48 protein-coding genes (2 of these 48 cut by a window edge) are annotated in these 57,671 nt (G+C 36.0%); 31 read left to right on the top strand and 17 right to left on the bottom strand.

From position 1 onward, the window contains the following. A protein-coding gene (gene gcvP, locus M0051_RS12540; protein ID WP_306741865.1) for an aminomethyl-transferring glycine dehydrogenase crosses the window boundary here: on the top strand, positions 1 to 2,014 show its 3' portion. 875 nt of this gene lie to the left of the window's left edge; only the last 2,014 of its 2,889 coding nucleotides appear in the window; its start codon lies off the left edge, out of view; its stop codon occupies positions 2,012 to 2,014. 391 nt (positions 2,015 to 2,405) lie between these two features. Here the strand turns inward: gcvP and M0051_RS12535 are convergent, their stop codons facing one another. The 7 genes from M0051_RS12535 to M0051_RS12505 all read right to left on the bottom strand — a co-directional run bounded on the left by M0051_RS12535 (position 2,406) and on the right by M0051_RS12505 (position 8,212). After that, positions 2,406 to 3,377, bottom strand: a complete 972-nt coding sequence (locus M0051_RS12535; RefSeq protein ID WP_306741864.1) for a D-alanine--D-alanine ligase — start codon at positions 3,375 to 3,377, stop codon at positions 2,406 to 2,408. A gap of 18 nt (positions 3,378 to 3,395) precedes the next feature. Beyond that, positions 3,396 to 4,451 carry an RluA family pseudouridine synthase gene (locus M0051_RS12530; RefSeq protein WP_306741863.1) on the bottom strand — a complete coding sequence of 352 codons (1,056 nt, stop codon included), beginning with the start codon at positions 4,449 to 4,451 and terminating at the stop codon, positions 3,396 to 3,398. A 15-nt stretch (positions 4,452 to 4,466) separates the two neighbouring features. After that, the gene (locus M0051_RS12525; RefSeq protein ID WP_306741862.1) at positions 4,467 to 5,294 is read right to left on the bottom strand and encodes a PASTA domain-containing protein; all 828 of its coding nucleotides are present in this window, start codon (positions 5,292 to 5,294) and stop codon (positions 4,467 to 4,469) included. A 288-nt stretch (positions 5,295 to 5,582) separates the two neighbouring features. Beyond that, entirely contained in the window at positions 5,583 to 5,741 is a 159-nt protein-coding gene (gene rpmH / locus M0051_RS12520; RefSeq protein WP_110363239.1) for a 50S ribosomal protein L34, read from the bottom strand. Positions 5,742 to 5,844: 103 nt separating this feature from the next. After that, entirely contained in the window at positions 5,845 to 6,465 is a 621-nt protein-coding gene (gene rsmG, locus M0051_RS12515) for a 16S rRNA (guanine(527)-N(7))-methyltransferase RsmG (RefSeq protein ID WP_306741861.1), read from the bottom strand. Between the two features lie 65 nt (positions 6,466 to 6,530). Then, entirely contained in the window at positions 6,531 to 7,145 is a 615-nt protein-coding gene (locus tag M0051_RS12510; RefSeq protein ID WP_306741860.1) for an RNA polymerase sigma factor, read from the bottom strand. Next, the gene (locus M0051_RS12505; protein ID WP_306741880.1) at positions 7,145 to 8,212 is read right to left on the bottom strand and encodes a glycosyltransferase; all 1,068 of its coding nucleotides are present in this window, start codon (positions 8,210 to 8,212) and stop codon (positions 7,145 to 7,147) included. Before M0051_RS12505 ends, M0051_RS12510 begins: the two co-directional genes overlap by 1 nt. A 264-nt stretch (positions 8,213 to 8,476) precedes the next feature. Here M0051_RS12505 and tgt point away from each other — a divergent pair, with 264 nt between their 5' ends. From tgt to M0051_RS12485, 4 genes are all read left to right on the top strand, one after another. Continuing rightward, positions 8,477 to 9,607 (top strand): tRNA guanosine(34) transglycosylase Tgt, encoded by a 1,131-nt coding sequence (gene tgt, locus M0051_RS12500; RefSeq protein ID WP_306741859.1) that lies wholly within the window; start codon positions 8,477 to 8,479, stop codon positions 9,605 to 9,607. 119 nt (positions 9,608 to 9,726) lie between these two features. After that, a complete protein-coding gene (locus tag M0051_RS12495) occupies positions 9,727 to 10,803 on the top strand; it encodes an LptF/LptG family permease (protein ID WP_306741858.1) in 1,077 nt (358 codons plus the stop codon). A 200-nt stretch (positions 10,804 to 11,003) separates the two neighbouring features. Further along, a complete protein-coding gene (locus tag M0051_RS12490; RefSeq protein WP_110363227.1) occupies positions 11,004 to 12,548 on the top strand; it encodes an acyl-CoA carboxylase subunit beta in 1,545 nt (514 codons plus the stop codon). A 12-nt stretch (positions 12,549 to 12,560) separates the two neighbouring features. Continuing rightward, on the top strand, positions 12,561 to 12,869 hold the full coding sequence (locus M0051_RS12485; protein ID WP_306741857.1) for a biotin/lipoyl-containing protein: 309 nt from the start codon (positions 12,561 to 12,563) through the stop codon (positions 12,867 to 12,869). Positions 12,870 to 12,926: 57 nt separating this feature from the next. Here the strand turns inward: M0051_RS12485 and ispE are convergent, their stop codons facing one another. Then, complete coding sequence (ispE, locus tag M0051_RS12480; protein ID WP_306741856.1) at positions 12,927 to 13,742, bottom strand: 4-(cytidine 5'-diphospho)-2-C-methyl-D-erythritol kinase; 816 nt, start codon at positions 13,740 to 13,742, stop codon at positions 12,927 to 12,929. A gap of 184 nt (positions 13,743 to 13,926) precedes the next feature. On the opposite strand from ispE, the gene dnaB reads away from it, so the two are divergent. After that, positions 13,927 to 15,462: a replicative DNA helicase gene (dnaB, locus tag M0051_RS12475; protein ID WP_306741855.1), complete on the top strand. Its 1,536-nt coding sequence runs from the start codon at positions 13,927 to 13,929 to the stop codon at positions 15,460 to 15,462. Between the two features lie 151 nt (positions 15,463 to 15,613). Next, positions 15,614 to 16,795: a hypothetical protein gene (locus tag M0051_RS12470; RefSeq protein WP_306741854.1), complete on the top strand. Its 1,182-nt coding sequence runs from the start codon at positions 15,614 to 15,616 to the stop codon at positions 16,793 to 16,795. An 85-nt stretch (positions 16,796 to 16,880) separates the two neighbouring features. Here the strand turns inward: M0051_RS12470 and M0051_RS12465 are convergent, their stop codons facing one another. Both M0051_RS12465 and M0051_RS12460 read right to left on the bottom strand, forming a co-directional pair. Further along, positions 16,881 to 17,339 (bottom strand): GxxExxY protein, encoded by a 459-nt coding sequence (locus M0051_RS12465; protein ID WP_306741853.1) that lies wholly within the window; start codon positions 17,337 to 17,339, stop codon positions 16,881 to 16,883. A gap of 585 nt (positions 17,340 to 17,924) precedes the next feature. Continuing rightward, positions 17,925 to 18,620: a YjjG family noncanonical pyrimidine nucleotidase gene (locus M0051_RS12460; RefSeq protein WP_306741852.1), complete on the bottom strand. Its 696-nt coding sequence runs from the start codon at positions 18,618 to 18,620 to the stop codon at positions 17,925 to 17,927. 141 nt (positions 18,621 to 18,761) lie between these two features. Between M0051_RS12460 and M0051_RS12455 the strand changes: the two genes are divergently transcribed. The 11 genes from M0051_RS12455 (at position 18,762) to M0051_RS12405 (ending at position 35,912) form a co-directional block, all read left to right on the top strand. Continuing rightward, positions 18,762 to 21,644 carry a hypothetical protein gene (locus M0051_RS12455; protein ID WP_306741851.1) on the top strand — a complete coding sequence of 961 codons (2,883 nt, stop codon included), beginning with the start codon at positions 18,762 to 18,764 and terminating at the stop codon, positions 21,642 to 21,644. A 138-nt stretch (positions 21,645 to 21,782) separates the two neighbouring features. Next, entirely contained in the window at positions 21,783 to 22,745 is a 963-nt protein-coding gene (locus tag M0051_RS12450; protein WP_306741850.1) for a hypothetical protein, read from the top strand. A gap of 311 nt (positions 22,746 to 23,056) precedes the next feature. Further along, entirely contained in the window at positions 23,057 to 23,545 is a 489-nt protein-coding gene (locus M0051_RS12445) for a hypothetical protein (protein ID WP_306741849.1), read from the top strand. A gap of 1,100 nt (positions 23,546 to 24,645) precedes the next feature. Next, positions 24,646 to 27,894, top strand: a complete 3,249-nt coding sequence (locus tag M0051_RS12440) for a LamG-like jellyroll fold domain-containing protein (protein ID WP_306741848.1) — start codon at positions 24,646 to 24,648, stop codon at positions 27,892 to 27,894. 27 nt (positions 27,895 to 27,921) lie between these two features. Next, positions 27,922 to 28,770 carry a hypothetical protein gene (locus M0051_RS12435; protein ID WP_306741847.1) on the top strand — a complete coding sequence of 283 codons (849 nt, stop codon included), beginning with the start codon at positions 27,922 to 27,924 and terminating at the stop codon, positions 28,768 to 28,770. 27 nt (positions 28,771 to 28,797) lie between these two features. After that, complete coding sequence (locus tag M0051_RS12430) at positions 28,798 to 29,679, top strand: hypothetical protein (RefSeq protein WP_306741846.1); 882 nt, start codon at positions 28,798 to 28,800, stop codon at positions 29,677 to 29,679. A gap of 17 nt (positions 29,680 to 29,696) precedes the next feature. After that, positions 29,697 to 30,614, top strand: coding sequence for a hypothetical protein (locus M0051_RS12425; protein ID WP_306741845.1), 918 nt, complete (start codon positions 29,697 to 29,699; stop codon positions 30,612 to 30,614). 6 nt (positions 30,615 to 30,620) lie between these two features. Beyond that, positions 30,621 to 31,334: a hypothetical protein gene (locus tag M0051_RS12420; RefSeq protein WP_306741844.1), complete on the top strand. Its 714-nt coding sequence runs from the start codon at positions 30,621 to 30,623 to the stop codon at positions 31,332 to 31,334. 6 nt (positions 31,335 to 31,340) lie between these two features. Further along, on the top strand, positions 31,341 to 32,030 hold the full coding sequence (locus tag M0051_RS12415) for a PKD domain-containing protein (RefSeq protein WP_306741843.1): 690 nt from the start codon (positions 31,341 to 31,343) through the stop codon (positions 32,028 to 32,030). Positions 32,031 to 32,060: 30 nt separating this feature from the next. Beyond that, the gene (locus M0051_RS12410; protein WP_306741842.1) at positions 32,061 to 34,637 is read left to right on the top strand and encodes a gliding motility-associated C-terminal domain-containing protein; all 2,577 of its coding nucleotides are present in this window, start codon (positions 32,061 to 32,063) and stop codon (positions 34,635 to 34,637) included. Between the two features lie 210 nt (positions 34,638 to 34,847). After that, entirely contained in the window at positions 34,848 to 35,912 is a 1,065-nt protein-coding gene (locus M0051_RS12405) for a PorP/SprF family type IX secretion system membrane protein (RefSeq protein WP_054720804.1), read from the top strand. Positions 35,913 to 36,037: 125 nt separating this feature from the next. Here the strand turns inward: M0051_RS12405 and rsmI are convergent, their stop codons facing one another. Next, the gene (rsmI, locus tag M0051_RS12400) at positions 36,038 to 36,751 is read right to left on the bottom strand and encodes a 16S rRNA (cytidine(1402)-2'-O)-methyltransferase (protein WP_306741841.1); all 714 of its coding nucleotides are present in this window, start codon (positions 36,749 to 36,751) and stop codon (positions 36,038 to 36,040) included. 3 nt (positions 36,752 to 36,754) lie between these two features. Beyond that, a complete protein-coding gene (locus M0051_RS12395) occupies positions 36,755 to 37,405 on the bottom strand; it encodes a hypothetical protein (RefSeq protein ID WP_306741840.1) in 651 nt (216 codons plus the stop codon). A 246-nt stretch (positions 37,406 to 37,651) separates the two neighbouring features. Between M0051_RS12395 and M0051_RS12390 the strand changes: the two genes are divergently transcribed. After that, the gene (locus M0051_RS12390) at positions 37,652 to 38,242 is read left to right on the top strand and encodes a thymidine kinase (protein ID WP_306741839.1); all 591 of its coding nucleotides are present in this window, start codon (positions 37,652 to 37,654) and stop codon (positions 38,240 to 38,242) included. Positions 38,243 to 38,283: 41 nt separating this feature from the next. Further along, complete coding sequence (locus M0051_RS12385; protein WP_306741838.1) at positions 38,284 to 40,755, top strand: bifunctional UDP-N-acetylmuramoyl-tripeptide:D-alanyl-D-alanine ligase/alanine racemase; 2,472 nt, start codon at positions 38,284 to 38,286, stop codon at positions 40,753 to 40,755. Positions 40,756 to 40,802: 47 nt separating this feature from the next. On the opposite strand, the gene M0051_RS12380 is transcribed toward M0051_RS12385, so the two are convergent. Both M0051_RS12380 and M0051_RS12375 read right to left on the bottom strand, forming a co-directional pair. After that, a complete protein-coding gene (locus tag M0051_RS12380) occupies positions 40,803 to 41,519 on the bottom strand; it encodes a Crp/Fnr family transcriptional regulator (protein ID WP_306741837.1) in 717 nt (238 codons plus the stop codon). 155 nt (positions 41,520 to 41,674) lie between these two features. Further along, positions 41,675 to 43,324, bottom strand: a complete 1,650-nt coding sequence (locus M0051_RS12375; RefSeq protein WP_306741836.1) for an NAD+ synthase — start codon at positions 43,322 to 43,324, stop codon at positions 41,675 to 41,677. Between the two features lie 137 nt (positions 43,325 to 43,461). Between M0051_RS12375 and gldB the strand changes: the two genes are divergently transcribed. From gldB to M0051_RS12360, 3 genes are read left to right on the top strand one after another with little or no spacing between them, the layout of a single operon-like run. After that, entirely contained in the window at positions 43,462 to 44,529 is a 1,068-nt protein-coding gene (gene gldB / locus M0051_RS12370) for a gliding motility lipoprotein GldB (protein ID WP_306741835.1), read from the top strand. Between the two features lie 21 nt (positions 44,530 to 44,550). Beyond that, positions 44,551 to 45,324, top strand: a complete 774-nt coding sequence (locus tag M0051_RS12365) for a nitrilase-related carbon-nitrogen hydrolase (RefSeq protein WP_306741834.1) — start codon at positions 44,551 to 44,553, stop codon at positions 45,322 to 45,324. Between the two features lie 9 nt (positions 45,325 to 45,333). Beyond that, entirely contained in the window at positions 45,334 to 45,882 is a 549-nt protein-coding gene (locus tag M0051_RS12360; RefSeq protein WP_306741833.1) for a 5-formyltetrahydrofolate cyclo-ligase, read from the top strand. Between the two features lie 59 nt (positions 45,883 to 45,941). Here the strand turns inward: M0051_RS12360 and M0051_RS12355 are convergent, their stop codons facing one another. Together M0051_RS12355 and M0051_RS12350 are read right to left on the bottom strand one after the other, a co-directional pair. Next, on the bottom strand, positions 45,942 to 46,112 hold the full coding sequence (locus tag M0051_RS12355; RefSeq protein WP_083464674.1) for a DUF362 domain-containing protein: 171 nt from the start codon (positions 46,110 to 46,112) through the stop codon (positions 45,942 to 45,944). Between the two features lie 189 nt (positions 46,113 to 46,301). Continuing rightward, entirely contained in the window at positions 46,302 to 47,483 is a 1,182-nt protein-coding gene (locus tag M0051_RS12350; RefSeq protein WP_306741832.1) for a M20 family metallopeptidase, read from the bottom strand. A 308-nt stretch (positions 47,484 to 47,791) separates the two neighbouring features. Here M0051_RS12350 and M0051_RS12345 point away from each other — a divergent pair, with 308 nt between their 5' ends. From M0051_RS12345 to M0051_RS12310, 8 genes are all read left to right on the top strand, one after another. Next, positions 47,792 to 48,889 (top strand): DUF1573 domain-containing protein, encoded by a 1,098-nt coding sequence (locus M0051_RS12345; protein WP_306741831.1) that lies wholly within the window; start codon positions 47,792 to 47,794, stop codon positions 48,887 to 48,889. A gap of 161 nt (positions 48,890 to 49,050) precedes the next feature. Then, positions 49,051 to 50,181 (top strand): methylmalonyl Co-A mutase-associated GTPase MeaB, encoded by a 1,131-nt coding sequence (gene meaB / locus M0051_RS12340; protein WP_306741830.1) that lies wholly within the window; start codon positions 49,051 to 49,053, stop codon positions 50,179 to 50,181. Positions 50,182 to 50,273: 92 nt separating this feature from the next. Next, a complete protein-coding gene (locus tag M0051_RS12335) occupies positions 50,274 to 51,368 on the top strand; it encodes a TlpA disulfide reductase family protein (protein ID WP_306741829.1) in 1,095 nt (364 codons plus the stop codon). Between the two features lie 211 nt (positions 51,369 to 51,579). Further along, positions 51,580 to 52,452, top strand: a complete 873-nt coding sequence (locus M0051_RS12330) for a metal ABC transporter solute-binding protein, Zn/Mn family (protein WP_306741828.1) — start codon at positions 51,580 to 51,582, stop codon at positions 52,450 to 52,452. A gap of 15 nt (positions 52,453 to 52,467) precedes the next feature. Next, positions 52,468 to 53,196: a metal ABC transporter ATP-binding protein gene (locus M0051_RS12325; protein WP_306741827.1), complete on the top strand. Its 729-nt coding sequence runs from the start codon at positions 52,468 to 52,470 to the stop codon at positions 53,194 to 53,196. Between the two features lie 4 nt (positions 53,197 to 53,200). Continuing rightward, entirely contained in the window at positions 53,201 to 54,055 is an 855-nt protein-coding gene (locus M0051_RS12320; protein ID WP_306741826.1) for a metal ABC transporter permease, read from the top strand. A 91-nt stretch (positions 54,056 to 54,146) separates the two neighbouring features. After that, positions 54,147 to 55,541 (top strand): dihydrolipoyl dehydrogenase, encoded by a 1,395-nt coding sequence (gene lpdA, locus M0051_RS12315; RefSeq protein ID WP_306741825.1) that lies wholly within the window; start codon positions 54,147 to 54,149, stop codon positions 55,539 to 55,541. 218 nt (positions 55,542 to 55,759) lie between these two features. Then, positions 55,760 to 57,148: an aminopeptidase C gene (locus M0051_RS12310; RefSeq protein WP_306741824.1), complete on the top strand. Its 1,389-nt coding sequence runs from the start codon at positions 55,760 to 55,762 to the stop codon at positions 57,146 to 57,148. A 405-nt stretch (positions 57,149 to 57,553) separates the two neighbouring features. Here the strand turns inward: M0051_RS12310 and M0051_RS12305 are convergent, their stop codons facing one another. Next, positions 57,554 to 57,671, bottom strand: the final stretch of a protein-coding gene (locus M0051_RS12305; RefSeq protein ID WP_306741823.1) for a hypothetical protein. It continues 341 nt past the right edge of the window; the window shows 118 of its 459 coding nt (coding positions 342–459); its start codon lies off the right edge, out of view; it ends in the stop codon at positions 57,554 to 57,556.

Raw genomic sequence — 57,671 nt, 5'->3', positions numbered from 1 at the left:
TGTTCCAGGACGTATTATTGGAGTTACCAAAGATGCTCAGGGAAATCATGCAGTTCGTATGGCATTACAAACTCGTGAGCAACATATTAAGCGTGAAAAAGCTACTTCTAACATTTGTACTGCTCAAGCATTGTTGGCAACTATGGCTGGTTTCTATGGAGCTTACCATGGAGCTGAAGGCTTAACCAGAATTGCCAAGCACATCCATGCAGGTGCTGGGGAATTATCTGAAGGATTAAAAGCATTAGGATATCAACAAACAATTGAAAACTTTTTTGATACAATTGAAGTTGTACTTCCTGAAGGAGTTGCAATGGAAGATATCAGAAATGCAGCTTTAGAGGCTGAAATGAACTTCCGTTACATTGACGAAAAAACAGTTGGTATCTCTTCTGATGAAAAAATCAGTAAAGAAGAGATCAATACCATTTTAAATATTTTTGCTAAAGCTGCTGGTAAAGAAGTTGAAGCAAAAGAAGTAGAAGAGAAAGTTTACTTTGATGGTAAATTCTCAAGAACAAGTGATTTCTTAACTCTTGACGTTTTCAACCGCTATCGTTCAGAAACTGCAATGATGCGTTACATGAAAAATCTTGAGAAGAAAGATATCGGTTTGAATACTTCTATGATTTCATTGGGATCTTGTACAATGAAATTGAATTCTGCAGTTTCTATGTTTCCATTGAGTTGGCCAGAATTTGGAGGAATTCACCCATTCGTACCAATGAATCAGGTAGAAGGTTATACTGATATGATTTCTGAACTTGAAAAATGGTTGTCAGAAATTACAGGTTTTGCAGGATGTACTTTACAACCTAACTCTGGTGCTGCTGGTGAGTACACTGGTTTGATGGTGATTCGTGAATATCATATCTCTCGTGGAGAAGGACACAGAAATGTAGTTTTAATCCCTTCTTCGGCTCATGGAACAAATCCAGCTTCAGTAACAGTTGCAGGAATGAAACCTGTGATTGTTAAGTGTGATGAAAATGGTAATGTTGAGTTTGATGATTTGAAAGCAAAAGCTGAAAAGCATGCTGAAGATTTATGTGCTTACATGATTACCTACCCATCTACTCACGGTGTATTCGAAACCGGAATTAAGGAAATGATGAATTTGATTCATGAGAATGGCGGTCAGGTGTACATGGATGGTGCAAACATGAATGCTCAGGTTGGTTTAACTAACCCAGGATTGATTGGTGCTGATGTTTGTCACTTGAACTTACACAAAACTTTCTCAATTCCTCACGGTGGTGGAGGTCCTGGTGTTGGTCCAATTGGTGTTGCTGAACACTTGGTTCAATTCTTACCTTCTCATAAGTGTGTGAAAACTGGTGGTGAAAATGCAATTACAGCTGTAGCTGCTGCTCCATTTGGTTCTGCAAGTGTATTGCCAATTACATACGGTTACATTGCCATGCTGGGTACTGAAGGTTTAACCGAAGCTACTAAAATGGCAATTTTAAATGCCAACTATTTGGCTTCTTCATTCGAAAAATTAGGATTTAAAATTCTATATAAAGGTGAAAACGGACGTGTTGGTCACGAAATGATTTTCGATTGTCGTGAGTTTAACAAGTCAGTGGGAATTACCGATACTGATATCGCTAAGCGATTGATGGATTATGGATTCCACGCTCCAACTTTATCGTTCCCTGTACACGGAACATTAATGGTTGAGCCAACTGAAAGTGAGCCATTGGAAGAGTTAGATCGTTTCATCGAAGCATTGGCTAAAATCAATGAAGAGATGAAAGAAATTGAAGACGGTGTTGCTGATACTGTTGACAATGTATTGAAAAATGCTCCTCACACTCACAAAGTACTAACTGCAGATGAGTGGAATCACACATACAGCCGTCAGAAGGCAGTGTATCCATTAAAATGGGTTGCTGATAACAAATTCTGGCCAACTGTTGGTCGTGTGGATGATGCTTTCGGTGATCGTAATCTAATGTGTACATGTGCACCGTTGGAAGTATACAATGAAGAGTATATTGATGCAGACTAATTAGTCAATAAGACGATTTGATATATAAATCCGGTGAGTTTCTCATCGGATTTTTTTATTGGCAAAAGAGCAAAAAGAAACAAGGAGGCTGCCCCTGCCTCCTTGTTAATGTTCTATTACTAACCCTAAAATTTAACTATGAAATAATGAATTGAAAAATAATCCATTAAAATCTATATCATCTTACGTACAAGTTTGTAAAAAGTTCGTGATGTTTTAATAGTTTTAGCTTAGTTTTCAGGTAGTTATTTTCATAAAAAAGGAAAGAATCCTTAAAAATAAGGCCTTTCGTAAGAGCAAAAAAAATGAAAAAAAAACACATTTTTTTTCATTTTTCTGTAAATATTTAAAACTTTTCTAGTCGGTGATTTAATCTATTTTAAACATCTTATTAGAATTCATTTTCAATAACTAAAGTTAAGATATCTTTTAAGTCTCGGTTCATGGCTGCGACTTGTTGTGGAATAAAACTAGTACTTGTCATTCCAGGTACTGTATTGGCTTCCAATACAAAAATTTCTTTGTTCTTTATAATGTAGTCAACTCTTACAATACCTTTACATTTTAAGGCATCGTAAATTTCTGATGACATATTTTGAATTTGTTTGGTAAGTTCAGGTGAAATTCTGGCAGGAGTAATTTCTTCTGCCATATTTGGATCATATTTGGCTTCGAAATCAAAAAACTCCTTCTTTGGCAAAACTTCGGTAACAGGAAATATTATACTTTCTTTTTTAGTTTTTACCAAACCACATGTGCATTCTAATCCATCAATGAATTCTTCTATAATAACCTCTTTTCCTTCTTCAAATGCTTTTTCGATGGCCTTATTTAATTCCTCAACTTGTTTTACCTTCGAGATTCCAAAACTTGAACCATCAGCATTTGGCTTAACAAAGCAAGGCATTCCTAATTTTGCATGAATTTCTTCGATGGAATATTCTTCATCTTTTTTAAGTAGAACAGATTTTGCAAAATTAAAACCTAAGCTTTTTAAGTATGAATTGCAGGCATGTTTGTTAAAGCTTAATGCACTGCTTAAAACATCACATGTTGAGTATGGAATTCTTAATAGCTGAAAATATCCCTGAAGAATTCCATTTTCACCAGGAGTACCATGAATTGCAATGTATGCAAAATCGAATTTTGTTTTAATTCCATCTTTGGTAAAACTAAAATCATTTTTATCGATAGGGTAGGATTCATTCTCAATTTTTACATTCCAATCTAATTCTTTTAATTCAATTAAGTATGGATTATAAAGATCTTTATCAAGAGTATTGAATATATGGTCAGACGTTTGAAGTGAAATTACAATCTCGGCTGAATCACCTCCTGCTATTACTGCAATATTTCTTTTCATGGGTTGTATGGTGCTTTGTTATTCTTCTCTGCTAGCTGTATAATCTCTCCATTTTTGAATTACACTGCTCATGTCTTCAGGAATCTCCGAATTGAAAGAAATGTATTCTCCAGTAGTAGGATGGTCGAAACCTAATGTTTTAGCGTGTAATGCTTGTCTTGGACAAATTTTAAAGCAATTTTGAACAAACTGTTTGTATTTGGTAAATGTGGTTCCTTTTAGGATTTGATCTCCACCATAATCGGCATCATTAAAAAGAGGATGGCCGATATGCTTGAAGTGAGCACGAATTTGGTGAGTTCTTCCTGTTTCCAGAATACACTCCACTAAATTTACGTAGCCCAATCTTTCTAGTACTCGGTAGTGAGTTACAGCATGCTTTCCATATTCTCCATCAGGAAAAACATCCATAACTTTTCTGTTTTTTAGATTTCTTCCAATATGGCCGGTAATTGTTCCTTCGTCATTTTCTAAATTCCCCCAAACTAAAGCGCGATATTTTCTATCACTGGTTTTGTTGAAGAATTGTAATGCAAGTTTGGTTTTGGCTTCTTCGGTTTTTGCAATCACCAAAATACCCGAAGTGTCTTTATCAATACGATGTACCAAACCTGGTCTAGGATCCTTCGAATTGAAAAGTGGTAAATCCTTCAGATGATGTGCAAGAGCATTTACCAAAGTCCCAGAATAATGTCCGTATGATGGATGAACCACCATGCCTGGATTTTTATTAACAATCAGGAAGGCGTCATCTTCATAAACAATATTTAAAGGAATATCCTGAGGTATGATTTCAATCTCGCGTGGAGGATAGCTTAAAACAATTGTGATAATATCGTTCGGTTTTACCTTGTAGTTACGTTTAACCGGTTTGTCGTTAACATTAATACATCCAGCATCAGCAGCTTCCTGAATTTTATTTCGTGAAGCATTCTGCATTCGATCGACCAAATATTTATCGATTCTAAGCATGCTTTGCCCAGGATCAACTTCGAAACGAAAGTGTTCGAATACTTCCTGATTAGTATCTAATTCCTCTTCTGAGTTGAAATTATCTTTTGGTTCTTGTGTCATTACTTTTGCTGTGTTTTAATAAAGCAATTTGCCTAATCTTTGTTGAAGTAGCGAATCTGCATGTTGAAGCTTAAGAGTATCTTTTGTCAGCCAAAGATCAATATTGTTTCCTGGGCGAATTTTTAGATTTTCATTATAAGCTGGATATTGCTTAAATACTTTTGCTTGCATGGAATCAATGTGATTTTTAATTGATTCATCGAATTGTACCTTGCCAACATTTAAATTTGACATGATTATTTTCTCTTTGGCTTGGGTATTGTTTTTTCCCATTAAATTGGGAGCTAAAACTCCGAAAGTATTGCCTCTTCCCAATACCAAATCAATGGTTGCACCTTTATCTATCATGCTTCCTGCCCCTATTGAATCACCTTTATATTTAGGATAAAGTACCAAGTTGAAAAATTGACTTTTTTCATATTTTAATCGACCAATTTTAAATCCATTGGTAATAAGTAGCTCGTAAGCCTGACGGAATGAGTTGTCTATCAAATTTGGAAAACGTACTTGCTCAGGCTTGTGTGCATTAATGGTTAAAAACAGGCTTCGATTTCGTTTTACAATAGACCCAGCTATAGGTCTTTGATCTAAAACAGTTCCTGGTTCATATTTCGGATTGTAAATTGAATCGTAAACGGTGAATCGCAGATTTTCTTCATCTATTGTTTTGGCAGCATCTTCGAGGCTTGTCCCATACAAATCTGGAACAGTTAATTTTTCGCCATGATGTGTATACCATTTTAATCCCGAAAGGGTAATCCATAAAATAGCAATCGCTATTAATAATGCGATACCTAATTGAATTAAAAAAAATCTGCTTTTAAAAAAATTAGTTGATTTCATTCGAGTCTGTTTTTCTTTTGAGTTGGCTAATGGCATTACAAGTCAATAGTTCATAAACGACAAAAAACACTTATTATTTCCGTGTTTTTGCGTTTTACAAAAATAGCAGAGATTTTTAGATTAAAGAAATGAGCTAATGCAAATGCAGCTTTATACATATAAAAAAGGGCAAAAAAAAAGAGCTCCTTTGGAACTCAATCAATTTTAGAAAGGTCGAAACCTTAAAATACAAAAAAGTAAAGAATTTGAATTCTTTACTTTCTGTATATCGGTTGCTTAATTGTAAAATTAAGCTTTGTGTCTGCGCTCGCTTGAAACAGAAACTTTCTTTCTGCCTTTAGCTCTTCTACGAGATAGTACTGCTCTTCCGCTTACAGAAGACATTCTCTCTCTGAAACCGTGCTTATTTCTTCTCTTTCTATTTGATGGTTGAAATGTTCTTTTCATCGCGAAAAATTTTTATCGAATAAAGTTATTATATGCGTTGATTTTGGACTGCAAAAATAAGTTTTTTTTTAATCTAACAAAAGGATGATGCAAAATATTTTTCCTAAAGCTCAAGATGTACAACTTTTTTAGTCTCAAAAAACTCTTCTTCGAAGAAGCTGGTACAGTCGAAAAGTTGAGCTTTATCACCGTACCCAGCGATTTCTTCTTGAAAATCGCCCCCCTTAATGTAAAGAATACCATTGGCCAAACTATTCTTATCTTTTGGTGAAGAATTTTTACGAACCATGTTTACAAATTTGGGAAATGCGGTAACGGCTCTACTTACAATAAAGTCGAATTTCTCTTTTACTTGCTGAACTCTAGTGTGCTCTGCTTTTACATTTTTTAATTTTAAGGCCGTAGCCACTTCGTTCACTACTTTTATTTTTTTTCCGATTGAATCTACCATGTAGAAATCACATTCAGGAAAAAGAATAGCCAAAGGAATTCCTGGGAAACCTCCACCGCAGCCAACATCCATAATCTTTGTGCCAGGTTCAAACTTTATTACCTTGGCAATCGATAATGAATGCAAAACATGATGCAGGTATAATGAATCAATGTCTTTGCGTGAAATTACATTGATTTGACTATTCCAGTGGGTATACAAATCTTTAAGCTGAGCGAAACGATCTTTCTGTTCCTCAGTTAAATCTGTAAAATATTTTTCGATGATTTCCATGCCAATTTTATTTTAGGTTGGCAAAGATAGAACTAATTCGCAATCATTGTTTTCCAACAAAAAAATTATTTCTTTTTCTTTTCGATTTTTACTTCAGAATCTTTAAGGTTGTTGAAAAGTAATTCACGAGCTCTAAACAATTGGGCTTTAACTGTACCAATTGGCAATTTTAGCTCTTGAGCAATTTCTTCGTAAGAAAACTCTTCAAAATAGCGAAGTTCAATCAGTCGGCGATAGCGTTCTTTTAATTTGCCAACCTCATTTCGCATGATTTTTGCCTTCTGCTTTTTGACAAATTCTTGCTCAGGGTTAAGACTGCTGGATTCAAGTGTAATGGTTCTTTCGTTTTCAGCATCGTCTTTTCCATCAATGGATATTGTATTACCTCTTTTCTTTCTTAGAAAATCAATGCAATTGTTCGATGCAATTTTGAATAACCATGTGCTGAATGCATATTTTGGAGAGTATTGTCTGATGTTACGGAAAGCTTTACCGAAAGCCTCAAAAGTTAAATCTTCAGCATCGTTCTTGTTATTAACCATTTTTAATAACATGAAAAATATGGCGTCCTTATATCTTTTAAAAAGCTCCTCGTATGCTTTTTGGTCCCCATTAACTGAAGCTTGTACCAGCCTGTAGTCGTATTGAGCTTTTTCTGAGAGGTTCGGATTTATTTCCATTATGATCGTTTCCTGTATATGTGACTTTGTATATAAAATAGCAATTTATACAGAGGCCTAAGTAAGACATATACATACGAAGATAAAAATAAATTCTCTTCTCTCAAATGCCTTGTAGAAATTTTAAAACAGTATCCCTTTGTAAATATTTTGGCTATGCATAGGGCCAGTAATGAAAAATAGAGTTGTGTTTTTATCAAAGCTAGAATCAGAAGAACAATAAAAAGAAAATGTACGATAGGTTCTATGTCCAACAATAGTTTTCTTTTAAACGGAATGTATTTCCTACTCTTGAAGTAATGCTTGTTGATTGTTTTCCAGGTTTTGAAGTAGTTTTTTGCATCGATAGTGATTTTGCTATCCGGATTTGTAGAGAAAGTATAATCCGACTTTTGAGCTAAATCCAGGCATAAAATATGATCGTAGCCTGCTTCGAAATGCGCATTTCCTGCATATCCTTTGTTTGCGAGAAAATCAGACTTCAAAAAACTCATGTTAAAAGAATTGCCTGCGTACAATTTATTTATGCTTGTAAATGAAGCGAGTTTAATGGTTTGTTTGATAATATCATACCTTAAAAAGTTGTAGAAGAATCCTTTTTTATATTCTAAATTGCTATAGGCATTGTATAGTTTTCCTTGTGCTTTAGCTACTGTGTTTGATAGCCATGCTTTGTTATGGGTAAAACCATTTGGATTGAGATGTATAATTTGATCGTATTTCGCAGCTTTTACTCCAATTGTTATTGCAAGTTTTTTATTGTGCTTGAATTTCTCGTCGATTGGGATTTGTGTTGATCTAAGGGTTGGATAGAGATTTTTTAACCTGATTAGTACATCTTCAGTATCGTCAACACTTCCATTATCAACAACAATTATTTCATATTCCGGATAGTCTTGCGTCAATAATGTCGGAAGGTTCTTTTCCAAATATTGTGCTTGATTTTTTGCACATAGAATTATTGAAACGGGAATTGTTTCGGAATGATTGTAAGTTTTGTTCTTAGTTTTAAACTTTCTGAGGTAGAAAATTGAATAGATTAAATCTATAAGAAATGTAAGAACCAATCCGATAATTAATAACCATTGAATTGGTGTGAGAGAGTGATAAAAATATGTTTCCAACTTAATATTTTTTTGTGCAGTCCAAATTTAAACGAATCTATGATAAATAGGGCTTGTAATCGTATTTTTTTATAAAAAAAACTGTTTTGAAGGTTGTTGATTTTGGTCTATAGAGCCTACCATATTCATGATTAAGATTTATTAGTATCTTTGCTGCCGATTTTGCAAAAACCGATTCCTGGATTTTGCAGTTTTAAAACAGTCAATATGGATTTTAAATTACACAAAACCGATCCAAAGTCTTCTGCAAGAACAGGAGAGTTAACAACAGATCATGGAAAAATACAAACTCCGATATTTATGCCTGTGGGAACACTTGGCTCGGTAAAAGGAGTGCATCAGCGTGAGCTTCGTGATGATATCAACGCTGAAATTATTTTAGGAAATACATATCACTTGTATTTACGTCCAGGTTTGGATATCCTTGAAAAAGCAGGAGGATTGCATAAGTTTAATGGATGGGAAAGACCAATATTGACTGATAGTGGAGGATTCCAGGTATTTTCTTTGGCTGATAATAGAAAATTGACCGAAGAGGGAGCCATGTTTCGCTCGCATATTGATGGGTCGAAACATTTCTTTACGCCAGAAAATGTAATGGATATTCAAAGAACCATTGGTGCGGATATCATTATGGCGTTTGATGAATGTCCTCCGGGAACGTCAACCTATGAGTATGCTAAAAACTCCTTGGAACTTACCCAGCGTTGGTTGGAGAGATGTGTAAAACGTTTTGATGAAACCGATCCAAAATATGGATATTCACAAACATTATTTCCAATTGTACAAGGTTGTGTTTATAATGATTTAAGAATTAAAGCTGCTGAACATGCAGCTTCGCTTGATCGTGAAGGATATGCAATTGGAGGTTTGGCTGTAGGTGAGCCTGTAGAGGAAATGTATTCTATGATTGAAGTGGTGAATGATGTTCTACCAGAAGATAAACCTCGATACCTAATGGGAGTTGGAACTCCGGTAAATATTTTGGAAGCCATTTCACGCGGAGTAGATATGTTTGATTGTGTGATGCCAACCAGAAACGGTAGAAATGGTATGATCTTTACAAGTGAAGGTATCATTAATATTAAGAATAAGAAATGGGCTGATGATTTCTCTCCTATCGATCCAAATGGGACTTCTTTTGTAGATTCAGCTTATTCTAAAGCATACGTGCGCCATTTGGTGCACTCGGGTGAATTATTGGGATCTCAAATTTGTAGCATCCACAACTTGGCATTTTACTTGTGGTTGGTTCGCGAGGCAAGAGAGCATATTAATGCTGGAACTTTTGCAGCATGGAAAGATATCATGGTTAAAAAACTGGCTACACGTTTATAAGTGTTAAAAAACCTTACAATAAGTCAGCTGTAATTGATATTTGAAGAATAAGTTTTACTTTTAATTCGGTAAATTTAAATTCGGGTTTTCCGAGAGTATCAGAAAATAAAAATCAGGTTTTGAAGAAATTAGATCTATATATTATCCGAAAGTTTTTGGGTACATTCTTTTTTGCGATTGTTCTTATCATTAGTATCTCAGTTATTTTCGATTTTTCGGAGCATATCGATGAATTTATCGATAAGGAGGCACCGCTTAAAGCGATTCTTTTTGATTATTACCTGAATTTCATACCCTACTTTGCGAACTTATTTAGTGCATTATTCACCTTTATTGCAGTAATATTCTTTACTTCTAAAATGGCTTATAATACCGAAATTATTGCCATACTTAGTAGTGGGATTAGTTTTAGGAGAATGATGTTTCCTTATTTTATTGCAGCATTAATTATTGGTGTGTTTTCATTTGTCTTGAGTAATTTCATTATTCCACCGGCAAATGCAAAAAGGATAGAATTTAACGAAACCTACATTAAAAAGAAGTTCAGAAATAAGGAAAGAAATATTCATCGCCAGATAGAACCAGGGGTATTTATTTATATGCACAACTGGGATACAGGAAGTAATACAGGTTATCGATTTTCATTGGAGAGTTTTGAAGGGAAAGAGTTAAGATCGAAACTGACGGCGAGAAATATTAAATGGAATAAGGAAAAAAACAAGTGGACCATTAATGATTATTTTATTAGAAACATTGATGGTGACAAAGAGAGTTTTGAACACGGTAAAAAAATAGATACAACTCTAAGTTTTGGTCCAAAAGAATTTGGGCGCAAGAAATACTTGGTTGAAGCAATGAACTTTACTGAGTTGAACGATTATATCGATCAGCAGACAATGAGAGGAGACAGTAATATTAATGCTTATAAAATTGAGAAATATAAAAGAATGGCTAATCCATTCTCAACCTTCATTCTTACCCTAATTGGTGCGTCACTTGCATCTCGTAAAATTCGAGGAGGAATGGGACTTCATTTGGGAATTGGTTTGCTGTTAAGTTTCTCATTTATACTTTTCTTACAGATTTCGGTTGTTTTTGCTACCAATGGTAGTATGAATCCGATGTTAGCCGTTTGGTTGCCAAATATTGTGTTTACATGTGTTGCCTTATATTTATATCGAATTGCTCCTAAATAGAACTATTCTAAATAGTTTTTCAGGAAAAGTTTTGATTATCAATGTAAAGAGCTTATTTTATATAGCTGCTTCGTATGGGTATTTTACGCCAGAATTTTTTTCTAGCGTAAAAATTACTAACGTTGTAGCTTGGAATTTTGTGTACTACACGGAATTCAACATATATAGAAATATATATTTTCTAACTAAATGTACAGATTATGTCATTGAAACGAAACATTCTTGATCTTAGAAAGAGAAAAGAAAAAGTGCTTCAAGGTGGTGGTGAGAAAGCCATTCAGAAGCAAGTTGCAATGGGGAAATTGACTGCTAGAGAAAGGGTAACATCTATTTTGGATGAGGATTCTTTCCATGAATATGATTTATTTGTAGAGCACGAAGCCCGCGACTTTGGCATGGAAAAGAAACAACTTCATGGTGATGGAGTTATCATCGGAACCGGTACTATATACGGTGAGCCTGTTTGTATTTTTGCACAGGATTTTACTGTAGCTGGAGGTTCTCTTGGTCTTATGCATGCGAGAAAAATCACTAAAATAATGGATCATGCGTTAAAAATGCGTGTACCATTAATTGGTATTAACGACTCAGGGGGAGCTCGTATTCAGGAAGGTGTTAACTCACTTGCTGGATATGGTGAAATCTTCTTCCGTAACACCTTAGCATCTGGTGTTATTCCTCAGTTGTCTGTAATTCTTGGTCCTTGTGCTGGTGGAGCTGTTTATTCTCCTGCACTTACCGACTTTGTGTTTGTGGTTGAAAACATCTCTAAGATGTTCATTACCGGTCCAGAGGTAATTAAAACTGTTTTGGGTGAAGAAATTAGTATGGAAGAACTTGGTGGAGCTAGAGTACATAGCGAAATTACAGGTAATGCTCATTTCTATGCTCAAAGCGAGTACGAATGCTTCGAACAAATTAAGAAGCTCCTAACCTTCATTCCATGGCACAACGGTAAAAAAGCTAAAGCTTTCCCACCAAAGCCACCAAAACCAGAATACAAAATTGAGGAAATTGTACCAGCTGACCCAACTCAGCCATACGATATCCGTAACGTAATTAAAGCAATTTCTGATGATTCTGATTTCTTCGAAATCATGGAGAACTTTGCGAAAAATATCGTTATTGGTTTCGGTAGAATGAATGGTGAAACTGTAGGTTTTGTAGCAAATCAGCCTATGGTATTGGCAGGTGTATTGGATTGTGATTCATCTGATAAAGCTGCTCGTTTTATCCGCTACTGTGATTCATTTAATATTCCAATTGTAACTCTTGAGGATATGCCAGGTTATTTGCCAGGTGTTGATCAGGAACATATGGGTGTTATTCGTCACGGTGCGAAGATTCTTTATGCGTACTCAGAAGCTACTGTACCTAAAATTACAGTAATTATCCGTAAAGCATACGGTGGAGGTTATATTGCTATGAACTCTCGTCATATGAAGGCAGATTTCATGTTTGCATGGCCAACTGCTGAGATTGCGGTAATGGGACCTGAAGGAGCTGCTAACATTATCTTCCGTAAGGAGATTATGAATGCTGAAGATCCTGAAGCAATGCGTAAAGAAAAAGTTGCTGAATATAAAGAGAAGTTCGCGAATCCTTATGTTGCAGCTGCTAAAGGTTATATTGATACTGTTATCGAGCCGGAAGAAACTCGTAACATGTTGTTACACTCGATTGAAGTTTCAAACAATAAAGTTGATAGAAGACCTGAGAAAAAACACGGTATTCCTCCATTCTAAAAATTATTCGTTATGGAAAATTTAAAAGAATTCAACGTTGATGGTACTGTATACAAAACAGAGGTAACCAAGAAGTTTGAAAACAGAAAGGCTTGGGAGAGACCAAATCCTAAGCACCTTAAGTCTTTCATTCCAGGAACAATTGTTGAAATTTTCGTTAAAGAAGGGCAGGAAGTAAAGGCTGGAGAAAGCTTAATGATTCTTGAAGCGATGAAGATGAAGAATCAGATCGAAATGCCTTTCGACGGTGTTATTAAAAAGATTCATGTTGAAGAAGGAGTAAAAGTCCCTAACAAAATGTTAATGGTAGAGATTGAGTAATCTTTCTGATATGAAAATATTAAGGGATTGTTGTAATGACAATCCCTTTTTATTTGTCTATAATTTACTGCTCCAGATAAAATGTCTTTTCCAGCTCTCCTTAATCGCTGGATCTTTCTCAAAAATACCAAACATGCTGGAACCGCTTCCCGACATGGCTGCATAAATGGCGCCCGAATCGTAAAGTTCTTCTTTCAAAGTTGCAAGCTCGGGATGATTCGAGAAAATGCTATCTTCAAAATCATTGTAAATATTTTCTTTCCATTCTTTCAATGGTAAACTGATCAATTCTTTTACCGATTTATTTGGTTTTTTAGGAGAAGTACCCGAATAAGCTTCTGGAGTGCTGATGTGTATTTCTGGTTTTATTAAGACGATATGATATCCGCTTAAGTTAAGCTCAATAGAAGAGAATAGCTCGCCCTTACCCTCGGCGAAAACTGGTTGGTTTTGGATAAAAACAGGACAATCGCTACCAATTTGAATTGCATACTCTTCCATTTGTTGGAAGTTCATTCCCAATTTGTAAAAATCGTTTAGCATTTTAATCATGTATGCAGCATCAGCTGATCCGCCACCTAATCCAGCACCAAATGGGATGTTTTTGTGCAAATGAATTGCTGTAGGGGGGATCTCAAATTTTGAAGCAATTAAATCAAATGCTTTTATTACGATATTATCCGAAGGATCGATATCAATAGGAATTCCAGATGATGTAAATTCATATTGTTCCGAAGAATCGCTTTCTGCAATTTCCAGGGCATCGCATAGTGGAATTGGATAAAAAACGGTTTCGATATTGTGAAATCCGTCAGGTCTTTTCTTAATAATGTTAAGGCCTAAATTTATTTTGGCATTTGGAAAGCAAAGCATATTTTGTGTTCTTGATAAATGTGGCTTAAAAATACTCGTTTTAAAGAGCAAAAAAAATCAAATTGTGGCATTTTAATTTTCTATCTTTATCTTTGCATTCTCAAATTTTTCGACACAAATTTGAAAGGATTATGAGAGAGAGGGAAAGTGTTGAAATCTGTTGAATTAATTATTTTAAAGGTATATGGCTGGAGCAAACAATTATAAAAATCAATCGAAAAATAAAATTGATCTGGAATACGGAAAAGTGCCACCACAAGCAGTAGAGCTTGAAGAAGCCGTGTTGGGTGCTTTAATGTTGGAGAAGGATGCAATTATTTCGGTTGGGGATTTGTTAAAAGCCGATTCGTTTTATAAAGACGCTCACCAGAAGATTTATAAGGCAATTATGAATCTTTCTACCAAGGAGGAGCCTATTGATATTTTAACTGTTACCGAAGAGTTAAAAAGAGAGGGAACCTTGGATGATGTTGGCGGGCCTTTCTACATTACGCAGCTTACCAACCGTGTAGCATCAGCCGCTCATATCGAGTTTCATGCTCGAATTATTGCTCAAAAGCACATTCAGCGTGAGTTAATTCGTGTTTCTTCCGATATTCAGAATCAAGCTTTCGATGATAGTATTGATGTTGCCGATTTGTTGGATAAAGCTCAACAGGAAGTTTTTGATATTGCAGAGGGAAATATCAAAAAGGAATCAGCACACATTCGTCCGTTGGCCGATGAGGTAATTAACCAAATTGTAGAAGCCGGTAAACGTCCTGATGGATTAAGTGGTGTCCCTTCCGGATTTACGGCTTTGGATAGAATTACATCTGGATGGCAGAAATCGGACTTGGTTATTATTGCAGCTCGTCCTTCTATGGGGAAAACTGCTTTTGTACTTTCCATGACTAGAAATATGGCGGTTGAACACAAAGCGCCAATTGCGATATTCTCGCTGGAGATGGGTGGTGACCAGTTGGTAAAACGTATGATTTCCAGTGAAACAGAGTTGGGTTCGGAGAAGCTAAGAAATGGTAAGCTGGAAGATTTCGAATGGGAACAATTGCACGTAAAGATTAAAGATTTGGTTGATGCTCCAATTTATGTAGACGATACACCAGGTTTGTCTATTTATGAATTGCGTTCGAAATGTCGTAGACTAAAAGCCAAATACGATATTGGTTGTGTGATTATTGACTACTTGCAGCTGATGACAGCAGGTTCCGACATGAGAGGGAATCGAGAACAGGAGGTATCTTTAATCTCACGTCAGTTAAAGATCATTGCAAAGGAGTTGAATATTCCGGTAATTGCACTTTCTCAGCTGAACCGTGGTGTTGAACAGCGTACTGGTGATGCGAAGAAGCCGATGCTTTCCGACCTTCGTGAGTCTGGTGCGATTGAGCAGGATGCCGATATGGTTCTATTTATTCACCGTCCGGAACGTTACGGAATTACAGAAGATGCCGAAGGAAATTCATTAATTGGTATTGCTGATATTATTATTGCAAAACACCGTAATGGTGCCGTTGGAGAAATTCAGTTAAGATTCCGTAATCAGTTGGCTCGATTTATGGATTTGGAAGGCGAAAGTTTGAATCCATTTGGTGATGAGGGTCCTGAAGAGGTTAAAACCTTTAGTTCTAGTATGAATCAAGATACTAGTGGTGGGTTCGATGATATTAACGCTGGCCTTGTAGGAGGAAATGATTTTGATGATGCCGCTCCATTTTAAATAATTTCGCTTTTCCTTTAGATTGTGATTTTGTACTTTCGAACTAAATCAATTTTCGATTGTACTTATGAAAGGTTTCTCAAAAACATATCTAATAACTTTTTTCCTTTTAGCCTATATTCAGAGCTTCTCGGCAAGTATACTTATCCCTATGGATGATTCTCAAAAGAATCATTTAAAATCATATGGAATTGCCTATTGGACTTTGCAAAATAATCATGAATTACATTGGTTGTTGAATTATCGAGGAGGTTCTTTTCTTTTGCCATTAAGCAAAAATATTGAGGATGAATGCAAAATTCGAGGTGTAAGTTATACTGTGGTTTCTGATGCTAATGTTTCGCAGATCATGAATGAGATTTCTTCTCCCGAAGCAAATATGGACGCCGTTAAGTTAGAGAAGCCTCCCAAAATTGCTGTTTATACACCAAAAGGAAAAAAGCCTTGGGATGATGCAGTGACCTTGGCACTGACTTATGCCGAGATTACATATGATATCGTGTATGATGATGAGGTTTTAAGCAATAAGCTATCGGATTATGACTGGCTTCATTTGCATCATGAGGATTTTACCGGGCAGCATGGTAAATTTTATGCCTCTTATCGAAATATGCAGTGGTATAAGGATGAGGTGAAAGATAATTTGGCAAGAGCTCAGAAATATGGATTCTCTAAGGTTTCGGACTTAAAGAAAGCTGTATCGCAAACCATTAGAAAGTTTGTTGAGAATGGAGGCTTCTTGTTTGCCATGTGTTCGGCAACTGATACATTCGATATTACCCTTGCAGCAGATGAAACGGATATCTGCAATCATGTTTTTGATGGAGATCCGATAGATGAGCACGCTCAGGAGAAGTTAGATTACAATAAAACATTTGCATTTACTGATTTTAAGCTGGAAACCAATCCATATGTGTATGAGTTTTCTGATATCGATGTAACCTTAACCCGAAAAGTAAATCGTGATGAAGATTACTTTACCTTGTTTGATTTTTCAGCCAAATGGGATCCTGTTCCTACAATGTTGTGCCAAAATCATAAAAATATGATTAAGGGATTCATGGGGCAGACCACAGCCTTTAAAAAGAATTTGATTAAGCCAGGAGTGTTGATTATGGGAGAGAATAAATCGGCAGGAGAGGCACGTTATATACATGGCAAATTTGGAAAAGGAACCTGGACTTTTTACGGCGGACACGACCCGGAAGATTATCAGCATTTGGTGGGAGATCCGCCAACAGATTTGAATTTGAAAAAGAATTCGGCAGGATATCGATTAATCCTAAACAATGTACTGTTTCCTGCAGCCAAGAAAAAGAAAAGAAAAACGTGATGTTGTCCACGAATACACTCAAATACACACGAATATTGATGTAGATTTATTTGTGTCCATTCGTGTTCATTTGTGGAACTTATTTTTAAAGAATAATTCTTTTATACTGAAGTCGAGTGGTTCCAAAATTAATGAGTAATGCAATTTTTTTTCTAGTAGCCTTCAAATAATTTAAGGCTTGTGCAATGTGTTCTGTGTGTATTGAATCTGTAGCTTTTAGTTCTACGATAATTTCATCAAAACATAAAAAATCAGTAATGTATTTCTTTTGCAAAATATTATCTCTGAACGAAATCTCCAATACTTTTTCTTTTTCAAAAGGGATGAGTTTTTCATCAAGTAAGATAGCTAAAGCTTCTTGGTAAACAGCCTCAAGAAAACCACATCCTAATTCATTGTGGACTTCCATTGCTGCGCCAATAATTTGATAACATTCATCTTTGAAGGGGAATTCTTGAGAAATCATTTGTGTTTGTTTGTGTCCATTTATTAAATAGGAATTTACTAATATAGACAAATTCGCTCGGAGTTTTATTTGACTCATTTGTGTTTTAATTTGAGCCTATTTGTGGACTTTTTTTTTTATTCGTCAATTATCTGTTTATACTAATCTAAGAATATCAGTAGGAATTATTTGAGTGAATTTGTGTCCATTTGTGGACCTTATATTTGTGGATAAGGTAAAAAAGAAGAAGGCTGTGTCCCCTAAACACAGCCTTAAGTTCAACATCGTTTGTATAGTCTAACTCTATATTTTATTAACCATTTGTATATCTATTAACCCTGTAACTTTTACTAACCCATTAGAATTTTTATGAAAGCTACATACAAACTTGATGATGTTGAAAGAACGGAAGGGTTACCAAGCCTGTCCGTCACAATTACCACTGCAAATATAGGTTTTGTTTTATTACAAAAAACATGCTATTCGGCAGGTTTCGCTTATGAATTGTTAAAATATCTTAAAAAGTGATTTTAAATTGTAAGGTTTGAGTGCTTTTGTACCAATTTAAATTTCAATGTGAATCCTTGGTGAAACAGTGAGATATTAAATTTAAATGCCGATATATAATCTGTTAGCCATTTGGAGTAAAACGAACAAATGGTTATTGTAGATTAATAATCGGTGTTACAGAATTTTTGTGATTTCTATCAATTGATTTACTTCGTAAGTTGCATCGTCATCATGTTTGGTTTTATTTGAATTAAAATAAATCTGGTCAATATTTGATTTTCTTGCTCCTGCAATGTCAGTTTTTAGATCATCCCCAACCATAATACTATTGCTTGTTGTAGCACCCGTGTTTTTTAATGCATATTCGAATATCAAAGGTGAGGGTTTGTTGGCCCCAGCATCTTCTGATGTAATGATTTCTGTGAAATAGGATATAAGCTCACAGTTTGTGAGTTTTTTAAATTGAACCTCGTTAAATCCATTGGTAATGATGTGCAATTCATATCCTTTTTCTTTTAGTTTTTGCAGCATTTCATGTGCCTTGGGAAAGGTTTTGGTTTGCAAAGGACTTATTTCAATAAAATCCTGAGCAATTTCTTTTGCCAACTCTAAATCATCTTTTCCTGATTCTTTCAAACACAGATAGAATCTTCGATACATCAAATCTTCCTTCTTGATTCTGTTTTGATAATAGGCATTCCAAAGTTTGCCATTGTGATATTCAAATCGTGATTTAAAAAACAGAAAGCTTCCAAAAATGCTCTGCAATTGATAATCTCTGTACAATTGGTTTAAGGTAATTTCGGAATTTGCATTAAAATCCCATAAGGTCCTGTCCAAGTCGAAGAAGATGTGCTTGTATTTATTCATTTAATAATAGGTCAAAATGTTTTAATCACTACAAAAATAACTTGCTTAATGTAAAAAACACTTATGATGTTCTTTAAATTCTAGTAAATCAGTTATATTTGGCTCCCCCCTTAAAAAAATATTAACTGTTAAACAGTAATTATGGATACTTTTTTCTCTAGGATAGTTTTATTCTTATTTTTTGGATTGTTGAGTGGTTCTCTCTCGGCGCAGACGTATACTGCCAATCCAACAAATCCTACTTGTAATAGTTGTGCAGATGGTAAAATTGATGTGGAATGGAGTTATAATGCTAAGCATGTAAATGCATTAAGAGTTAAGCTATATGATTCTTCTTGGAATTGGATTCAAACAGATGATACTTATCCATATAGTTTCCCAGATTTGAGTGTTGGTACTTATATTGTTTCGTATGAGTATAAATATAAGAATGATTGGAATTATATAAGCCAGAGAGTTGTTTTAACCTCCTCAAAAGTGAGAATTCCATTTCAGCAAAGAACATCTCAATATCCTCCTTATGAAAAGATATACAGAATAAAAGGTGATTTTACTATGATTGGAAATACTAATTTGACTTTGAAAAATTATTCTGACAATGGAAACAATTCGGGAGATATGGTTTATGTTGATGTTGACTCAGATCCTAATACATTAAACTCCTCTTCGGCAACTCTCGATTTTTCTACCGAAAATGATGCAAAGCCTCAATGTTCTAATATAGTATATGCGGGTTTGTATTGGACTGGGCGTTCTTCAACAACCAACAATAGTTTTCCCATTTCAAAAATGGGAACCGTTCCTCAGGTAGTAGATGAGGTTTTTACCGTAGAAGATAATGATAAAGTTCCTTATTCTGATTATTCTATAAATGTATGGAGGGGAGATGATGGTTATGAGTATATTGTTGTATACGATTTTAGTGCGTTAGGAGAGGAGGATGTTCGTTTTTTATTTTACAATAATGGTGATATATATTATAGGATTGGTACTGGAGCTTATAATAAGGTGAGCTCTAATGTAAATACTTCCTTTGGAATTATGACTGCATCGTTTAGTCCCATCAAAATATATTCTGAAGTTGGAGGAATTGTTCTAACGATTGATGAATTGAAAAGGGGGAGTAATGTATACGGTAATGATACCTATTATAGTAATACATCAGAAGCAAGTGGGAGAGTTTCCGGAGAGACGAAGGTAGAAACAGGTAATATTACAAAAACATACAATAAGAGAGAAATATACATTAAGCATTCAGGTGAATCTGCTTATCAGAAAATAACTGCCAGAGCTGATGATATTCATTATCCAACAACTTCAGAATCTTCCATTTTTGCGGCCTATGCTGAGGTTACTGATTATGTGCAAAAACACGGTATTGGGGAATATTTTGTTGCAGATATGGCTTTGTTGGAAGGTGACGGAGGTGGAACTGGTTACTCTGGAGGTTGGGGATTAGTAGTTGTATATGAGAACTCAAAAATGAAATGGCGTGATGTTACGCTTTTTGATGGATACGCCTATGTTCAGCATTTAGGTGGAGCAAGTACTTCTTACGAATTGCCAATCTCAGGATTTAAGGCTGTACAGAGCGGAGATGTAAAGGTTAAATTGGGCATAATGGCTAGTGAAGGAGACGTTAATATTGCAGGCGATTTTATAGAAATACAAAATGCGACTCAAACCAATTGGGCGAGGTTAAATCATGATGACAATAATACGGCTAACTTTTTTAATAGTTCAATTTCAACAGGAGGTAATTCCAGGAATCCAAATCTGGTAAATAATACGGGAGTTGATATTTCTATGTTTGATGTTCCGAATTCTGGTAATGTGAATATTGCTAATTCGCAAACCAGTACGAAATTCAGATATGGAACCAGTCAGGATACTTATGCAATTTTTGCTTTGGCCATGGCTGTGGATGCTTATGTGCCGGAAGCAGAAGCTACAAATATTATTACCCACATTGAAGGTGTTACAGGAGAAATTGTAGATGGTACAATAGTTGAACCAGGGAAAACAATTAGCTATAAAATGGAAATTCGTAATCGTGGAACAGAAGTCGTGAACGATGCGCGTTTGGTATTACCGATTCCTTATACTACTGAATATGTTAGTTCGAGTGTTAATGTAGGTACTGTAACTTATGATGTGGCAGAAGGTGCTACAGGTTCTATTGTGTGGGAAATTGGAAATCTGGCGGTTCCATCTGAAGGACCGGATCAGATTCTGGGAACACTAACCTATACTGTAAAAGTTACAGAAGATTGTTCCATATTAGGGAATTCGAATTGTGATCCATCTGTAGCTGTAGGTGGAGGCGGTGGTTCGACTGGTACTGGTGCAACTTCGGGAACAACTATCTCTGGTTTTAGCATTATTCAAGGATACGAAACAGATGGGGACTGTGTTGGCGAGCCGATTGTGACACCTGTAAAAATTATAATTGATGCAGAAGATTATGTAGCTGCTAATTGTACCGTAGAAGAAATTAACAGTGATCAGGAATTCTTTTTCTGTAACTTGGGACCACCAGCTTCTATTCCAATCACTGAGGTGAGCGGTAATTTTCCTTCTGGTAGTCGTTTTTATAACGATTATCCTGTTGTGGAGGGTGTAACGGAAGAATTTACTATAAGTAATGAATTTCTTGCAGATATTGGGACTACTACTTATTACGCTGTTCCTCCAGGATATACCACTTGTTATTATACATTTAAAATCACTGTTAAAGATGTCAGTTCTATTCCAACTGTTAGCGATGTGACATATTGTAAGGATGCTACAGCAAATGTTATTCAGGCTACACCTAGTGATCCTTCGTATGAATTGTATTATTACATGACAGAAACAGACGATACTCCTTTAATCAATTTTATTCCTCCAACAGATAAAGCAGGAACTATTACCTATTATGTGGCTGAAGGAGAATCAGCAACTTGTTTGAGTCCGAATCGTGTTCCTGTAGTTGTTACAGTAAATCCACAACCAAAACCCATAGGGATATTTTTCTCAAACTAAACTAGGCTAATAAATAACTAAGATATTGCCAAAGCGATGAATTTGTACTTCTTAAACAAATTCATCGCTTTTTCGTATATGTGCTTGATTTTAGTTAAATTAAATGCCAATAACCATTTATTACCTAATGTATCCACTATGAAAACCTTTTATCTTTACTTTCTCTGCTTGTTTTGTTTTTCTATTCTTTCAAATAATATTACTGCGCAGTCATATGCCTCAAAAGATCGATATATCGGAAATTGGCAGGATGATGACTCATGGGAAGAAGGTAATTCACCAGGATTAAGCGTAAGTATAGGTGTGTATGATGAAGTAACAATTAATGGAAACATTGCAACAGATAGAAATGACACTGGTAATACTACCCATTTGAGAATGAATAGTGGTAATCTTGTTGTTGTTGATACTTTAATTGTTAATGGGAATCTCATCTTGGAACAAGATGCAAATATGAGTGTTGCTAATGCAGGGGTTTTAATTGTATATGGTAATTTGGAATGTAAAAATAAGGTGGATATAGTAGGAGATGGAAAGATTGTTGTTAAAGGAAGTTTAACTATGACTGGAAAAGGACAAGGGAGTTTTATTTCTGACCCACCTGCTTTGGTTTTTGTTGGGGGAACGGTAAAAGTGCCAGCCGATCCCAATTATACTATATTTGATTGCACCGAAATTCCGGATAGTTTGCAGTATACTGGAACGAATTGTGGTTACGGAAACTGGAATGATTTTCAAAATTCGGATGAAGATGATTTGTTTGAATTGGTAACATGCGGGGGAGGTGTTGATCCGGGAAGTATTAATGTTGATCCATCCTTGTTGTCGGTTTGTAGTGGCACGGATATAGCAATCTCAGGTGTAGATGTTGGAGCTACTTATCAGTGGTATTCTAATACGGTGAGTTCGGATATAAATGATTCAAATTGGAATTTGATTAGCAGTGCTACTTCAGTTGATTTTACTGTAAGTAATATTGATGTTACGACATCATACTTTAGGGAAGCTCAAAAAGGTGGGGCTGGTTGTACTTCAAGTTCAAATGTCATTACAATTACTGTTCAGCCTACACCTACTCCCATAGGTGTCTTTCATGAATAGTTAAATGTTTAAATAATAAGAAGAAATCCTGGTGTATTTAGCATCAGGATTTTTTTGTCAATAAAATAGTAAACTTGACAAATGCATATTGTTGTTTAATAACTTTTAAATGTTATTTAACCTAAAATGTGTCAATTGTTAGGTTTTTATTAAAGTGTGTGGACTATTTATGATTACCTTTAATGTAGCCCACGATATTGGAAATGAAATATTAAGCGAAATAACCTAAGCTTACAAGTTCCATTGGTAATTTTATTATCATCTACAGTTGATTTGTTCAGAAATGATCAACCCAAAATAAAATTTATACTATGAGTATTGAAAACAGAATCAATTTGCAAATTGATGACACCAAAAAGACTGCCATCAATACAAACCTTAGTGGTTTAAAAACAGAACTGAGCCCAATTTTAATTGCTTTGCCAGCTAATCAGAAAAAGGCATTGCCAAAAATTGGAGAGCACTTTATGGATTTTGTGGAGAGAGCGGTAGAAGGGGCAGATAAAAATCCTATTTTGGTACCTCCTTATATCAATTTAGATGAGGTGAAGGTAGATATGGAAGCATGGAAATTGCTTCATTCCATCGAGCGAGATCTGGAAAGGTTGGTTAGCTTGTTGGACGATACTGCTACCCTTAGTGGGAGCGAAGCATATTCAGCTATGCTAAGCTTTTACAATTTTTTAAAACAAGCAGCTAAAGATGGAGTGCCAAATGCAAAACCATTGTACGACAATTTGAAACAATATTTCCCTGGTACGGGAAATAAATCGAATACACAAAATACAGAAGAAGAATAAATACTAATTGGGGTTGATTTCAATAGTGTATGGCAAGAGAGTATGACTTTCTTGCCATTTCTTATGAATTTATCAGGTTCAAGCTTTGATAAAATCACGAAAGCCTTTCATTGGAACTGCCGAAGCTTTCAAAAAAATATGAAAGACTTTGAAGAAAAAACGAAAGCTTTAATAAAATGATCAAAGCCTTTGATAAAATCACGAAAGCCTTTCAATGGAACTGCCAAAGCTTTCAAAAAATCATGAAAGGTTTTGAATAAAAAACGAAAGCTTTAATAAAATCAACCAAAGCTATTGGTGAGATGATGAAAGCCTTTCACTGAAAATGCTAAAGTTTTCAAAAAATCATGAAAAGTTTTGAATAAAAAACGAAAGCTTTAATAAAATCAACCAAAGCTATTGGTGAGATGATGAAAGCCTTTCACTGGAAATGCCAAAGTTTTCAAAAAATCATGAAAAGTTTTGAATAAAAAACGAAAGAGGATGGCCAAAAACTTCAATATTATTGTCATTCTGAGTTTAGCGAAGAATCTGTCCCTTTGAGAAACAATTGCTTCACTTCATTCAACATGACATTATATTCGATTGAACTTACTTTTTGAACACCCTCCGGATAGAATATTTATTGTAGGGGTATTAATACCATTTTTAGTAGCAAATAATTTACTATTTTGCCCATATTGTTTTTTTAGTGTAAAACAAGATGTAATTGGTGAGTTTTTGGGATGTATTCCTAAATTTAAGATAATATACTCTTCTTTTTTTACTTGTGTTGTGTATATTTGTCAACCCCTAAATAATAATTCTGCTTACAGAATCATTATACAATAGTATCATTATTTGGTTTTTATTGATGAGTGTTGTTGACTTGTAGTTAAATGCTTTAAACTTGTTGATAAGGGCGCTTTGTTGCCTCATGAATGTTTGTTTAAGAATGATTAATCTTTATTAATATCGGATAAAAAAATCCGTTATGATGAAATTAATCAAAAAATAAGTAAACACTTTTTAACAATTACCGTATAGATGTTTATAATTTAGAAAAAAATAGCTTATTTTAAGTATTGTAAGTACTATATTTATACACTAAACAAGAGCATTTGATAAGATTTTTACGCCATATAATTCTTTCTTTATTATTCATTTTTGTTCTCGGCCTTGCTGATGGGTGGGGGCAGGATGCACCTATAGAACAACATGTATGTCAGGATGCCTCTGTGACCTATCACATGTTTGGTTTTAATGGTTCTGATGTCCAGTGGAGTATTGTAGATTTATCAGATAAAGTAAAAAGGTCTGAGATTTACACTATTACTAATACTAGGCCTCATGATACACAGACTGAATATTTCAAAAATGAATTCACTCATGCTTGGACAGCAGCTACCTACCCGACAGGAGTATATACACTAAAAATTTTGGAGACAAATGGAACTTGTTCAGGCGAAAAAGAATTAAAAGTAAACTTGTATAGTAAACCTGCTGTTCCTGTGGTTACGGTTAACCAAATGGCTTGTTATGGTGAACAAGGTGGTCTTTCGGTTGATTTATCGGGAGTTCGTGTTCCGCCAGCTTTAAGTTTACAGATTCGTTTAGTATATGCTGCAGATGATAGTCCAGTGGTTGGTAAAGATTGGGCTAATACATCAGGTACAAGTCATGTGTTTTCTGATTTGTTGGGTGGAGATTATAAAATTCAGATAAGATATGTTTTAGGGGGAAATCAGGTTAGAGGTAGTGTTGTGGCAAGTCCGATAAATACTTTGGTAAATCCGCCACTCTTAACAGTTAGCAGTGCTGCTGTAACAACTCCTATAGCATGTAATGGTGGAGATGCTGAAGTAACAATAGTTGCATCAGGTGGTACAGCCCCATATACATATACCCTTAATGGAGTAAGTAATGATACAGGATTATTTATGAGCAAAGCTGGAACTTATTCATACCATGTTAACGATGCTAATGGTTGTGCAACAGCTTCTTCGGATTTGAGTATTGCCCAGCCAACACCTTTACTTCTTACTCTCGAAAGCACAACAGATGTAGACTGTGCAGGTGAGGCTACCGGAGCCATTGATATAGATGTTACTGGTGGAGAAACTACAGCGTTAAGTTTTGATGGTACACAAGAACCTATCAGTTTAGGAACTTCCGCTTTAAATAATCTTACAGCATTTACTTTAGAAGGATGGGTGCAGTTTTTAACAGATAAATCATCAGGACAGCATAGTTTCTTTGGACAGAACAATGTGATAGAGTTTGGTTTTGAAAGTGGAAATTTAACTGTGTGGACTGTTAGTGGAGGTTCAGCATTTTATCCATACGCCAACTATCCTACTGATGGTAACTGGCATCATGTTGCTGCAACAGGGAATGGTACTACTCTGAAATTATATATCGATGGAGTTGAAGTCGCATCTGGTGGTTCAGGTACCCCGAGTTATGGAAGCTCAACAGATCCTCTAAGAATTGGGGCTGGAGTGTGGAATGAAACTGCAAGCTCGAATGCCTTTGATGGACAAATGTCTACAGTGAGATTCTGGAATGTAGCCAGAAAAGAGGCTCAGATAAAATCAGGAATGAATCAGGATATGGATGGTTCTGAATCTGGATTGATTGCAGCTTATAAGTTAGATGAAGGCTCAGGAACATCAATTGGTGGAGTAGGAAGTAGTGCTCCGGATTTATCGATCAACTCTGCATTTAATACAAAATGGATAAATAACGCTCCTGTCTATTCCTACAATTGGACAAGAGGAGGAGTGCCTGTTGCTACAACTCAAGATTTAACTGATGTTATAGAAGGAGATTACCATGTAACGGTTACTACGAGAGATGGATGCACGGTAAGTGAGACCTATACTATAGGTACTGATGTGGATAATGTAAATCCAATTGCACTTTGCCAGGATATTATAATACAATTAGATGTTTCGGGCAGTGCTACTATCTCTGCGGCAGATATTGATAACGGATCAAGCGATAATTGTGGAATTGCTAGCATGAGTGTAAGTCCAAGTAGTTTTGATTGTAGCAATGTAGGAGAAAATACAGTTACATTAACAGTAATTGATAATAAAGGAAATACTGCAACATGTACTTCTAAGGTGAAAGTTGAAGATGATACCCCTCCAAATGCAGTTTGTCAGGATATCACTATTCAATTGGATGACTCTGGAAATGCAAGTATTACAGCTGCTCAAATTAACAATGGATCGAATGATGCATGTGGAATAGCAAACCTTGCGGCAAGTCAAACTGATTTTACAGTTGCAGATATTGGAATCAATACAGTTATATTGACGGTAACTGATAATAATGGTAATACTTCAACTTGTGAAGCAAAAGTTACTGTAGAAGATAATGTTGCACCAACAGCTTCTTGTCAGGATATCACTGTTTATTTGGATGCAACAGGTAATGTAAGCATTACAGCGGCTCAAATTGATAATGGCTCAAGTGATGCATCTGGAATTCAAAGTTTGAGTGTAAGTCCAAGTAGTTTTGATTGTAGCAATGTAGGAGGAAATCCTGTTACATTGACAGTAACAGATAAAAATGGAAATGTTTCAACCTGTACTGCAACTGTAACTGTGGTAGATAACCTTGCTCCAACGATTAACTGTGTGCCTAACAAATCTGTAAATGTAGACGCGGGATCATGTTCTGCACTTGTTAATGGTTTGGCACCAACAACAGCTGATAATTGTTCGGTTGTGCTACAAACTTGGACACTAAGTGGAGCTACAGCAGCTAACTCTTCTACTACAGGGATTAATGATGCCTCGGGACAGACATTTAATGTAGGAACAACAACGGTAACTTATACGATTGAGGATGCAGCAGGCAATGAGGCAACTTGTAGTTTTGATGTTACGGTAACAAAAGAAAATAACATTTCGCTTGTTGATGTAACAGGAACTACGAACCCAGAAAGCGATGCAGGATTTACAAATGGAACACATTGTCCGGATTTGAATGGCTTGCAGGCGGTAATTGAGCCTTCAGGCAATACCTATTCACCTGGGACATCACAAGTACAATTTAGAGTGAATCGATTGTGTGATACTGGAGCTTGGTCTTTTAATTATTCAATAGGAGGAACCGGGGTTACTGTACATGAAGTTTTGATAAGTGGTGTTGGAACCACAACTAATGCATCGGGTGTTGTAAATGCAGATGCTGGAACAGACTATATCCTATTTACAATAGATATTAATAATGTTGTTGGTACGATATTACCTATTGATTTTACAATTTCTGATGGAGGAACTGATAGCGCAATAAAAGATGCGATAACAATACAACACAATTTGAAAATAATACCACAAATAGTGGGATTTGAATAATAAAAAATAACTATAAAACTATATGCTATGAAAAAGCTATTACACTCGCTTTTAATTTGTTTGGGAATCTTAATGATGTCCTCTCAGATCTTTGCACAAAATGCACCTGGGGAAAAATTGCAACCTTATAAAGGAGGTACTTATACTTATACCTTTAAGGGAATAAACGACAATTTGGATTATGAATTCTATATCAGTACTTCAAATTCTGGAATTGGGGCCAAGCATGCTGCATTGACTGGTCATATTACGAGCTCTTTAACTGGTAAAGTGGCAGGAAATAAAGCAATGGCAACAATTACCTGGCCATCATCTCTTTCATTGCCTACTGGTGTTACTGAAGTTTTTTTATTCGTGAAAATTTCAGGTACAGGAGTTTGTGAAAACTATAAAGCAGTAGGTATCACTCCAATTGATAATAATATGACATTAGCATTGGCGTTAGGAGATGGAGAAACAAGTCCTACTTGTCCTGATTTAACAGGTTTTAATGCGATAGTTGCTCCAACGGACACATATAATCCAGGAACAACAGAATTGACTTTTAAGTTTGAAAAAGGAGGAAGTACAAATAACTGGGATTTAGAATTTGATATTGTTCAAACAGGTATAGGTGATTATTCATATACTATTGGAGGAACTACTACCAATGTTACGGATGATGCAGCGACAACTCCGGTAAGTAAAACCAACCTTTCAGGTAACACTCAAATCTTAACAATTGTTGTGAAGAATGTACCAGGAGAAGCAACTCCTTCTTTCAGAATTGTTCCAAAATCAGCAAAAGATGCGGTGACAAAGGTAACTGTTACTACCATGCCTTCAGCTGTTAACTACCAAATTACAACTATGCCAGAAATTGGTGATTTCGAATAATCGCAATAACTAAAAAAACGATATAATATGAAAAGGTTAATATTATTAACGATGTTTTGTATTGGGTTTGTAGGGATTTCTCTTAATTCTTACGCTCAAAGTACAGCAGTAAAGCCTTATAATGGAGCGAAACACAAATACAAGTTTCAAAATGTTCAGGTTGGAGCGCAATATGAATTCTATGTAAGTTCCAGCTTTGTAAACAATGGTGCTGACTCAAAGGTTAGCACTTATGGAACGATGAAGAATGGAGATGGTAGTGCATTACCAACATTCCCGGTAAGTGTTCCTGCAGGTGGAGAGGTATCTGTACAAATTGAATGGGCTGCAGATGCCAATACAACCCATTCAGCAGGAGTATATCTGTTTTTGCATGTTACAGGGGCAAATGTAAATGGATGTTCTCCGGAAAACTTTAAAGCTGTTTTTATACAACCACAGGCTAATGACTTTAATTTGGCAATTGCAGATGCAGCAGTTAAAGATCCTGATTGTGCAGATCTAACAAATTTACAACCTGTAATTAATAAGGGTGACATTTTGGTAAATGATGATTATGATCCTGGTTATACAATTTTAAGTTTTGATGTGACAAGAACAAAATCGTCTAATGCTTGGAGTGCAACTTACAAGGTATCTTGTAATGATTCTGATGTGAAATTTGCTATTGGTACAACTGATACACCTGCTACAGGAGAGAAGAATGGTAGTATTAGTGGAGAAACAGCCAATACGCATACTATACAGATAAAAGTACCTAATGTTCCAGGTAAGAATCCAACATTTACAGTAACACTACTTACAGGTACGGATGATAAAACTGGTGTAACAGACCTAGATCTATCTGGAGAAGTTGCTGATCATACAATTAATGTGATGCCTACCATCGGTAACTTTGTTGGAGAATAATTAGAAAGAAATAAGACATGAAAAATATTTATAAGTTATTAATCGCAATGGTTGTTTTAGTGAGCTCTATAGAGCTTGCTAAAGCACAGAGTTCGACTTATAGTAATCCATGGCCAGGTTCATCGCACACTTATAGCTTTGGAGATAATGGAACTACAAATACCACAGAGTGGTTTATTTCTAGGAATGCCGATGGTAGTAACCCTATTGTTGGAGCTGCTGGTAATCATTTTACTATAGTTGGAGAAGGTGTTGCTGGGACTATAGATGCGAAAGGTGTTCTCTCGGGAAAAGGGATTAACACTTTAAGAGTTAATTGGGATGGAAATGCTACTGGGGTATACTATATATTCCTACAAGTTATTGATGCAACAACTAGCTGTTCTAATTTAAAAGGTTATATGGTAGATGTTGTTACAGGTAGATTTAATGCTTTGGCCGAAAACGTAACAGGAGGTACAACAGATGATAAAAATCCTGAATTTGTTGATGATGCAAAGATTGTTGCTGAAGGATGTTCTGACGAAACAGGTAACAGAATTGTGAATGATGGTACATTTAGCCTAGGTACTACAGAGGTAGTTTTCCGAGTTAAACGCCAATATTCATTGAATGAATGGCATATTGATTATGGTCTTTCTGTTGGTACAACTACTAAAGTAGTAGCTGCAGATGGTTCAACTATTGCTGTTGCTGCTGGCGGTGGATATGATATTCCATCAGCAAATGATTATGTGTTAGTGTATGTTTCTGTTCCAAACGTAGAGACATCAGCACAGGCAGTTGTTCTTACATTGGATAGTGCTAAAACGAAGGATAATACAACATCAACTACTGATGCAGCTAGTAAACCAGCTAATCCTTCAGATAATGTTGCAACTTATACTATTAAGTCAATGCCAAAAATTGGTGCTACTATGACTGGAGGTAACTAAAAATTAATGAAAATAAACACAGTATATAAAACACTAATGGCATTTGCCATGATCATCCTCTCGCTTGCTTCGGCAAGCGGGCAGGATGCATATACTGTTGTTCGTAATTCAAAAATGAAATATGGAGTTTCTGCAAATGCCGAAGTCCAAACTTATGAGTGGAAAGTGTATACAGATACAGATCTTTCCATTGAAGCTGATGCTTCAAGCGAATGTAAACTAACACCTGTTACAGGTGAACCTCATTCCATTGATGTGGAATGGTTAAGTGATGGTACATATTACCTTACCCTTTATGCAACCGGAACAAATGGTTGTACCAATAAAAAGGCATGGAAATATACAGTGGTTTCGACAGCTGTTATTGCCTTTGATGAAATTGCATCATCAGATTGTGCTGATGCTGATAATAGTTTTGCTACAGAATTGGTAGCAATGTTTGATTCGGGAACTGAATTGGCCGAATCGCAATATCCAGTTACGGTAAGCTATCGTTTAGATGGTGATGTTGCGGACAGAACTGCAACTGTAAATTATGCAGACAAAATGCTTAATGTATTAGGCATTCTTGAAGATGAAAATAAAGAAACAATCAATAATATAACCATTACGGGTGCTACGAATAAATATGGAGGAATAATTCATGTAGCCCCAGGTAAAGATGTTCATGAGAGAACAATATTTAAGAAACCAACTATTACGGGTATCGAATTAAAATAATACATCATGAAAATGAACAGAGTAATTGGCTTGTTGTTATTTGGATTAATCGCTTTTACAGGAAATGTTTTGGCGCAAAATCAGACTGTTACTTTAAATAGTACGCATGAATATAGTGTCTCCGGCGATGCTATTACATATACATGGGCGGTTTCGGGAGGAACAGCATCTGTTTTAGATGCTACCAATACTCAGACTATTGTTTGGAATGCGGAAGGAACCTATACCCTAACAGTTTTTGGAACCGATGGAAATGGCTGTGTTACCGAGACAAGAACAGCAATCATTGAGGTTGTGGGAACAGCTTCTGTAATGTTTGCAAAAGCAACAGGCGATGTTACAACATGTTCGCCTTTATTGGGTGATCCTGTGACACCAAATAATTTTGATGTTGTGTTTACAGGCGGTGTGCCACCATATGAATTGACATATGAAACAACTGCAATTGATGGTTCTAAATCTACGACTACAATAAGCGTGGGAGTTGACGGGGATGCTACTCCACTAACCACGTCTCTTACAATTGATGATTTTGAGAATACTTCAGGAGGAGATCAAACCATAAGTATTCAGTTGATAAGTGCAACCACTAAAGATGGAGAGGGCGTTGTTGTAGATACAGATGTTGCTAATAATACAAGAAGTGTAACTGTCAATTCTAAGCCAACAATATCAGGAACAATTACTTTGAATTAATAATAGAGATAAACCATATATTAAAAATAAATGTTCAAAACCTTACTACATAAAACACTGCTTACCGCACTGCTGATCCTCATGGGAGGATTAGCGGCTGTGGCGCAGCAGTATGTAGTAAAGGGAACAAAGCTTAATTTTAAGGTTGATGAGAATGCTTCATACAAGTATCACTGGTCGGTAACCAATACTTCGAATGGATCAGTTGCCTATTTGGCTTCAACAACATTCGAATCGGGAGACTATCAGTTTAACGATCCTGGTACGTATGAAGTAAAAGTTTATCCTGAAGATTTGGGAACACACTGTTTCGGAGAAGCACTTACCATGCTTGTTGTAGTAGACGATGCAACTCCAACAGCAGTATTCGAAGATCTTGAGGTGCCATATGTTTGTGCTAAAAACAATGGTGGGGACACAAATGGGAAGCTTAGTGTAACGGTTAATTATACTGGACCAAAACCTTGGACATTCAAGTATTCCATTGATAGAGCTCCTGCTGAATTGCCAGAAGGCGCAAATGAAATTTATACAAATTCATTTACTTTTGATTTGGAGATTCCGAATACAACGGGTAAAACGCACAGAGCAGAAATATTGCTTGTTGAAGCAAAAACTTTGAATGGAATACCAGTTGAGGAAGATTTGGCAAATCAAACTCTGGAGGTTGATGTAATGGCCTTGCCAAATACTGCGTTTGGCGACTACGAACCAGTAATTCAGTCTGGAACCATTCAGGCATATACAGCAACCATTGAGAAGAGTGAAAAATACGAGATTTTTGTTCCAGCTGGAGCAACAGTACTCAACGAAAGTACAAGTCGTTTAAGCGACAACTTCCATAGTCAATTGAGTTTCGACGTTCAATGGGCTGTAAAACCAGGCGATTATCAGGTGAAACTGATAGAAAGAAGTGCATTTGATTGTGCTGGAGATACAGTTTATGCGAATGTTACAGTTGTTGAATCCTTCTCGGTTGGTTTAGGAGCTGACTTGAGTTTCTGTGAGGGAGAAAGCAGGGTGTTAACACCTGAAATTGATTTTGATGGAACCTACACTTATTTATGGTCCGACGGTTCGGTGAATAGTACATTGGAGGTGAGTGAAACAGGTGTATATTCTGTTACTGTTACCGATACTAAATCGGGCAAGCAATCATCTGCATTTGTTAATGTAACGGTGTGGAAAGCTCCAACAGTTGATTTGGGACCAGATTATCAATTGACCGATGCAGAAGTACTGACGCTTGATGCAGGAAATGCTGGTGCAGATTATTTATGGTCTACAGGAGAAACGAGTCAAACCATTCAAGTAAACTCAAGTAATACCTATGGTGTAACCGTAACAAATGCTAATGGCTGTTCGGCTTCCGATGAGGTTGTGATTACCAGTGTAAATGATGTATTTGCAATTGAGTTAGGTGAAGATCAGGATATCTGTGTGGGCGAGGAGATTGTTTTGAATCCTAATCCATCGATTTCTCAGAACTACAACTACTTATGGTCAAATGGAGCAGTTACTTCAACATTAACAGTTAGCGAATCTGGTGTTTACTCAGTAACAGTGAGAGATGATGCAGGGAATGAGCAAACAGATCAAGTTACGATTACTGTTCATGCAATACCAATTGTTGACTTGGGTGATGATATTGTTCTGTTTGATGATGAAAATGTCACACTTGATGCGGGGGATGGTGGTATTGGAGGATCATATGAGTGGTTACCAAATGGAGAAACAACACAAAGCATTACCGTAACGGATGAAAATGTGTACTCAGTTCGTGTTACAAGTGCTCAAGGCTGTGTTGGAACAGATGAAATAAGTGTTACCAAAAGAGAAGGTAAATTTGCAATTGATTTAGGTGCTGATATTGATAATGTTTGTTTGGGAGAGAGGATTTATCTGACTCCTGAAATTAAAACCAATAATGCAGACTTTTCTGCAACTTATCGCTGGACTCCATCGGAATCAACTGATGAGGGAATATATGTTGAAAAGAGCAGTAAATATTGTGTTTATGTGACCGATCAGAATGGAAATACTGAGGAAGATTGTATTGAGGTTAAGTTCAATCCAACTCCGGAAGTGGACTTGGGAGATGATATTGTGTTGGCAAATGGTCAGGTGGTGAACCTAGATGCAGGTGATGATTTTGTATCATACATGTGGTATGTTAATTCAGGTGTTGAAATTAAACCAAGTGAAATCAATCAAGTTATTCAAGTGAGTCAGGTGGGTGAATATCGCGTAGAGGTTACAAATAAGTTTGGTTGTATCGGTAGAGATACAATTAATGTGTCAACTAATGGAAGTCAATTCAATGTTTATTTGCCAACGGCATTCTCTCCTAATGGCGATAGTAAAAATGACAAACTGGAACTTGCAGGTGATGTAGATGAGGTGGAGACTATGAGTTTGACTATTTACAACAGATTAGGTCATAGAATATTCCAGTCAGTTCACATGCATCGCAGTAAAGGTGATGGATGGGATGGTACCTATAAAGGACAAAATGTGGATATGGATGTTTATGTATATTTCTTGAAAGTTTCCTTTAAGGATGGAAGCCAAATGCAAAAACAGGGCAATATTACGTTGTTGAGATAGATTTGACTAATCGATTTTTATTGGTGATAGTTTCTCAAATTGATTAGTTATATTTAAAACGCCAAAGTGGAGAGATATTTTGTAAAATTGGATATTGCTATATCTGGATAATTCGGAAATATTACCCATTTTCATGTTTGTTGTTTTGAGGGTTTTATGCCAATGTAATTATGATTTTTAGGGGTAAATGGCAAACCCAAATGAGTGTTTATGAGAAAGAGTATTCTTATTTTCTTATTGATTATAATTTTGGGGGTTTTTAAGCTCTCAGCCCAACGTGTACACTCTTCTCAGTTCTATTCCATTCCATTATTGTTAAATCCGGCTCTTACAGGTAATTCTGATTATAACCTTCGAGGAGGAATGAATTATCGTAATCAGTGGAATAGTGTTACCATTCCTTTTGTTTCTCAAGCTGTTTTTGTTGATGGTAAATTGTCAACCCAATTGTTAAGTTCATCTTGGATTGGGGTTGGTGGTATGATCTTTAATGATAAAGCCGGTGATGGGGGATTGAAAACCACCCAGGTAATGTTTGCATCTTCGCTTAACAAGAGCTTAAATGCTGGGAATACGCTGTTCATACACGCAGGAGCAGGGATTGAAATGATTAATAAATCGGTAGATCTGAGTAAATTAACATTTGGAGAACAATTGGAAGGCGGAGAGAATGGAGAGGACTTTATTTCCCAATCACTATTCTATATGGATTTTTCATTGGGGATGCAGATGACTTATTTTAGAGGCAAGACGAAATATTTTATGGGAACCTCTGTAAGTCATATCAACGAACCAAAGGAATCATTTTATCGATACGAAAGTCAGGATATCAACTACAGTACCAATAATCTTAAAAGACGATTTGCATGGCATGCAGGTGCCGAAAGTAGGATTAGTCCAAGAATGTATTTCAAGCCTGAAATCATGTATACTACCGAAAAAAATGCCAATGAGTGGATTGCCGGTGCAAACTTCATGACTCTTTTCGGTAACAAGGGTACAATTTTTCACTATGGAATGTGGTATCGATTTACCCAGGATATAATTCCAGCATTTGGTTATGAGAGAAAACGATTAAAAATCATGCTAACCTATGACATCAATGTATCGGATTTGCAGGTAGCATCATCCAGTAGAGGAGGTTTAGAAGTGTCCTTAACCTACAACTACAACTATTCAAATCCAAGAGAAATTCGCAAACTAAAACGTCGCCAAAAAGTGAAGAAACTTGGCGATAAGGCCATTTCATGTCCGAAGTTTTCGCACGAAGACTAAAATTCAATTGGTAATTAATAATGATCAATGAATAATTGGGATAAAATTGTAAACCCAATTTAGATGTTTGTCATTTTTTAGCTTGATAACTTAAATGCTTGAATTAAATGGATATTATTAATTCACTACATTCGGTCTTTCTTAATATACTCTTTCTTTTTCTTTACTGCTGTTTTTCCTTCCACAACAATTACAATTTCACCTTTAACGGTTTTTGAGTTAAAATGAGCAATCAATTCAGCAAGTGTGCCTCTTGCATTCTCTTCATGTAGTTTGGTCAACTCTCTCGAAACAGAAGCTTTTCTTTCCTCGCCAAATACTTCGGCAAATTGCTGCAGGGTTTTTACCAATCGATGAGGCGACTCATAAAAAATCATGGTTCTGCTTTCTTCCGCCAATTCATTTAGCTTTCCTTGTCTTCCCTTCTTTTGAGGAAGAAATCCTTCAAAGCAAAACCTGTCATTAGGCAATCCAGAGTTTACCAAAGCAGGAACAAAAGCTGTTGCACCAGGTAAACATTCCACTTCAATTCCTTGCTCAACGCAATGTTTAACCAGGAAATAACCAGGATCCGATATTGCGGGTGTGCCTGCATCAGATATCAGGGCAATCGATTCGCCAGCCAAAATTCTATTGGCAATATTTTCGGAAGTTTTGTGTTCGTTAAACTTATGATGAGACAAAAGAGGCTTGCTAATTTCGTAGTGTTTTAAAAGAAACCCAGACGTTCTGGTATCTTCTGCCAAAATTAAATCGACACTTTTTAAAGTATTAATGGATCGTATGGTCATATCCTCCAAATTTCCGATTGGAGTAGGGATTAAATATAATTTTGACATTTCTTAGAATTTTCTTTTAGTAAGTTCCATAAACTGAATTACCGTAGGATTTTCGAAATCCCAATTGGTGTTGTGTTTAAAGTGTTCCTCAATAACACTAATATTGCTTGTTTCGTTAATGAATTTGATACTGGAATTGTATGCTTCCGCGTTGTTTTCAAACAGTTCGCGAATAAATAAAAAACGATCGTTAATACCAATTGCAGTTTGAATATCGCTAAGCTTGTTATTGATTAATTTTTCACCAATTACCTTTGTCGATCTATTTTGCAGTTGGTCGTTTAATATTTCTTCAGTATCAATTTTTTCATTTGCCGGATTTTCGGAGGCAGTTACCACGGCTTCGGCTTTTATTTCTACAGTTTCCTTAATTACTTCGGTAATTTTTTCCTGTTTTACTTCGTGATGAATCATTTCGGATATATTATTTTCAGTACTTGGCAATTCTACTTTTTCTTCTTTGGGAATTGAAGAATTTACTTTAGAAAAACCATCCTTCATGAATTCAAATTCTTTTGAAAGGCTTTCAATTCGATCCGACAAAAGATTCAAACCTTTATTCAAATCATCAGGATTGTTCTTGAAATGATCCAAAAGGTTTTGAATTTCCTCTGTTTTATTATGGAGCAGCTGAATTAGTAATTTATGATCCATTGTTAATGAATTAAAGTAGTTAATAAGCCAATTTCTGATTTAAATTAAATCTATACAAAGAAACGAGATTTTTTTTGATTTGATTGTTTCCTCTCTGCTAAGATTCTTTTCCTATTTTTGTATATCGATGTAACAACCATTTGAATTTTTAAATAATCACATTACAATGTCATTTACGCATTGAATACTTTCCAATTGGATTGGAATTCAATAATAAGTGGCGCAAAACTACCTAAACTATAATAGATGTTTCTTGAAAATGATATAAGCAGAGCTGGTCGACAGGGATGGATTGAGGTGATTGTAGGTTCGATGTTTTCTGGTAAGACAGAAGAATTAATCCGTCGCTTGAATCGTGCTAAGATTGCGCAACAGAACGTAGAAATATTTAAACCTCATATCGATGTTCGCTATTCCGAAGATGAGGTGGTATCGCATAACTCAAACTCTATTCGATCAACTCCGGTAGAAACCTCTGCTAATATTTTACTATTGGCCAGCAATGTTGATGTTGTTGGAATTGATGAAGCACAATTTTTTGATGAAGGATTGTCGGATGTTTGCAACGAATTGGCAAACCAAGGTGTAAGAGTGATTGTTGCTGGTTTGGATATGGATTTTCAAGGAAAACCATTTGGCCCAATACCAAGTTTAATGGCTCGTGCCGAATATGTAACCAAAGTACATGCAATTTGTATGCGTTGTGGAAATTTGGCCAATTACTCTCACAGATTATCAGAAGCCGAAAAATTGGTTTTACTGGGTGAGAAGGACGAGTACGAACCTCTTTGTCGTGAGTGCTACACCAAAGCCATTAATCATTCAGAAACAAAATAGAATTTTTACAAAACTAAGACACTTATTCAACGCTTTCTTATATGAGATCTGAGCAATTGTATTCCGTAGGATTGATAGCCCAAATTACTGGTGGGAAAATAATTGGTAATGCCGATTTTGAAATTCAATCCATATCAATTGACAGCAGATCTTTATATCTTCCTGAAGAAACTGTATTTTTTGCCATTGTAGGCGACCGCCACGATGGTCATAAGTACATCTCGGATTTGTACCAGAAAGGAGTTCGGGCTTTTGTAATCAGTAACAATGAATTAGACTTAAGCAAGTACACAAAGGCCTCTTTTGTTCTTGTTGAGGATACATTAAAAGCTCTTCAGACACTTGCAGCCAGGCATCGCGAGCATTTTAATTCTCCCGTTATCGGTATAACCGGAAGCAATGGAAAAACCATTGTTAAGGAGTGGTTGAATCAGGTTTTGCAGAATACTCACAAGGTGGTTCGCAGCCCAAAAAGCTACAACTCCCAGGTTGGAGTGCCATTATCGGTTTGGAATCTGAATTCCAATTCGAATTTGGGAATCTTTGAAGCTGGAATTTCTCAACCCGAAGAAATGGACAAACTGGTGGAAATTATACAACCAAGCATCGGGGTATTTACACACCTTGGGCAGGCTCATCGAGAAAATTTTGAGGACAAACAGCATTTACTATCCGAAAAGTTAAAGCTGTTTAGAACTTGCAAAAAAGTGGTGTACTGTTCAGATGATGCTTTGGTGGTGAATTCCTTTGTTGTAAATCTGGAACCTAATCAGAAGCAATATACCTGGGCCAGAAATAAACATGCCTATTGTCGAATCATAAAGGAACAACAAAAAGGCGACCGAACCCATATCACCATTCAGGTTAGAAAAAACACAAATGAGTTTGTAGTTCCTTTTACTGATCGTGCATCTGTAGACAATGCCATTACTACCTATGTTACGGCATTGGTACTGGGCATCGACGAATGGGAGTTGAAACAGGAAATGTTAAAGCTTGAACCAGTTGCCATGCGACTGGAAATAAAGGAAGGCTTTGGCAATTGTACTTTAATCAACGACTACTATAATTCCGATTTGGGATCACTCGAGATAGCTATTGATTTAATGAATCAACAGCAAACCGATAAGAAAAAATGTATCATTCTGTCGGATATCTACCAATCGGGATACACCGATAAGCGATTGTACAGGGCGGTGGCCAAGTTGGTTGCCAAGCAAAAAATCGATCGCATCATTGGCATTGGTGAGCGCATATCCTTGCAAGCTGATTTGTTTGGCGATAATGCCGTATTCTACAAGGATACCGATTTGTTTCTATCGCAATTTAATCGAAGCAAGTTCCACGATGAGGTAATCCTGATAAAAGGAGCCAGGGATTTTCACTTCGAACGAATATCAAAAGCCTTGCAATTTAAGGCACACAGAACGGTTCTCGAGGTCGATTTAAATGCCATGGTGCACAACCTGAATTATTTCAGATCGCTGCTTAAACCTCAAACCAAGCTTACCGTAATGGTAAAGGCATTCTCCTACGGAAGTGGATCGGTAGAAATAGCCAACCTTTTGCAGTACCATAGGGTCGATTACCTTGCAGTGGCCATTGCTGACGAGGGCGTGGAGCTCCGTAATGCAGGAATCAACATTCCAATTATTGTGATGAATCCCGAGCCGCACAGTTTCGAAACCATGATTGAGTACAATCTGGAACCCGAAATCTATAACCTGAAAATATTGCACGAATTCCAGAAGGCTTTGCGCAAAAATGTGGTGAAAAACTATCCCATTCACATAAAGCTTGATACCGGAATGCATCGCATGGGTTTTATGGAGTCGGAGCTCGACGATTTAATTGCCCAAATCCAGAACAACGATCATTTCTATATCCGATCGGTATTTTCGCATTTGGCTGGTGCCGACGAGGAGCAACACGACGATTACACCCGTCATCAAATACAATTGTTCAAGCAATGGAGTGATAAGATTCGCCAGCATTTTACTTATGCCATCGATCGCCATGTGTTAAACTCGGCGGGAATTGAACGTTTTGCCGATGCGCAATTCGAAATGGTGCGTCTGGGTATTGGTTTGTATGGCGTAAGTGCAGTCCATCAGGATAAGCTAATGAATGTTAGCACCCTTAAAACCACCATCTCGCAAATTAAAACCGTATCAAAAGAAAATACCATTGGTTACGGGCGTAAAGGCGTGCTCGAAAAAGATGCCCGCATAGGCGTTATTCCAATTGGATATGCCGATGGTTTCAGCCGCAAGTTAAGCAATGGCCTTGGTAAGGTGCTAGTAAACGGCAAGCTTTGCCCTGTAGTTGGTAATGTGTGCATGGACATGAGCATGATAGACCTTAGCGATGTGGAAGCCAAGGAAGGCGATGCGGTTATCATTTTTGGCAACGAGTATCTCGTGAGCCAAATGGCCGAGCAGCTCGATACCATTCCTTACGAAATACTCACCACCGTTTCGCGCCGTGTGAAACGCATTTATTTGCAGGAATAAAAAAAGAGGCGCTGTTTCCAACGCCTCCCCAATATTGTTTTTAAATGTTAACCTAATTTACTGATTCTATCAAGGCGAACCTTGTCTAGTATTTTAATTTTTCTTCCGTCAATAGCAATAACGCCTTCGCTGGCAAATGTCGATAATGTACGAATTGCATTCGAAGTTGTCATGTTCGATAGGTTTGCAATATCTTCTCTCGATAAGTAAACCTTAATGGTTGCTTCGTCTTCTTCAAATCCATATGTGTCACGAAGGAACAATAACGATTCAGCCAATCTACCGCGAATGTGCTTTTGGGTAAGAGTAATGGTTCTGTTGTTCGAGAATCCAAGCTCGGTTGACAACGAACGAATAATACATAAAGCCAATTCAGCATTCGAACGAAGTAGTTTTAGAATTAAGTCGTAGCTAACTGTGCAGGTAATCGAATCCTCGATGGCAACTGCCGATGCAATGTTGTTTTCTTCGGCAAATAAAGCACGGTATCCAATAAAGCCAATTGGTTTAGCCATACGAACGATTTGTTCACGTCCGCCAACACCTTCTTTGAAAATTTTAACTTTCCCTTCCGATAAACAAATTAACCCAATAGGTCTTTCTCCTTCTTTGTAAATGTATTCTCCTTTTTTGAAAAAAGAGCAAGTCATATTGGACTTTAGTTCTTCTTTCTCGGACGGAGTAAGAACATTAAATACAGAGTTGGGGTTATTGATTACTTCTCCACAAATCGTCTCTCTTGACTTTCTTTCATTCTCAATCATTACAATAATCGGATATGGTTATAAAAAATATACTTGCATGTTGTAAAACAGTTCAAATGTATATAAATGAATTTAAATGGAAAAACGAATAGAGAAAAATATCGTTATTTAGACGATGTTCGACAGCATGCGTTTTTGTAGGTGTTTCTACCCATTTAATTGTGCTTTGCTACCAATGGAATTTTACGACCAAAGCCGAAAGCTTTAGATGAAACACGCAATATAGGTGGCGTTTGAAAACGTTTATATTCATTCATGTTTACCAAACGAATTGCTTTTTCAACTGTTTGTTTTTCAAATCCATCTGCAATTATTTCTTTCGAAGACATATTTTTTTCTATATATCGGTATAAAATGCCATCCAAAACATCGTAATCTGGCAATGAATCAGAATCTTTCTGATCAGGACGCAATTCTGCTGATGGTGGTTTTACAATTGTATTTTCTGGAATAATTTCCTTGTCCTTGTTCATGAACCAAGCCATTTTAAATACATCTGTTTTGTACACATCGCCCAAAACCGACAAGCCGCCATTCATATCTCCATATAAGGTTCCATACCCTACAGCCGCTTCACTTTTATTTGATGTATTTAATAAAATGTGGCCAAACTTATTGGATAAGCCCATTACCAAAGTACCGCGGATTCTGGCTTGTATGTTTTCTTCGGCAACATTAAATGGCAAGTCGCCAAAGCTAGGTTTAAGCGCTTTCTGAAATTCTGAGAAAATTTCCTGAATGTTTACAATTTCGTATTGAATACCTAAATTTTCCGCCAAATCAACTGCATCTTTAATCGAATGATCCGAAGAAAACTCAGAAGGCATCAACAAAACGCGAACATTTTCTTTTCCTAAAGCTCTTTCGGCAAGTACTACGGTTACTGCAGAATCGATACCACCAGAAAGACCCAAAGTTGCCTGCTTAAAGCCCATTTTACCAAAGTAATCTTTCAGGCCAAGCACCAATGCATCATGAATTTTTTCGATATAGTCGACTTCAGCACTTTCAATTGCTTTGTTTTCGATCTCGTTCATATCCACAACCTGGTAATCTTCTTCGAAATATTTTAGTCTGCAAGCCACCTCACCTTTCGAGTTCAGAGCCATTGAATCACCATCGAAAATTAATTCGGTGTGAGCACCAATTTGGTTCACATAGATGATAGGCAAATTGTATCGTTCGATATTCGATTTTAGAATGTTGGTTCTTAAATCTTGTTGGTTGTATGAAAATGGCGAAGCTGCAATGTTTACCACAAAATCAGGGTTCAGCTTGTTCAGTTCCTCCATAGGCGAAATGGTGTAAAGCTCCGATTTGGCAAAATTATTATCGGTAGGCTGTTTTTCCCACAAATCTTCACATACCGTAATTGCAATTTTTTTTCCTTTGTATTCTACCAAGGAGAATTCTGTATTTGGCTCGAAATATCTGTACTCATCAAATATATCGTAGTTTGGCAACAGAGTTTTGTTGTGAATGCTCTCAATTTTTCCATTGGAAATAAAGAAAGCTGAATTGTATAAATTCTTTCCTTTGATATGCGGATTGATTGAGGGACCACCCACTACGGCAGCAATGTCTGTACATGCTTCAGCCACTTTTTGCAGAGCATCTTGTGTTCTTTCAATAAAATCTTTTCTCTCTAATAAATCTTTAGGTGGATATCCACAGATGGCTAACTCCGAAAATACTACCAAATCAACATTTTCTTTTTTTGATTTTTCAATTGCAGAGATAATTTTCTCGGTATTGCTTTCGAAATTACCGATATGATAGTTTAATTGGGCTAATGCTATTTTCATGTTAATATGTATTGTCTCGAATAAACTTTTGGATGCCTTATTGAGGCAATGGCAAATTTAGTTATAAAAAGGGAATGATTCCATTGTAAATTAAGATATCCATAGCTCAAAACTGAAGAATTTTTTTTCTTTAAATTATGCTTTGTTTATTTTTGAGAATCATTATTGAGAAATTACTCGCAAAATCTATAAACCTGATAATTCATATGACCTACATCCAAAGAGTTTCTGCACTATTAATGTGTGCGATTGTTTTGTTCTCTTGTAATTCAAAAAATACTCCAAACGTATCGCATATTTCTGTAGATCTTAATATCAAAAGATTTGATAAAGACTTGTTTGTATTGAAGGAAACGCAGGATTTTGCTCAGTTTAAAACCAAATATTCCGATTTTCTTCCACTGTTTAGTTACAAGGTAATTGGTTTGGGAAATCCTGATGATCCCAATTATATGGAATATCTGAACAAATTTTTGGAAGATTCAACAATGAATGTTGTAGCCCATAAGGTTGCTGAAGTATTTCCGGATCTATCGAAAGATGAGAAGGAGTTGGAACAGGCGTTCAAATATTTAAAATACTATTTCCCGGAAAGAAATATACCGGATGTTTATACGCAGATTTCAGGTTTCAATCAGTCGGTGGTGGTAGCTGAAGATATAATAGGGATAAGTTTGGATAAATATCTTGGTGAAGATTGTGAGTTTTATTCTTTGCTGGCAACTCCAATGTATGCCAGAAAGAATATGATTCCCGAACGTGTTTCTCAAGATGTGATTCTGGCTTACGGATTAACTGAATTTCCTTTTACACCCAAAACCGATGATCTAATTAGTAATATGATCTATCAAGGAAAAATCAGATATTTTTTGATGCAATTGATGCCGGAAAAATCCGAAGCGGATGCCATGAAATACACACAGGAGCAATTGGATTGGTGTAAAGAAAGTGAGGATCTGATTTGGGGATATATTATAGAACAGAAGCACTTATTTACTACAGAATATCGTACCATTATAAAGTATATCAACGATGGACCTTTTACACCTGGTATGCCGCAGGAATCTCCATCGAGAACAGGAATTTGGACTGGTTTGCAAATTGTAAAAAAGTTTATGGAAAAGAACAAGGAATATACTTTAAGTGATTTGATGAAGGAAAATGACTACGGAATGATTTTGCGTAATTCTTCTTATCAGCCGTAAAACGAACTTACCTTATTTGATATGAAACTTGCAATCATTCAATTTGAGCCTAAGTTTGGGGATGTACTTCAAACAATCGAGAAGTTAAAATCACTACTAAAAAAGGCAAAAGAAGCAGATTTAATTGTTTTGCCAGAATTGGCCAATACGGGTTATAATTTTGATTCCAAAGAACAGGCTTTTAATTTATCAGAGACAATTGATGAGAGTGTTTTTCTCACATTTTTGAAAGATACCTGCAGGGAGTTTCAATTTTCTGTAGCAACAGGTTTTTCTGAAAAAGAGGGAGAAAAACTTTACAATTCCTCGGTATTAATAGATGAAACTGGAGTAATATCTGTTTACAGAAAGTTGCACCTTTTTATGAATGAGAAAAATATTTTTGAGCCAGGGAATATAGATTTATCGGTAATTGATCACAAGGGAATTAAATTGGGAATGCTGGTATGTTTCGATTGGATGTTTCCTGAAGTGTGGAGAAAATTGGCGTTGCAAGGAGCCGAATTGATTCTTCATCCTTCTAACTTGGTTTTGCCATATGCACAATCGGTTATTCCTTCTTACTCGTTGGTAAATAGAGTATTTATTGCTACAGCAAATAGAATAGGAACGGAGAAAGAGCTTACTTTTACAGGACAATCGATTATTACTGGCACAAAAGGAGAGGTGTTGGCAAAAGCAGGTCTTTCGGAAGAAATACTTATGGTTGAAATAGATCCAAAAAAGGCAGAAGACAAAATGATTACTCCCTTAAATGATGCATTTGAGGACAGGCGAACAGATATTTACGAATAACACAAATACATGAACACAACAAACATTGACGATCAAAAAAGAAGAATCAGGAAAGAGATAAAATTGATGAAGCAGGATTATTCTTTACAACAGCGTAAGGAAATGTCGGTTCCTATTCTTGAGAAATTAGAGGGATTACCTGAATTCAAGGAGGCAAAAACAGTAATGCTTTATTGGTCGATGAGTGATGAAGTGTTCTCGCATGATTTTGTTTGTAAATGGGCCAGTGAAAAGAAAGTGATTTTACCTTGTGTAAAAGGACAAACACTGGATTTAAAAGTGTTTAAAGGTACTGAAAATCTGGTTGAAGGTGAGAATTATGGAATTCCAGAACCTGATGGCCCAATATTTATGGATGAAGATGAGATTGATTTAATTCTGATTCCAGGTGTTGCTTTCGACAAAGAGAACAATAGAATGGGAAGAGGAAAAGCATACTACGATCGACTGCTTCAATCGCTAAGTGCATTTAAGGTAGGAATTTGTTTCGATTTTCAAGTTTTGGATCATGTTCCAATTGATGAGCATGATATAAAAATGAATTGTATCGTATATTAAAAGCAATAAAAAAGCCAGTGATCTGATCACTGGCTTTTTAAATATCGGTTATTCTGCGATTATTCAGCGTGAATAGCTTCTACTGGACAAGCGTCAACACAAGTACCACAATCAGTACAAAGATCTGCGTCGATTACATAGCGCTCATCACCCATAGAGATAGCTTCAACAGGACATTCTCCTTCACAAGAACCGCATGAAATACAGTCGTCGTTAATTACGTAAGCCATTTTATTTTAATTTTAGTGTTAATACTAATGCAAATGTAATATCATATTTTTAATGGAGAAACAATTTATTCAGGAATTCCTTTATTTTGAAACAGATTAAATAATAAACAATAACAAAATATCAAATCTAATTTACAGTATTAAAGATGATTGAGTCTTTTATTTTTACGATTAAATCAAGAAAATAAGCTATTTGTTCAAATAGGATATTGCCATCCAGGCCATTACGCTCATTGAGGTTTGTAAGGCTTTTTCGTTTGCTTCAAAATTTGGAGTATGCAATGATCCTTCCTTATCAGATTTAACTCCAAATCGATAAAAAGTAACCGGATACTTTTGAGAGTAAAAACCAAAATCTTCAGTAGTCATTCTAATATCCATATTTACAACTCTATCTTCTCCAATTAAAGAGATGGCATCTACTTTTGCCTGATCGGTATATTTTTCGTGATTCACCAAAAATGGATAACCGTGTTTGATATCAACTTCACACTCAGCTCCCATTCCTTTTGCAGTGCATTGTGCAATATCGGTAATTAATTGCTTGGCCTTAGAACGCCACTCTTCATTCATGGTTCTGAATGTTCCTGCAATTTGCACTTCTCCAGGAATAATGTTTGTTGCTCCATTGGCTTCAATTTTTCCAAATGATAGAACAGTTGGAATTCTTGCATCGCAATGTCTGCTAACAATTTGTTGAAGAGCTACAATAATATGTGAGGCAATTAATACATTATCGGTACAGCGATGAGGCATGGCTGCATGTCCTCCTTTGCCTTTTACAGTCAGGTAAATTTCATCACCCGAGGCCATGTACATTCCAGATCTGAATCCTACGGTTCCTGTTGGCATATCTGGCAGAACATGGGCTCCAAGAATCCACTCAGGTTCTGGTTGTAAAGCACCTTCCTCCATCATTAACCTGGCTCCGCCTGGCAATAACTCTTCTCCAGGTTGAAAAATCAATAGGACTGTACCTTCCCATTCAGATTTAAATTGGTTCAAGATTTTTGCAGCACCCAACAAGCTTGCCATGTGCATATCGTGTCCACAGGCATGCATTACTCCATCATTTTTAGAACAATATTTATTTTCAGGATTTTCATTAATGGGCAAGGCGTCCATATCAGAGCGTAATGCAATTACCTTTTTTGACGGATTTTTTCCTTCAATTTTACCAACAATACCTGTTTTTACAAATCCATTGGTGTATGGAATTCCATATTCATCAAGCTTTGCCTGTATAAATTCGGAAGTTTTAAATTCTTCGAATGATAATTCGGGATTCTGATGTAAATAGGCACGAATGTTTATAATCTCAGCTTCGATTGATTGTGCAAATTCTTGTATCTGATTTTTTAAATTGGTCATAGTTGTGGTTAATGAATATATTTTATCTCGAAAATAAACATTTTAATCGAGCTCAGCTTATTACTTTTATACAAAGCTAATAATACTTTGTAATTCGCTTTAAATATTGCGGCAATTGGTATGGTTATTGAATTATTTATTGCACTCAAGTGAGTAAAATGTGCTTAACAAGTATTTAACTATATTTCGTATGGTAATCAATTAAAAATGTTTAATTTTGTTTGATCTCTGAATTTTTCAGATAAAAAATAAACCCTTTTGAGACTTTATCGTATTAAACAAAAGTTGATAAAAAATATTAGTAAGTTATGAATAGAAAAATAATTTTCTTGTTGGCAGTAGTTCTTTGTGGAAGTGTAGCTTTTGCTAATGCACAAAATACGAAACCAGTAATGAAATTCGCTTCTAAAACACACGATTTTGGAACTTTTAAAGAAGAGTTGGGGAAACAAGTTTACTCTTTTGAATTTGTAAATGAAGGAAAACAGCCTATTATTATCAATCAGGTTCGTTCTTCTTGTGGTTGTACTTCTCCCGATTGGACCAAGAAGCCGGTAGCTCCGGGACAAAAAGGGTTCATTAAAGCTACTTTTGATCCTAAAAATCGTCCAGGCCCCTTTAACAAATCTATTACGATAACTGCGAATACGAATCCTTCAATTACCATACTAAGAATTAAAGGTAAGGTAACACCTAGGGTTAAAACTGTAGCTGATCTTTATCCAAGATTGATGGAAGGTTTGCGATTGAAGAATAATCATTTATCGCTAACTAAGGTTAAAAATACAGAGATTAAAGAGGGAGCATTAGAAGTATATAATGATAGCAATGAAGACATTAGTATTGCATTTAAAAGAATGCCTGCACATCTTCAGTTAAAAATGGTTCCTGAAAAATTGGCTCCTAAACAAAAAGGTAAGATTGTTGCCTTATACGATGGAGGAAAGAAAAATGATTGGGGATTTGTTACAGATTATATGGATTTAATCGTGAACCAAAAACATAAACCTGGTCAACGAATTATTGTAAGTGCTAATATTGTTGAAGATTTTGAAAGATTGACGGAAGCAGAAAAGAAGGATGCTCCTAAGGTTGAGTTTACTGAAAGGGTATTTGATTTTGGAGAACTAACTCAAGGACAGAATGCCGAGCATGTTTTTACTATGAAAAACAATGGAGCATCTGACTTAATTATCCGCAAAACAAAAGCTTCCTGTGGTTGTACTGCCATTGCACCTCAAGCAAAAATTATAAAAGCAGGTGAGGAAACTGAAATTAAAGTTGTCTTTAATTCAAGAGGGAAAAGAGGACGTCAAAATAAATTGATTACCGTAATTACGAATGATCCTGTTCATTCGGCAGTTCAATTAAGAGTGAGAGGTAATGTTATTATGCCTAAGAGCTAAGGAAAATATTTCATGAAATATAAGCCTTTCAGTTTCTGAGAGGCTTTTTTATGCTTTGAATTTAGAGTTGCTAACAAACATATACACTTTTCTTGATGTTTGCAGGCAGCTTAGTTACTAAATTTATAACTTCGCATACAGAACAATTAGATCAATGAGTCATGTCAGATAAAAATAAAAAACAGGATCATATCGAGAATGATCCTTCATATAAGGGATTACAAGTAAATTCAGGAATAAATCAACCACCTTCAATTAACCCTCGAATAGCAGAGCGTTTAAAGAAAAACAAGCGCAAAAAATATTCTGTCGACGATTACGTAAAAGGAATTTTAGATGGAGATAGAGGAATCTTGAGCCAAGCAATTACATTAATTGAGAGTTCGAAATATGAACATCAGAAAATTGCCCAGGAAATTATAGAAAAATGTTTGCCATATTCTGGAAAATCGGTTCGTATTGGTATTACAGGTGTTCCAGGAGCAGGAAAGAGTACTTTTATTGAAGCCTTTGGGAAGCATGTAACCGGACAAGGACACAAGTTGGCGGTTTTGGCTATTGATCCTAGTAGTGAAAGAAGTAAAGGAAGTATCCTGGGAGATAAAACCAGAATGGAAGAACTTTCTGTAGATCAGAATGCTTACATTCGCCCTTCTCCATCGGCAGGATCATTGGGTGGTGTTGCTCGTAAAACCCGCGAAAGTTTAATTTTGTGTGAGGCTGCCGGTTTTGATACCATTTTAATTGAAACGGTTGGTGTTGGACAATCGGAAACGGCAGTTCATTCTATGGTAGATTTCTTCCTTTTGATAAAAATTGCAGGTGCTGGTGATGAATTGCAAGGAATCAAACGAGGAATTATGGAAATGGCAGATTTAATTTCCATTAACAAGGCTGATGGAAATAATGTGCACAAGGCTCAATTGGCGAGAGTACAATTTGAGAATGCGCTTCACTTGTTCCCGCAATCGCCTTCAGGTTGGTCACCAAAAGTTTTAACTTGTTCAGCAATTGAAAAAACGGGTATTGATAAAATTTGGGATACCATTATGGATTACTGCAGCCATACTCAGCAAAACGGGTATTTTGAACAAAGAAGAAGCGAACAAGCCAAATACTGGATGTATGAAACCATTAATGAACAATTAAAAGATGGTTTTTACCAAAAACAGTTGATTAAAGAGCAGATTCCTGAATTTGAAAATAAAGTTTTAAATGATGAAATGAGTTCATTTGTTGCAGCATTTAAATTATTGAATGCCTATTTTCAGGATATCAAGAATAAAGAGTAAATCGATACGTATGTCGAAATTGGTTTCGATTACGCGTTTATTTTTGGTAGATTTAGGAATTCATAATTATTAACACACAAAATACCGTACACATGAAAAAGTTATTTATCGCCATATCAGCGATTGGTTTATTTTTTACTTCTTGTAATCAAGGTGAACAATTTAAACTAACAGGGAATATTTCAGGACAGCCGGAAGGTAAAGTATATCTTTCAAAAGTTCAGGATAATGAATTGGTAAAAATTGATTCGGCAGAATTAAAGGAAGGCGTTTTTGAATTTGTTGGAACTGTTGCTTCTCCTCAGAGATATTTTATTCAATTGGATGGTAAAAAAGAAGCACTTCAATTTTTTATAGAAAACTCTAATATCAACATTAATGCAGATGTTGAAAAATTGGCTGAAGCTAAAGTGGTAGGTTCTGCAGAGCAGGATGTGTACGCAGCATACAAGGAATCACAAAAAGTTTTTAATGAAAAAAACATGACTCTGCGTAAAGAGTATATGGCAGCCAGAAATGCTCAAGACCAGGTAAAAATGGATTCTATTCGCGACGTTGCAATGAAAATGCAAGAAGAATCAGAGGCTGTAACCGATGAATTCTTAAAGAACAATGCTGCATCTGTTGTTTCTGGTTTTATTAAATATAGAATGACTGGAGGAATGGAGCTTGCAAAGATGGAAGAAATGTACAATGCGATGCCTGAAAATGTTAAAGCTTCTATTTATGGTGTTAAAATTAAGGATAAGATTGACATTTTAAGTAGTGTAGCTGTTGGTAAAGCAGCTCCTGATTTTACTTTGAATACTCCTGAAGAAACTCCTTTTAGCCTTTCTTCATTGAAAGGAAAAGTTGTTGTTATCGACTTTTGGGCATCATGGTGTGGTCCTTGTAGAAGAGAAAATCCGCATATGGTTGAACTTTATAAAGAAGTTAACGAAAAAGGAGTTGAATTCTTAGGGGTTTCTTTAGATGAGAATAAAGAAAAATGGTTGAAAGCTATTGAAGATGATGGTTTGGTATGGAAACATGTATCTGACCTTCAGGGGTGGAACTCAAAAGCTGGTAAAATGTATGGAATTAGTGGAATTCCTGCTACAGTTCTTCTTGATCAAAATGGTGTAATTGTAGCTAAAAATTTAAGAAGTGCTGAATTGAAAGTAGAAATTGAAAAATTACTTCAATAGTATATTTTAAGATATTAAAATTGGCCCGATGGATTTCTTTCTGTCGGGCTTTTTGTTTGTAATTGGAATTTGACTAAATTCATTATTCTGAATCATACAATAAAACAGCAGTGCTTGGAGTCATTTTTAAGGAGAATTTCAATTGTTGATTCGAAAAAATATATACTTTTGTTATTTAAATCAGATCTAAATAAATTAATTCAATAAACAAATGAGATTTGTTAATATTCTTATTCTTTCCGTATTAATATTCGGAATATATTCTTGTCAACCAAAGCAAGCTAAAAAAAACGAAAATCAAATTTCGGTAAGTATTTTACCTCAGAAATATTTTGTGGAACGAATTGCTGGGAATGACTTTCAGGTTAATATTTTAATTCCTCCAGGAGGTAGTCCTGCAACCTACGAACCAACTCCAATGCAAATGGAGCAGGTTGCAAAATCGGTTGCTTACTTTAAAATCGGACACATCCCTTTCGAAAATACCTGGATGAACAACATGATTAAAGCAGCAGGAGAAATAAAGGTTTACAATCTATCCAAAGGAATTGAATTGATTCGTGGTCCTGAAGTTCAGCATGGCGACCATTTTCATGAAGGAGGTATTGATCCACATACATGGTCTTCGCCAAAAGCAGTTATTCAAATTGTTCAAAATTTATACAATGGTTTGGTGCAATTGGCTCCAGAGAAGAAAGAAGCCTATAAAAAGAATATGGATCAATTCCTTTCAGAATTGGAAATGTTGGATCAAAAATCAGAAGAAGTTTTTGCAGGAGCTAAACACAAGTCATTTATGATATTTCATCCAGCATTGACCTATTTGGCTCGTGATTATGGCTTGAATCAAATTCCAATTGAATTACATGGGAAAGAACCTTCACCAGCTCATATGCAGCATTTAATTGGTGAGGCTGAAAAACATGACATTAAGGTTGTCTTTATTCAGAAGCAATTCAATAAAGAAAATGCCGAAGCCATTGCAAAAGAGATTAAGGCTGAGGTAATTCAAATTGATCCTTTGAATGAAGATTGGATGGCTGAAATGAAAAGCATTATCAATCACTTAAAAGGTGACGCTTAAATTCAAAAAACTAAGATGAACAAACTTCTGGAACTGAAATCCATAAATGCAGCCTACGACGATAAGTTGGTGTTGAAAGATGTCGACCTGGTAGTGAATCAAAATGATTTTGTTGGAATCATAGGACCAAATGGAGGTGGTAAAACTACCTTACTAAAGGTGATTCTAGGAATTTTAAAGCCTGTAAGTGGAGAAATGCACGTGAATGGAAGTACGATTGGTTATTTGCCTCAAATCAATCAAATCGATAAAAAATTTCCGATTTCTGTTCAAGATGTGGTTTTATCTGGTTTGATGGGGGTGAAGAAATTATTTGGTAAATATAGTCCGGAGAATCGAAAGCGTGCGAATGAATTGATGGATCAAATGGGCATTCTTCATTTGAAAAAAAAGAACATTGGTGAGCTTTCAGGAGGGCAGTTGCAAAGGGTGTTTTTGTGTAGAGCAATTATTTCAGATCCCCAACTGTTGATTTTAGATGAACCAGATACTTATGTGGACAGTAATTTTGAGGGGGAATTGTATGATATTTTAGATCAATTGAATGATCACATTGCAATTATCATTGTATCGCACGATGTTGGAACCATTTGTTCGCACGTAAAAACCATTGCTTGTGTAAATCAAACATTGTGTTATCACGATTCCAATATCATATCGCAAGAGCAGCTAAAAGCTTATAATTGTCCAATCGATTTAATCACTCACGGAGAAGTTCCGCATCGCGTACTAAAGCATCATTAGTAATATGAACTCTATATTTGAATTATTTCAATATCAATTTTTTACCAATGCGGTATTTGCTGCAATAATGGCTAGTATTACTTGCGGTATTATTGGCTCATACATCGTTGCACGTCGCATTGTATTTATTAGTGGTGGAATTACCCATGCATCTTTTGGAGGAATTGGAATTGCCTGGTATATGGGATTGAATCCAATATTGGGAGCTGCTCTTTTTGGTGTTTTATCAGCTTTTGGGATTGAATGGTTGTCGAAGAAAACTGATGTGAGGCAGGACTCTGTTATTGGAATTCTATGGGCATTGGGAATGGCATTGGGGATCATATTTATATACATGACTCCTGGTTATGCTCCTAATTTAATGAGCTTTTTGTTTGGGAATATACTAACTGTTGGTAGTTTGGACTTATTGCTATTGTTGGGGTTAAGCATTTTAACAATTCTTATTTTTGCCATATTCTTGAAGCCGATTTTGTATGTAGCCTTTGATGAAGAATTTGCTAAAACTCAGCGTATTCCAGTTCATTTTATCAGTTACCTGATGATTGCCTTGGTAGCTTTGGCAATTGTTTTGAACATACGTGTGGTAGGAATTATTCTGGTAATTTCGTTCCTAACCATTCCACAAACCATTGCCAATATGTTTACGAAGGACTTTAAGAGAATGATTTTTGGATCAATAGGATTTGGTTTATTAGGTTCTTTTATTGGTTTACTGGTTTCGTATAAAATTAATGCACCTTCGGGAGCAACCATTATATTTTCATTTGTAATTTTATTTGTGATTGCCAAATTGGTGCAGTTGTCAATGATTGCAATAAGAAGGAAAGAAGGAATTAAAGTAGAAAAAATAGGATAGAAGAATTTTTCTATCAATAAATTAATATATAAAAGTATCTGTATTAAATTAGCAGAGCGAAATTTGTACTAACATAAACAACAAAATAAAAATGAGTTACGATTTAATAGTAGTAGGAAGTGGTCCTGGTGGATACGTAGCTGCCATTCGTGCTTCACAATTGGGAATGAAAGTAGCAGTTGTAGAACGTGCTGAACTGGGTGGTATTTGTTTGAACTGGGGATGTATCCCTACAAAATCTTTGTTGAAATCGGCACAAGTTTTTGAATACATGAAACATGCAGGCGATTATGGTTTGGCTGTTGATGGTGATGTAAAAGCTGATTTTGAAAAAGTTGTTGCTCGTAGTCGCGGTGTGGCTGAAAAGATGAGCGGTGGTATTCAGTATCTTTTCAAAAAGAATAAGATTGAAGTTCTAAACGGTTTCGGAAAGCTAATTGGTAACAAGCAGGTTGAAGTTTCAGCTGAAGATGGTATCAAAACTACTTACGAAGCAAAGCATATTATTTTGGCAACAGGTGCTCGTTCACGCGAATTGCCAAATCTTCCTCAAGATGGAAAAAGAATTATTGGTTACAGAAAGGCATTGACGCTTGAGAAATTGCCTAAATCGATGATTGTTGTTGGATCTGGTGCAATTGGATCTGAGTTTGCTTACTTCTATTCAACTATGGGAACTAAGGTAACTTTGGTAGAGTTCATGCCAAATATTCTTCCTGTTGAAGACGAGGAGGTATCGAAGCAAATGGGACGTTCATTCAAGAAGAACAAGATCAAGGTTATGACTCACTCTACAGTGGAATCGGTGGAAGGTGAAGAAGGAAATCTTAAGGTGAACATCAAGAACAAGAAAGGAGAGATGGAAGTGCACGAGTGCGAAGTCGTTCTTTCTGCTGTAGGTATTACTCCAAATACTGAAGGTATTGGTCTTGAAGAAGTAGGTGTAGCAACTGAAAATGGACGTGTGATTGTAGATGATTACTACCGCACAAATGTTGAAGGTGTTTACGCTATTGGTGACATCGTAAAAGGCCCTGCTTTGGCGCACGTTGCTTCGGCTGAAGGGATTACTTGTGTTGAGAAAATTGCAGGTATGAAAGTTGAACCTATCGATTATACTACAATTCCAGGATGTACTTACACAGTTCCTGAAGTAGCTTCAATGGGTATGACAGAACAAGCAGCTAAAGATGCTGGTCATGAAGTGAAGATTGGTAAATTCCCATTCTCAGCTTCAGGTAAGGCAAGTGCTGCAGGTGCTAACGAAGGTTTCGTAAAATTAATATTTGATGCGAAATATGGAGAGTTGTTAGGTGCTCATATGATTGGTGCCAACGTTACTGAAATGATTGCAGAATTAATTGTTGCTCGTAAGTTAGAAACTACAGGTCACGAATTGATCAAAGCAATTCACCCTCACCCAACCATGTCAGAGGCAGTTATGGAAGCTGCAGCTGCTGCTTACGATGAGGTGATTCATATCTAAGGAAAAGGAAAGAGTATCAAGTTGCAAGAACTTGAATTTTCTCTAAAAAATATTCCCAAAAAAGGGAAAACAGAAACAGCCCGAGGTTTTGCCTCGGGTTTTTTGTTTGAAAAATTTGAACTTTAAATGACTTACCTGTTCTACAACTTTCTTGATTCCTATTTTAATTTATATGTTTGTGTGGACAATTTAACAACCAACAAAAACAAACAGTACAGATGAGAAAGTTATTATTGGTTCCTGCAATGCTTTTGGCATTAACAGGAGTATCACAAGCTCAGAAATCAGGATCTGTAGATGCAAAAACACTTGAAGAGATTCGTTCCAGCTTTAAGTTAGATGCAAATACACAAGCAATCCAAAACGCGATTACAAATACGGAAAGTATTAGAGAATTATCTTTGAACAGATCAAAAATTGGAAAAACCGATCATTACTTTAAATACAGAGTGGATGTAAAAGGGATTACCGATCAGGAAAGTTCAGGAAGATGTTGGATGTTTACTTCTATGAATACCATTCGTCCCTATGCAATGAAGAAATTCAACTTGAATGCATTCGATTTTTCTCACAACTATAACTATTTCTGGGATATGTTTGAGAAATCAAACTTGTTCCTTGAAAATATTATTGCAACTGCCGATCGTGATATGGATGATCGTGAAGTTGTAACTTACTTTAAGTCTCCTGTTGGTGATGGTGGAGTATGGAACTCATTCTATAATGTGGCTAAAAAGTATGGTGTAGTTCCAGCTGAGATTATGCCAGAAACAAAAGTGAGTAACAAAACTCGCGAAATCGGTAAGCTATTGAATGAGAAGTTAAGAGGAGAAGGTTACAAGCTAAGAATGTTGGCTGCAGAAAAGGCATCGGCAAAGAAATTGGAAGCTGCTAAAGTTGAAGCTTTAAAATCAATTTACAGAATGCTTGCTTTAGGTTTAGGTGAACCGCCAGTGGAATTCGAATGGAGATTTAAGGATTCGAAAGGAAATATCAGCGAAAGCAAAACTTACACTCCTCAGCAATTTTTAGAAGAAGTTGCTCCTGGGTATGCTGATATCGAAATGGTAATGATCATGAACGATCCTACTCGTGAGTATTACAAAGTTTATGAAATTAAGAATTACAGAAACGTTTCGGAAGGTGTTAACTGGACTTACTTGAACTTGCCAAATGAAGATATCAAGAAATTTGCATTGGCTTCTATCAAGAATAACGAGGCAATGTATGCATCATGTGATGTGGGCAAGCAACACAATCGCAAGACAGGTGTAATGGATGTAAATACTTACGATTACGCTTCATTATTGGGAGTTGAGTTCGATATGGACAAAAAGGCAAGAGTCTTAACTCGTCAGTCTGGTTCTTCACATGCTATGGCCTTGGTTGGTGTAGATGTTGATGAAAACGAAAAGCCAGTAAAATGGGAATTCGAGAACTCTTGGGGATCAGGTTCTGGTCACAATGGTTACATTACTTTCACCGACGCATGGTTCGATGCTTATATGTTCCGTGTGGTAATCAACAAGAAGTACTTAGATGAAAAAGCTAAAAAGGCTTCAGAAAGCAAACCAGTACAATTGCCAGTTTGGGATTATATGTTCTAAATTTTGCTTGTAAGATATATGGAAGGGTGTTTTCTTAATGAGAACACCCTTTTTTGATTCTATTCAGATTGTTGTATGTGCTCTTCAGTTGGCTGAAGAGGTCATTCTCCCAAAAAAGAAGCCCCTAAATTGACTGAGGAAGTCGTTTTCTCAAAAAAGAAGCTCCTCAATTGACTGAGGAGATCATTTTCTCAAAAAAGAAGCTCCTCAATTGGCTGAGGAGATCATTTTCCCAAAAAAGAAGTTCCTGAATTGGTTCAGGAGTTCGTTTTCTCAAAAAAGAAGCCCCTGAATTGGTTCAGGAGTTCGTTTTCCCAAAAAAATAAGCCCGTCAGTTGATTGACGAGATGATCCAAAAAAGCCCCGAACATTGTTCGAGGCTTAGCTGTAAATATTTTTCTGAAATTACTGCTTCAATCTCTTGAAAATAAAGCGAGTAATAAAGATCCCTTTTCCATCACCTTTACCACTATCACTTTCTACACCACTGGTAACGAAAGCCAATTCATAACCTTGTTCAATC

Source organism: Marinifilum sp. D714, assembly GCF_030851345.1.
GTDB lineage: Bacteria > Bacteroidota > Bacteroidia > Bacteroidales > Marinifilaceae > Marinifilum.
Note: the sequence above shows the minus strand (reverse complement) of the source record. Positions and strands in the feature narration are given on the sequence as shown.

What these genes read in the sequence shown, in the direction of transcription:
- M0051_RS12535 (WP_306741864.1), bottom strand. Translation starts at nt 3,377, where the DNA reads ATGAAAAGAAATATTGCAGTAATAGCAGGAGGTGATTCAGCCGAGATT.
- M0051_RS12530 (WP_306741863.1), bottom strand. Translation starts at nt 4,451, where the DNA reads ATGACACAAGAACCAAAAGATAATTTCAACTCAGAAGAGGAATTAGAT.
- M0051_RS12525 (WP_306741862.1), bottom strand. Translation starts at nt 5,294, where the DNA reads ATGAAATCAACTAATTTTTTTAAAAGCAGATTTTTTTTAATTCAATTA.
- rpmH (WP_110363239.1), bottom strand. Translation starts at nt 5,741, where the DNA reads ATGAAAAGAACATTTCAACCATCAAATAGAAAGAGAAGAAATAAGCAC.
- rsmG (WP_306741861.1), bottom strand. Translation starts at nt 6,465, where the DNA reads ATGGAAATCATCGAAAAATATTTTACAGATTTAACTGAGGAACAGAAA.
- M0051_RS12510 (WP_306741860.1), bottom strand. Translation starts at nt 7,145, where the DNA reads ATGGAAATAAATCCGAACCTCTCAGAAAAAGCTCAATACGACTACAGG.
- tgt (WP_306741859.1), top strand. Translation starts at nt 8,477, where the DNA reads ATGGATTTTAAATTACACAAAACCGATCCAAAGTCTTCTGCAAGAACA.
- M0051_RS12490 (WP_110363227.1), top strand. Translation starts at nt 11,004, where the DNA reads ATGTCATTGAAACGAAACATTCTTGATCTTAGAAAGAGAAAAGAAAAA.
- M0051_RS12485 (WP_306741857.1), top strand. Translation starts at nt 12,561, where the DNA reads ATGGAAAATTTAAAAGAATTCAACGTTGATGGTACTGTATACAAAACA.
- ispE (WP_306741856.1), bottom strand. Translation starts at nt 13,742, where the DNA reads ATGCTTTGCTTTCCAAATGCCAAAATAAATTTAGGCCTTAACATTATT.
- dnaB (WP_306741855.1), top strand. Translation starts at nt 13,927, where the DNA reads ATGGCTGGAGCAAACAATTATAAAAATCAATCGAAAAATAAAATTGAT.
- M0051_RS12470 (WP_306741854.1), top strand. Translation starts at nt 15,614, where the DNA reads ATGGATGATTCTCAAAAGAATCATTTAAAATCATATGGAATTGCCTAT.
- M0051_RS12465 (WP_306741853.1), bottom strand. Translation starts at nt 17,339, where the DNA reads ATGAGTCAAATAAAACTCCGAGCGAATTTGTCTATATTAGTAAATTCC.
- M0051_RS12460 (WP_306741852.1), bottom strand. Translation starts at nt 18,620, where the DNA reads ATGAATAAATACAAGCACATCTTCTTCGACTTGGACAGGACCTTATGG.
- M0051_RS12455 (WP_306741851.1), top strand. Translation starts at nt 18,762, where the DNA reads ATGGATACTTTTTTCTCTAGGATAGTTTTATTCTTATTTTTTGGATTG.
- M0051_RS12450 (WP_306741850.1), top strand. Translation starts at nt 21,783, where the DNA reads ATGAAAACCTTTTATCTTTACTTTCTCTGCTTGTTTTGTTTTTCTATT.
- M0051_RS12445 (WP_306741849.1), top strand. Translation starts at nt 23,057, where the DNA reads ATGAGTATTGAAAACAGAATCAATTTGCAAATTGATGACACCAAAAAG.
- M0051_RS12435 (WP_306741847.1), top strand. Translation starts at nt 27,922, where the DNA reads ATGAAAAAGCTATTACACTCGCTTTTAATTTGTTTGGGAATCTTAATG.
- M0051_RS12430 (WP_306741846.1), top strand. Translation starts at nt 28,798, where the DNA reads ATGAAAAGGTTAATATTATTAACGATGTTTTGTATTGGGTTTGTAGGG.
- M0051_RS12425 (WP_306741845.1), top strand. Translation starts at nt 29,697, where the DNA reads ATGAAAAATATTTATAAGTTATTAATCGCAATGGTTGTTTTAGTGAGC.
- M0051_RS12420 (WP_306741844.1), top strand. Translation starts at nt 30,621, where the DNA reads ATGAAAATAAACACAGTATATAAAACACTAATGGCATTTGCCATGATC.
- M0051_RS12415 (WP_306741843.1), top strand. Translation starts at nt 31,341, where the DNA reads ATGAAAATGAACAGAGTAATTGGCTTGTTGTTATTTGGATTAATCGCT.
- M0051_RS12410 (WP_306741842.1), top strand. Translation starts at nt 32,061, where the DNA reads ATGTTCAAAACCTTACTACATAAAACACTGCTTACCGCACTGCTGATC.
- M0051_RS12405 (WP_054720804.1), top strand. Translation starts at nt 34,848, where the DNA reads ATGAGAAAGAGTATTCTTATTTTCTTATTGATTATAATTTTGGGGGTT.
- rsmI (WP_306741841.1), bottom strand. Translation starts at nt 36,751, where the DNA reads ATGTCAAAATTATATTTAATCCCTACTCCAATCGGAAATTTGGAGGAT.
- M0051_RS12395 (WP_306741840.1), bottom strand. Translation starts at nt 37,405, where the DNA reads ATGGATCATAAATTACTAATTCAGCTGCTCCATAATAAAACAGAGGAA.
- M0051_RS12390 (WP_306741839.1), top strand. Translation starts at nt 37,652, where the DNA reads ATGTTTCTTGAAAATGATATAAGCAGAGCTGGTCGACAGGGATGGATT.
- M0051_RS12385 (WP_306741838.1), top strand. Translation starts at nt 38,284, where the DNA reads ATGAGATCTGAGCAATTGTATTCCGTAGGATTGATAGCCCAAATTACT.
- M0051_RS12380 (WP_306741837.1), bottom strand. Translation starts at nt 41,519, where the DNA reads ATGATTGAGAATGAAAGAAAGTCAAGAGAGACGATTTGTGGAGAAGTA.
- M0051_RS12375 (WP_306741836.1), bottom strand. Translation starts at nt 43,324, where the DNA reads ATGAAAATAGCATTAGCCCAATTAAACTATCATATCGGTAATTTCGAA.
- gldB (WP_306741835.1), top strand. Translation starts at nt 43,462, where the DNA reads ATGCTTTGTTTATTTTTGAGAATCATTATTGAGAAATTACTCGCAAAA.
- M0051_RS12365 (WP_306741834.1), top strand. Translation starts at nt 44,551, where the DNA reads ATGAAACTTGCAATCATTCAATTTGAGCCTAAGTTTGGGGATGTACTT.
- M0051_RS12360 (WP_306741833.1), top strand. Translation starts at nt 45,334, where the DNA reads ATGAACACAACAAACATTGACGATCAAAAAAGAAGAATCAGGAAAGAG.
- M0051_RS12355 (WP_083464674.1), bottom strand. Translation starts at nt 46,112, where the DNA reads ATGGCTTACGTAATTAACGACGACTGTATTTCATGCGGTTCTTGTGAA.
- M0051_RS12350 (WP_306741832.1), bottom strand. Translation starts at nt 47,483, where the DNA reads ATGACCAATTTAAAAAATCAGATACAAGAATTTGCACAATCAATCGAA.
- M0051_RS12345 (WP_306741831.1), top strand. Translation starts at nt 47,792, where the DNA reads ATGAATAGAAAAATAATTTTCTTGTTGGCAGTAGTTCTTTGTGGAAGT.
- meaB (WP_306741830.1), top strand. Translation starts at nt 49,051, where the DNA reads ATGTCAGATAAAAATAAAAAACAGGATCATATCGAGAATGATCCTTCA.
- M0051_RS12335 (WP_306741829.1), top strand. Translation starts at nt 50,274, where the DNA reads ATGAAAAAGTTATTTATCGCCATATCAGCGATTGGTTTATTTTTTACT.
- M0051_RS12330 (WP_306741828.1), top strand. Translation starts at nt 51,580, where the DNA reads ATGAGATTTGTTAATATTCTTATTCTTTCCGTATTAATATTCGGAATA.
- M0051_RS12325 (WP_306741827.1), top strand. Translation starts at nt 52,468, where the DNA reads ATGAACAAACTTCTGGAACTGAAATCCATAAATGCAGCCTACGACGAT.
- M0051_RS12320 (WP_306741826.1), top strand. Translation starts at nt 53,201, where the DNA reads ATGAACTCTATATTTGAATTATTTCAATATCAATTTTTTACCAATGCG.
- lpdA (WP_306741825.1), top strand. Translation starts at nt 54,147, where the DNA reads ATGAGTTACGATTTAATAGTAGTAGGAAGTGGTCCTGGTGGATACGTA.
- M0051_RS12310 (WP_306741824.1), top strand. Translation starts at nt 55,760, where the DNA reads ATGAGAAAGTTATTATTGGTTCCTGCAATGCTTTTGGCATTAACAGGA.